Origin of the sequence: Loigolactobacillus bifermentans DSM 20003 (assembly GCF_001434575.1) — a bacterium.
In the GTDB taxonomy this organism is placed as follows: Bacteria; Bacillota; Bacilli; order Lactobacillales; family Lactobacillaceae; genus Loigolactobacillus; species Loigolactobacillus bifermentans.
Genome location: NZ_AZDA01000116.1, coordinates 1 through 57671 on the forward strand (window position 1 = coordinate 1; position 57671 = coordinate 57671).

Genomic DNA, 57671 nt, shown 5'->3' on the forward strand with positions numbered 1-57671 from the left:
ACGCCGAGAGTAGTTGGGGGAGCACCCCCTGCGAGGGTAGGAAGTTGCCACGCAACGATTGACAGATTCGTCTTTGACGGGTCTGTTTTTTTATGTATCAAAATAAAGTAACTTAAAAAGCCACCACTCACGTCAAAATATGCGAGTAGTGGTCTTTTAAGGTGACGGGCCCTATTTTGTGAAATCGGTAATGGTCGTACCTTGACCGTAAATATCTTCCCAATCCGATGTGAAACCAGTCACGGCAGCGCTAATGGCAGGATTGCCAAGGGCAGTTTTTAAAATATCAACGCCCATTGTAGCCGCTTGGGCACCATTTTCAAAAGCCTGATTCACTTGTTGTACGGTATGGAAACTAGCAGCTAAAATTTTGGTTTTGGCATGTTCACGTTCAATTTGTTTAGCCAATTGTGCGATCACTAAGCCAGCGTTAATATCAGCATTGACCATGCGATTAAAGTAAGGGGCTAAATAATCGGCACCTGCAGCAATGGCTAAGTACCCTTGAATTTGAGTATAAATGGCAGTGGCCGTAATATGCACGCCTTCTTGCTTAAGTTGCTTCATGGCTGCTAAGCCAGGTTCATTGGTGGGGACCTTAATATAAACATCATGGTCGACGTTTTCTAAAACAGTGTGGGCATCCGCTAACATGGCTTCAGTCGTTTGACCAACGACTTGCACGTGCAACGTTTTGTCAGCGCCAATGATTTCACGAATTTGACGTAAATGGTTAAAGAAGTCGACCTGACCTTCTTTATGCACAATTGAAGGATTAGATGTGACACCGGCCAAAGGGATCATGGCGTTATATTTTTTAATATCATCAATATGAATCGTATCTAGTAAGAATTCCATGTTGTTCACCTCGTGTTTTGATGAGTTAAGCATAACAGGTTGTTCAAGTGGCTGCCTACGCTTTGGCAGTTCTATTTTAGAAAAACGGCTGGTGATACGGGTTACACTCACGAAGTTGTGTTGAATCTGCACATTTGTGCAAAATAAAAATCAAGGCGCAAACCTTGATTTTTTGTTTATTCAGAACGTAGTGCCGTTGCAGCGTCTTTTTTAGCAGCCATTCGAGCTGGAATATGTCCGCCTAAAACGGTTAAAACAGTACTAATGATGATTAAAATCAGCGCATGTACTGGGTTTAATTGTGCAACATGATGCAGATCAGTCATATGAAGTAAAATGGTATTGATCGGGAAGGTTGCTAACCAAGCGATGACAACGCCAATGATGCCAGAAGCCACCCCTAGAATTGTGGTTTCGGCATCAAAGACTCGCGTAATATCACGTTTACGTGCTCCAAGTGCCTTTAAAACACCAATCTCTTTTGTGCGCTCCAGCACAGATGTGTAGGTTAAAATACTGATCATGATCATACTTGTAACCAATGAAATACCTGCAAATGCCACCAAGACATAGGTGATCGCATCCATTAACCCGCCCGTTAAATTGGAAACAGAACCAGCTAGGTCAGTGTAAATCACTTGATTGGCTTTGGTTTTGCCATGATTGTATTGATCTAAATAATGAAGTACTTTATCTTTGTTCTTGAAGTTGTTGGGATAGATCAAAATACTGGCTGGTGTTTTAGAACCACCGAGATAACTCACCAGGTTTGCCTGAGTCGTTGCATCCACTTTTTGCCCTGTCATGACGTTGGTTTGACTCTTTTTCTGAGCCTGTGCAATAGCTGAATTTTGATTGTCCTGAATAATGTTTTGGGTCAGCTGATCACTATAAGCAATGCCGTTGGCTAAAATATTTTCAGAAGCTTTATTCCGCACCTGCAAAATACCACTGATCGTTAACGTTTGATTGTTGGCATTATTGTAAAGCGCTTGGTTAGCCGTTTTAGGCAGGTAAGTGCCTGTTGGTAATTTTTGGTAATAGTCATTGTTATGCACCAATTTCAACGTTGTGCCAACAAGTTGCGTATCTTTAAGCTGTTGGTTATTTTTTACCGTCAAGCCTAGATTTTTTAAGGCATTAATATTCGTCGTTTGATCACGGTCAACAATCAGCACCACATCGTTGGCCGTCTTTGGATAGTTCCCAGCGACGATTTTATAATGCTTTTTGAGAAAGCTTTGGCCACCACTTTGCTGACTGGGATAAACGGAACCGCCAACCCCCACCGACGTGCTCATGGCAGCACTCATGGTGGCGGCGTTGCCATTTTTTTCGTTGGTATTTGAAAACTTAACGGTTTTGACTTGGCCGTTGACCTGGCGCAGTAAGTTCATCCCGGTGCTATAAGTATAAGTGATATGCTTACTTAAATGTGGGTCTAATTTGGCCACGTAATTTAAATAGCTGGTGGTGAGTTGATTGATGTGAGTCGCTTTATCCGCCTCGCTTAGAGCAGCCGTCACATGCTGGGTGTGCCGGACTGTTTTCGTCCGCGTTGCAGCGGCGCTTTGTGAGGTGGCCGTTTGCGAAATCGTGATCGGGTATTGTGCCATGGTGTTGGCCTGGGTTTTGTTGATCTGTTTTTGAAAACCAGTTGATAAGGCTAAAACCACGGCGATTCCAATGATCCCAATACTTGATGCAAAAGCGGTTAAGGCCGTTCGCGCTTTTTTCGTGCGAATATTGGTAAAGGATAATTTTAAAGCCGTCCAAAAGGTCATTTTGGTTTTCTTCAATTGAAAAGCGGTATCTGTTTGGTCGTCTTGATAAGGATCGGAATCATGCTGGATCTGACCATCTGCAAATTCGATGATCCGGGTTGCGTATTGTTTGGCCAACTCAGGATTATGGGTCACCATAATCACAAGCCGTTCTTGTGACAATTCTTGGATCAGTTGCATGATTTGGTCGCTGGTATGGGTATCAAGCGCACCAGTGGGTTCATCACAGAGCAAGATCTCAGGGTCATTAGCAATGGCGCGGGCAATCGCCACCCGTTGCATTTGGCCGCCGGAAAGCTGATTCGGTTTTTTCATGATCTGATCGCCAAGACCAACTCGTTTTAAAGCGGCAATGGCTTTTTGTTTCTTTTCGTCATTGGAAACGCCGCTTAAGGTCATTCCCATTTCCACATTGGCTAGAATCCCTAAGTGACCGATCAAATTGTAACTTTGAAAAATAAAGCCGACTGAATTATTACGATAGGCGTCCCAATCGGAAGCCGAGAAATGTTTGGTTGAACGGCCTTTAATGATCAAATCGCCTGAATCATAAATGTCCAAGCCGCCAATATTGTTCAGTAAAGTTGTTTTACCAGAACCACTAGGCCCTAAAATGGCAACAAATTCTTTTGGTCGAAACGCAACGGAAACATCATCAAGGGCTTTGGTAACGGTGTCGCCGACTTGGTAATATTTTTTAAGGTGTTTCAGGGTAAGCATAACAAGTTCCTTTCTGAAGGCAGTGAAATCGTTTTTGTCTTAGCCCTTATTTTACACGTTTATCAGGGACAGCACACAAAATTTAGGTTGACTATTTCTGTAAGCGCTCTATAATATAAACAAGCAAAAAAATAATTTTTAGTGAATAATATTATTTAGTCATATGCTCATCGGTTCACAGCACAGGAAGCAAAAGGAGGGATTTGGCATGGTAAGTGTACAGCAGGTCACAGGCGTCATTTTATGCGGTGGACATAGCTCACGCATGGGGTTTAATAAAGCCTTTTTAAAGCGCGACAATCAATATGTATTGCCACAAACGGCTGCAGCTGTCCGGCGCTTATTGCCACAAGTCGTGTTTGTCACGAATCAGAAGCAACCTTTTCTCGCGCAACCCGCATTTCAGGATTACTCAATTTTCGAAGATCAATGGCGTGATCGCGGCCCATTAGGCGGTTTGGTCACGGCATTGGAACAGGTCACCACGCCATACGTTTTTTTAATGGCCTGTGACATTCCTCATATTTCCAACACGCTGATGCAGCCCTTATTAACGGCTGTGACAAATCAACAGGTTGGCCTATACCAGCAGCATGACCGGCTTGAAACGCTATTTGCGCTTTACCACCGCTCTTGTCTGCCACTTTTTAAAGCACAATTACAGCAAGGAATTGGACAAATTCGTTATCATTTTAAAGCACTAGATGTCAAAGTGATCCAGTCAAATAACATCGAATTACGCAATATCAATACGCCAGCTGAACTACCTGGTTGGCGAATAAAAAAGATAGGGTGATTCGATGAATTATTTTTCAGCAAACGAGGTTATTAAACAATTTGGGCAGAAGGCTAAAACCAAGTGTCAATTTGGCTTAGGTCAGGCACTGTGTTTAGGTATTTTAGCCGGTGCTTTTATTGCAATCGGTTATCTGGCGTTTATTCGCGTCAGTGGTGTGGTGCCAAAGGCTTGGAGTAGTTTAGCTAATTTTTTAGGCGCCTGTGTCTTTCCAATCGGTTTATTAGCCATTACCTTTTGTGGTGGTGAACTCGTTACTGGTAATATGATGGTTTTAACTTTTGGACGTTTGGAACAGCAAGTGGATTTTGCAAAAATGATCAAAAATTGGTGTTTGATCTTAATTGCCAACTGTATCGGGGGCGCTTTGATTGGCGTACTCTTTGGTCATGTGGTTGGCCTAACAGAAGGCGACTTTGCCGCTAAAACCATGGCAGTTGCCTTGGCAAAAGTTGGCGACAGCCCATTGCAAATGATCGTTTCAGGCATCGGTTGTAACTTATTAGTTGGGATGGCGATTTTCTTAGGCGCCATGAGCCGCGATTTCATGGGAAAATTAGTCGGCGTTTGGTTCCCAATTATGATTTTCGTGTTGTGTGGTTTTCAGCACGTGGTGGCCAATGCGTTTATTCTCACAGCAGGTGTTTTAGCTGGTGCAACGATTTCAACTTGGCAATTACTTGAAAATATTTTACTGGTTTTTATTGGTAATGCAATTGGTGGGGCGTTATTTTTCGCAGTGCCCGTTTATGTGGCGAACGTCAGCATTCCTGGTGCCAAAAAACCAGTAACGCAAACACAACCGGTAACAGAACGGATGATAATCAATGAAAAAGAATAAGCTTTTACAAGTGCCTCAAATGTTACAAATTGGTTCAACTGGACGGAACAGTGGTAAAACCGTGATTGCCAAGTCTGTTATTCAGCGCTTAGGCCAGCAGCGGCCAGTGGTAGCCGTTAAAATTATTACCATTACAGGCGACCGCGGCAAATGTCAACGCGGTGGGACCGGTTGTGGCATTTGTACCAGTATCAGTAGTGGTTTCGAATTGATCGAAGAAAGTAACCGCCGTGGCAAAAAAGACACGATGGCGTTACTGAAAGCGGGCTGTGAGAAGGTCTTTTTATTAAAAGTTTTCCAAGATCATTTATTAGCCGGCTTTCAAGCTTTTTTACAGCAAGTACCGGTGAATGCTGTGATTATTTGTGAATCCAATTCGATTCGTCAAGTGGTACAACCAGGGTTGTTCGTCATGATCAACAATCATAAAAACGTTAAGCCTACAGCAGCAGCTGTGTATGCTGCCGCCGATGTGGTGGTCACCAGCGCTGATGATCAACAAGTTGCCCAAATTCAAATTCAGCAACCAGGGACTTGGCGGTTGCAATCCGTTGGTTAAACCAACATCAACTTTAATGAAATTCAACAGAAAGGCCATTAACTCAAACCATTCTCACAGAATTTGATGCCGTGAAACCCAAGGATTACGATCGTGGCCACGACTGTTATCAACCTTTGTTAGGAAAATGAGTTTTTGGAACGGGTCATATCGATGGCAAACATTACAACAGACGAGAAAATCGCCATTATTAATCGATATCATGCGAATCCAGAACAAGCATTAAATATCTTAATTGACTTACAATTTACATCAAGTGATGGCTATATTGATCAAGCAACCGCCCAACTGGTGGCGGCGCACTTAGGCGTGACCGAAACACGAATTTATGAAATGGTGAGCTTTTATGCCATTTTAAAGGAAGCACCACAAGCGCGTTACGTGATGAAAATCTGTAATAGCGCACCGTGTCATTTTTCAGGCGAGCAAATTGTCAGTCATGAGCTTGAAGAAATCTTGGACATTCAGGAAGGGCAAATGACCCATGACGGTTTGTTCATGTATCACAGTATTCCTTGTGTCGGTGCTTGTGCACAGGCACCTTTTATTAAAATCAAGGATCGCGTGTTTGCTAATTTAACCGCTGATGATGTTGCACAACTGATCAGCGATTTACGTGCAGGACGTTACCCGGAATTGTAGGAGGCGTTTTAGATGATTACAAGAGAACAACCTGTTTTAACCGCGCGTTTTGACGCCTTAAAAGCTGACCCTACAAACGTGGCTGCGTTTTGTGAATTAGCCGGTTACGATGCTTTGAAAAAAGCCGTTACCATGGAAAAAACCGCGATTTTAGATGAATTAGATACGGCCCTATTACGTGGTCGCGGTGGGGCCGCTTACCCAGCCGGTAAAAAGTGGCGTAGCTTATATCAGTCTGCTGGTGACACCAAATATATTGTGTGTAATGCAGACGAAGGCGAACCAGGGACCTTTAAGGATAAAGCATTGCTAATGAGCGATCCGTTAGCTGTCATCGAAGGGATGACCATTGCCGGCTATCTTTTCGGTGCTCGACAAGGTTATATTTACATGCGTGGTGAATATCGGAGTTTACACCGGCAATTTGCACAGGCTTTAGCACATGCCCGTCAGGCTAATTTCTTAGGTGAAAACATTTTAGGGATTGCTGGTTTTAACTACGATATTCGCATTATTTCAGGTGCGGGGGCCTATGTTTGCGGCGAAAGCTCAGCTTTATTAAACTCAATTGAAGGCAAAACAGGTCGGCCACGAGTGAAGCCGCCACACTTAGCGGAAGTGGGCTTGTATCTCAAACCTACTTTGGTGAACAATGTGGAATCTTTTGCTGATATTTCAGTGATTGTACGTGAAGGTGGCGCCGCCTTTTTGAACTTAGGAACCAAAGATGGCGGTGGCACTAAACTGATCTGCTTAACAGGGCATGTGAAAAACCGTGGCTTGTATGAAGTGAATCTCGGCACCCCTTTATATGATCTGATTTATTCAGACCAATACGGTGGTGGCAGTAGCACAGGCCGACCTTTGAAGTTTATCCATTTTGGCGGTCAATCTGGTCCAATCGGTGCCGTTGCGCAACTAAAAGATTGTATCTATTCCTATGATGGCTTATGGGATTATGACTTATCCATCGGTTCAGGGGCATTGGTGGTGTTAGATGATAGTGTCAGTATTGTGGACTACTTAACCAGTGTGTCGCAGTTCTTTACCCATGAATCTTGTGGGAAATGTACCCCTTGCCGAATTGGTACCTTACGGATCCAAGAATTATTAGAAAAATTCCAACAAAAAATTGCTGTACCAGGCGATTTAGAAGTTTTAAAAAGCATGATGACGCACGTGACACAACTATCCGCATGTGGGTTAGGGCGTTCCGTCACAACATCAATGGAAAGTGGTTTGAAGCTTTTTCCTGATGAATTTGCAGCGGCAATCAATCAGCAAACTGCCGAACAAAGGGAGGTTATGTGGTAATGACAGCAACTGAAACAGCAATTGCAACTGTCACGTTGACCATTGACGGTCAAAGCGTGACGGTGCCGAAAGGGACAACACTTTTAAAAGCAGCTGCCAAGGCTAACATTGAGATTCCGACCTTGTGTTATTTGAAGGAACTAGCGCCAGATGGTTCATGTCGGATGTGCATGGTGGAAGTTGAAGGCGGCCGTAAAGGCGGCTTGGTCACGGCTTGTACAGAGCATGCCAAAGACGGGATGGTAATTCACACACAAAACGAAAAGATTCGTAATTCGCGGCGCTTTGTTTTGGATCTATTGCTGAGTAATCATAAATTGGATTGCTTTAAGTGTCCCAGTAACGGGGACTGTAAGTTACAAGATTATAGCTTAGAATATGGGTTACTGGAAACCAGCCTGCATGGTCGGCGGCAACCTGCGAACCAACAAGATGTCACCAACCCATTTTTCGATTATGATCCAGAAAAATGTATTATGTGTCGGCGTTGTTCACGTGTTTGTCAATTGCGGCAAGGCCGTGACATTATTAGCATTTCCCACCGGGGTTTTGATACTAAAATGTTACCTTGTTACGGGGAAGACTGGGATGAATCCATGTGCGAGTCTTGCGGCAACTGTGTTTCGGTTTGTCCAACGGGGGCCTTGTCTTCCAAAGACCAACGGCATTTTAGAACTTGGGAGACCACCAAAGTGCGGACCACTTGTCCACATTGCGGGACGGGGTGCCAAGTTGATTTATTGGTTAAGAACAATACGATCGTAGGCGCAGAACCAGCAAATGGCGCCGCAAACCGCAATTTATTGTGTGTGAAAGGTAAATTTGCGTCTTACAAATTTGTGGCATCTGGTGATCGGTTAGACACCCCATTGATCAAACGTAACGGTCAGTTTGAAAAGGCCACTTGGGATGAGGCTTTAAGCTTGATTGCCAGCCGTTTTGGCGCGCTGAAAGCCACTTATGGTGGCAGTAGTTTGGCAGGCTTCTCGTGTTCACGGTCAACCAACGAAGATAACTACGTTTTCCAAAAAATGATGCGGACTGCGTTTGGCACCAATCATGTGGATAATTGTGCACGGGTCTGTCATTCTGCAACCGTGCATGGCTTGGCACAAACTTTGGGCAGTGGCGCCATGACCAACACTATTGCTGATATTACCCAAGATGTGGATACGATTTTACTGATTGGCTCAAATACCACAGAAGCGCATCCCGTGATCGGATCACAAATTCGACAGGCTGTTCAAAATGGCACTAAATTAGTCGTGATCGACCCGCGTAAAATCGATTTAGCACGGCACGCTGAATTACACGTTCAAGCGAAAGCTGGGACCAACGTTGCCTTGATCAATGGCTTAATGCACATTATTATCGAAAATGGTTGGGCCGATGATGCCTTTATTGCAAAACGCACTGAAGGTTTCGAGGAAATGAAGGCCTTAGTGGCAGATTATACGCCTGAAAAGGTTGCAAAAATTTGTGAGATCGATCCAGCTGATTTGATCAAAGCCGCCGAACTGTATGCGAAAGCAGACAAAGCACCGATTATTTATTGTTTAGGCGTCACGGAACACTCAACGGGCACTGAAGGCGTCATGAGCATGTCTAATTTAGCCATGTTAGTGGGTAAATTAGGGCGGCCAGGTTGTGGAGTCAACCCATTACGGGGTCAAAATAACGTGCAAGGGGCCTGTGATATGGGCTGTTCTCCATTTGATTTCCCAGGTTATCAAAAAATCAACCAACCTGGTGTGGTTGAAAAATTTGAACGTGCTTGGGCAACTGACTTAAATCCCAACGTTGGGTTAACCTCAACCCAAGTTTTGCCAGCTGCAATCAAAGGTGATATTAAAGGGCTGTACATTTTTGGGGAAGATCCAATTGTGACGGATCCTGATATTTCACACGTTCGTAAAGCGCTGGAAAACCTAGATTTCTTAGTGGTACAAGAACTCTTTATGACTGAAACAGCTGAATACGCTGATGTGGTGTTACCAGGAATCAGTTTTGCTGAAAAAGATGGGACATTTACGAATACAGAACGACGGATCCAACGGGTACGGCAGGCTGTTCAGCCACGTGGTGGTGCACGGGAAGACTATCGCATTTTCTGTGAAGTTGCCACACGCATGGGCTATCCAATGGCTTATCCATCTGCTAGCCAGATCATGGATGAAATTGCCAGTGTGGTGCCAACCTTTGCGGGGGTCAACTTTAAACGGTTAGAAGCCATTGAAGGCTTGCAATGGCCTTGTCGGAGCCAAGATGACCCAGGCACACCAATTATGCATGTTGGGGAATTTAGTCGTGGGAAGGGCTTGTTTATGGCGATTCCTTATAAGCCAGCCAAAGAATTACCAGATGACGCTTATCCTTATCTCTTGTCGACGGGGCGGATGTTGTACCATTACAACACACGGGCGATGACCAAGCGAACAGCAGGCATTAATCAATTGGCACCGCATTCTTATATTGAAATGAACACGCAAAATGCCAATGAAATGGGTATTAAAGATGGGGATAAAGTACGTGTCTATTCACGGCGGGGGACTATTGAGACTTATGCAGCTGTTGGGGATCAAGTTTTGCCGGATGCCGTCTTTATGACCTTCCATTTCCCAGATGGCAATGTAAATGAGATCACCAATTCAGTTTGTGATGACATTGCCATTATTCCTGAATATAAAGTTTGTGCTGTGGCGATTGAACCTGTAAAGTAGATGGTGTAAAGCAATCCTGATTAGAAAGAAGGACAAGGTGATGATTGAATTAGAACAAGCAGTCGCCTTAGCAAAACAACATCTGACGCCACAAACCAAAACGGAGCGCCTGCCCATTGAGGAAGCCTTTGGACGGGTAACGGCACATGAATTATTAGCACCAATTGCAGTCCCAAATTTTGAACGTTCTGGCATGGACGGCTATGCCGTTTTTGCAGAAGATACGCTAGCAGCAACACCTGAGCGGCCGGTTTATTTAACGGTACAAGGTAGTTTATTTGCCGGGGATGATCCGGCAGGTTTTCAGGCCAAACCCGGTACAACGGTGCGCATTATGACAGGTGGTGCCATTCCGAAAGGCTACAATGCAGTGGTGAAGCAAGAGCTCACGGACTATGGTGAAAAAACAGTCGCCATTCAACGTGCGGTTACCGTCGGGCAGAATTTTGCGCCCATTGGCGAAGATATTCGCCCAGGTCAAATGATTTTTCCGGCTCACAGCCGTTTAAACTGTGAAAGTATTGGCGTTCTAGCCAGTCTAGGGTTAACTGAAATTGAAGTGTTGCGTCCACTACGAGTAGGACTATTGGCCACCGGCAATGAGTTGGCCCAGCCAGGCCAGGCCTTACAAGCCGGTCAGATTTATAATAGTACCACATTTGCATTGGCACAGTATTTGCGACAATCAGGCAGTCAGGTGGTTTTTCGTCTGACTTGTCCCGATGATCCCAATCAGTTTGTGCAGATCTTGCAACAATATGCGGATCAAGTGGATTTGATCATCACCACTGGTGGCGTTTCAGTAGGACAACGGGATTTTATTCCAGGGGCGATTCGTGCCATTTCAGGGACAGAATTATTCCATTTTGTTCAAATGAAGCCAGGAACACCATTAATGGCCGCAACTTGGCAGCATAAGGTGATCTTAGCGTTATCCGGTAATCCATTTGCTTCCATGGTAAATTTTCATCTGTTGTATTGGCCACTTTTAGCACATTTCTTAGGCAATCAACAGTTTAACTTGCAGCAGCGGCAAGTGCCGTTGTTGGTGGGCGATTCTAAGCCGCGGCACTTGCGTAACTTTATGCGCGGCCAATTAACACCGGCTGGCGTAAAGATCACGCCTGGTGGTCATCATTCTTCCGTTTTTCATAATTTAGTCGATAGCAATTGTTTGATTGAGCAACCGCGCAATCAAGCCTTAGCATTAGGCCAAACCGTCACGGTTTATCAGTGGCCACAGTCGTAAAAAGGAGCTGGGATTTTCTCCCGAGCTCCTTTTTTAATGGCATGCTTTTAACGTGACCGTTTGGCTGGCCACTTGTTCAATAAAGTGTTGGTCGTGTGCGACGAGTAATAAGGTGGGGCGGACACTTTTGATCAGTTGGACCAGTTGATCTTGGTTAAAGACGTCTAGGTAGTTTAACGGTTCATCCCAAATAAATAATTCCGCTGGATAGGCCAGAGATTTGGCCAGTTCGACTTTTTTACGCTGGCCCATGCTTAATTCTTCAATGCGTTGCGCAAAGGCTTGACGCGGTAACCCCAATTTATGCAAATTATTTAAAAAGCTAGCATAATCCAAGCCGCTTTCTCGGGCAAAATCCTGCAAAGTACCGTGGTTATCCGTATTATTTTGGCGCACATAGCTGACACTTAGGTGTTGGGGACGTTGTAATTCACCGGTAACAGTGCCTGTAAAGGTGTGCATCAAGTAGTGGATCAAAGTTGATTTACCACTGCCATTGGGGCCTAACAGTGCCAGTTGGTCACCGGCCATTAACGTGAAATCTAGCGGTTGGAATAAAGGTTGGTCATACCCTAACTGCAGTTGCCGGGCTTGTAATAACTGCTGGTGGTGACTGGGCCGAAAGTTCAACGTCAGCGGGTCTGTAGTTTCCACATTTTGCAATAACTGTTCTTTAGCTGTGATTTCTTTGCCTAGGCGTTGTTGCAAACTTTTGGAACGTTTCATGGTGCGAGCAGCGCGGGCACCGATAAAACCGGTATCGTAAACGGCACCACTGCCTTTTTGGTGGGGATTGCCGTATTTATCACCTTCTCGCGCTTGGGACCAGCTGGCTTTTTCAGCCGCGGTTTGTTTTAAACGGCCAATTTCGTGTTTGAGCTGTTGATTTTGAGCGCGTTCTGATGCATCAACGCGCGCCTTTTGCGTTTCGTAGGTGCTAAAATTGCCATGACTTAACTGAATTTGTTGTTTTTCAATGGCCAAGATATGGTCGGTAACCTGATCCAAAAAGTGGCGGTCATGACTCACGACGATAAAGCCGGTTTGTTTCCGGTTGAGGTAGGCTGCGACTTGTTCACGACCTTTGAGATCCAGGTGGTTGGTGGGTTCATCTAGTAGCGGAAAAGCCTGTTCGGCGCAAAAAAGCAAGGCTAATTGGACTTTGGTTTGTTCACCGCCGGAAAGGGTATTAAACGGGCGCCATAATAGATCAGAATCCACGCCCATGAGGTTTAGTTCGCGTTCCAGCTGCCATTGTGCCACCGGCTGATTTTCGGTTAACGCATCCAGTGTCAGTTGATCAGGATCAGCCAATGGTTGTGGAAAGTAGTTGAAGTGCAGTGTGGTTTGAATCTGGCCTTGGTAAGGCAGCTGATGTTGCAGCAAACGCAATAGGGTGGTTTTGCCGCGACCATTGCGGCCAACTAAGCCTAAATGCCACTGGCTTTCCAGGTGTAATTGTGTTTGATCAAAAATCGGCGCTTGACCAGGATAAGCAAAGGTAAGTTGTTTAATTTCAATTTTGGACATTAAAAGACCTTCTTTCTGCCTTCAGAAAAAACTGCAAAAAGAACCGTCACTTAAAAAAGTACACAAAAAGAGACTGATCCGTGAAACCAGTTAATTCTGAAAAAGCTGTCACGACGCCCTTGGTGGGCCTCACAGGACATACAATTTTCAAATTAACTTAGTTTCTCAACGGACCAATCCCTCGTTTCTGATTTTAATTTTTTACATTGTAGCATGATCCAAGTCAAAGATGCAAGTCACAGGCTAGACTTGCACGGCAAAAACCTGGTATACTAAGCGCTATTGTGCGCCAAAATGGCGGCATAACGATATTTGATGAAGGGGTTGTTAAAACGTGACGGCACAAACAAAACGGGCGATTTTTATTTTAGTATTAAGTGAATTTTTGGTTTGTTTAGGAATTAGTTTGGTGATTCCAGTAATGCCGTTCATTAAAAATGAATTGCATTTAACGGCGACGGATATGGGAATCATGACGGCCTTATTTGCCTTGGCCCAGTTTGTGGCGTCGCCAATTGTGGGGCGCCTTTCGGATCGCATTGGACGCAAGCCAGTGCTGGTGGTCGGGTTGGCGTTGTACATGGTTTCTGAAATTTTATTTGCCTTAACCAACCATTTGTACATGTTCAATATCTCCCGGTTAGTGGGTGGTTTATCAGCGGCCATGGTGGTGCCAACGGCCATGGCACTGGCCGCCGATATTACCACCCATCGGCAGCGAGCAAAGGTGATCGGCTGGTTGTCAGCGGCGTTTAGTGGCGGTTTGATTTTAGGACCGGGGATCGGTGGTTTGCTGGCAAAAATCGACTATAAAGCGCCATTTTGGTCAGCCGGTGCACTAGGATTGCTAAGCGCAATTGCCTTGGCCTGGTTATTGCCAAACTTTAAAACCCAGCTTACTGAAGCAACTGCACCCAAGCCTTTAAAAGGTCAATTAAAGGGATTGCTCACCGGCGCAATTGTATTGCTATTTGCCTTGATTTTGATCTCATCGTTTGGCTTACAAGGTTTTGAAAGTATTTACAGCATTTACGTGAATGAAGTGTTCCATTTTAGCCTGGGGAATATCGCGTTAGTCTTAACGTTAAACGGTTTAACATCATTGTTTTTACAGGTGGTATTATTCGACCGGTTGGTGGTGTGGTTTCAGGAGACCCGGGTCATTCGCTATTGTTTTTTGATCAGTGCCCTGGGCACGATTTGGATCTTATTGGCGCATCAAAAGTGGGAAGTGATCGTGGCTACCTTGTTTGTCTTTTCGGCATTTGATCTCTTACGGCCAGCCATTACCACGTTGCTGACTAAAATTAGTCCGGACAATCAAGGCCTGATCAACGGGTTGAACATGTCACTGACCAGTGTGGGCAATATCATTGGGCCCATTATGTCAGGGGCATTATTAGACGTAAGTCCGCATTATCCTTATGTGATCGTTACTTTTTTCCTGATCGCATCATTTGGGATGACGTACTGGTTAAAGCTCACTTATCAAACCATGGATCGTACGGCTGCTTAAAAAAGTGCAAAAAATAGCCTCCTAACTGTTATGCAGGACAGCTGGGAGGCTACTTTTTTTGGTTAGGCTATAGTTTGTCAATTAAGTTTAATGCAGCAGTGAGTTCTTCAGTTGGCGGCTCAGTCAATTGTTTTTCAATATCAGCAGCAACTAATAATTTCATGACTTTTTGAACACTGGCTTCGACGGCGGTCAGCTGAATCAGCACATCTTGGCTGGCGCGTTCAGTAGCAATCATTTTTTGAATGCCGCGCAGCTGGCCTTCAGCACGTCGTAAGCGGGTGATCAATTTAGGATCATAGGCCACGTTATTCCCCCCTTTGAAGAATTTTACCAGGTGCGGTTAAGGCGCCTGGCCAAGCAACGATACCATCTGTTACATTGACAATGTTGAGACCTTGCATCTGTAACAGTTGTGTGGCTAAAGTTGTACGCGCGCCAGTTCGACAAATCAAATAATAAGTTTCGGTAGGATCAAGTGAACGATCCTGTAACAATTGCGCCATGGGAATGTTTTTAGCAGCGGCAATATGGCCAGCCGCAAATTCGTCAGGTTCGCGAATATCGATCAAATGAAGTGTTCCCTGGTTTAAACGTTGTTGCAATTCAGTTGCAGTAATTTCAGACATCCTATCAACTTCCTTTGAAAAATGTTTTAGCCCACTAATCTAATCATACGCTTAATTTTATTTAATAAAAGTGACGAAATGATTAAATAAAGCGTTGTCATGTGTTACACTAAACATAACAGTTAAAGACGAAATGCTCAACTTGATTGCGCCTGCAATCAGGATACGACCCGCGCTTGAGAAAGACAAGCTTGGGTCGTTTTTTTTATAAAAGAAGGGACTGGTCATGATGATTCGTTTTTTTGGACAACCTAAATTTGACTGTCGGACACAAAAACTGATTGGCTATGAGTTCCTGCTACGGGAGACTTACAAAGGTTGTTGGCGGTTACCCACGCAATTTCAACAGTTTAGTGCCAATACTTTAAGTCAGTTACTGTGTCAAACCATTCAAACACTACCGCAGGATTTAGTGTTGATCTCTTTTAATTTGAATCAAGCGCAGTTTGTTGAGCCGGCTTTTCAACCTTTATTGGCGCAAGTCCAAGCACAGACCAAGATTCAATTGTACGTGGAATTAACCGAGCAACCAACGGCAACGCCAATGGCAGCTTTGATTCAAGCTGCTGCTGATTTTCAGCAGGCTGGTTTAAAGGTCTGCCTTGATGATGTTGGCACTGGCGCCAATCAACTGGCGTTGGTAGCGGCGTTGGCCCCGTATGTGGTGGAATATAAGTTTGCATTGCAAAACTTTCGACCGGCAATGGACTTGGCAAGTTTGGCACCCCGTTTGCGTTTCTGGCGTGAATTAGCGCGGCGACAACATAAAGCTTTTGCAGTTGAAGGATTTGAATCTGCCGCAGACTTAGCCGCATTAAATCAGTATGCGCCCACAATTTTACAAGGGTATTATTTTGGCAAACCGAGATTATTGGCCTTACCCGACGATCCAGCCGCCTAGAAGACTTGCTTTTTCAGCCCGTTAGCTTTAAGTTAAATGAGAGATGAGGTGAGCAAATGGTACCAGAAGTGACCACAGCGTTACGGCAAAATTTAGTCAAAGTCCCTGAAGTCATCAAACAAGCCAGTGGCATCATTATTTTAGGGAAGAAGATTCGTTCAATTGTTTTTTCAACTGATATTGCCTTGATCCGCAATATTAATGCAGATGCCGTGTTGGCGGTTTATCCCTTTACGCCGCATCCAGCCATTATGCAGGCAATCAGTATGTCCGCTGACATTCCGATTTTGGCTGGGATCGGTGGTGGCTTGACGCACGGTGAGCGTTCCATGAACATGAGCTTGTTTGCAGAAAGTCTTGGCAGCTTGTCGGTGGTTTTAAATGCACCAACCCCAGTGGCAACGATTCAGCGCGTAGAAGAAGTGATTGATATTCCGATTATTTTAACCGTGGTATCTGCCAAAACCGACCTGGCGCCTTATTTAGCGGCTGGTGTGGATATTGTCAATATTTCTGGTGCCGCGGCAACGGTTGAGATTGTTAAATCGGTGCGCCAACGCTACCCGGAACTGCCGATCATTGCGACGGGTGGCCCTACGGATGCAACGATTGCGGCAGCGATTGCGGCTGGTGCCAATGCAATCTCGTATACGCCGCCGAGTAATGGGGCGTTATTTAAAGCAAAAATGGCCCATTATCGCGAAGATGCCAATAAAGAAATCGACTAAAAACGCTGTGACCTGACTGTCACAGCGTTTTTTTTGAACGTGATTTAATGTAACGATAGCCATAGTAGATAGCCAGTAGCGCAATAATGCCTAATACGCCATAGGTCAGTAAGTCGACGTAATCTGCGATTTGATGCCAGGCATGGCCGGCAAAACGCCCAAGAATCACCAAAACGGTATTCCAGACCAAAGTGCCTAGGGTGGTTAAGAGGATAAAGCCAGGTAAAGGCATTTTAGTGGTACCCGCTGGAATTGAGATCAAGCTTCGAATGACGGGAATAAACCGACAGAAGAAGATCGTCACACCGCCGTGCTTTTGAAACCGGGCTTCGGCACGCCGAATGTCGCTTTTTTTTAACCGTAACAAGCGCCCTAAACGACTTGCTGTAAAGCGCTCCAACCGTTCCGTGCTCAGCAGGCGGCCTACGCCATAGAGAATCAGTGCGCCTAGTACGGAGCCTGCCGTTGCCGCTAAAATTACACCGACCAAACCCAAGTCAGTTTGGGTAGTCATAAAACCGCCAAATGTCAGGACCAATTCTGAGGGAATCGGGGGAAAAACATTTTCAATGGTAATCAGTAAAAAGACGCCGAGGTAACCAAATTGTTCGATCAGATCAAGCATCATATTTTGCATAAAAACCTCCTAAATGATCTAATGTCATTTTGCTAACGCAAAATCTTATTTTCGGAGGATGACCATTCTTGTGGTGTCAACCCACGCCGCAGGACACATGGCCTTCCTAAGTTCTCTAAGGATTATTTTGCTAACGTAAAATCTTATTCCGGAGGATGTCCATTCCCTCGGGCGAAAAGCGCCACGATGGAAATATGGCTCCTAAATACGCTAATGTCTATATGATAAGCATGCCGGTGCGAGGTAAATGCGCTAGCCGATATTAGAATAAATTGTACTTATATAAGCAATAACTTTTAACTTAAGCATACCGAAAGAGACCAAAAATAGCTAGTGAAATCCTTGACGCGTACTTAAAAATAAGACATAATTAAAAAAAGATTAAAAAACGGGTTATATGATGAAATAAAAGGAGCGGTGAGATGATGGTGCAATTGAAATGGATCAGCAGCGGTTAGCCCGTTGATCCTCACTTTTAACCTATTGTCAGTTGCAATAGGGCGATGACCAAACCAATGAAGGCCAATGCCAGTAGTCGTCCTTCCCGTGGCCGACTGCTAAGGCGTTGGCTTTTTGGTTGCTTTTGAACTTGCAAGTGAAAGCCCTTGCCAAAGGTTGATGAACAGGCTATGCTCTAATTATGAATTTAATTTTGAAAGTAGTGAGAAGGTAAGCTATGGCGGCAGAAGATACACAAACCACCCAGGCCATAATGGCATTGATCAGTACAGGCAGTCAGGCCAAAAAAATAGCCCAAACGGCGATTCAATCAGCACGGCATGATGATTTTGAGGCAGCTCAAACGCAATTGAAGCAAGCGCGTAAGATGCTGACGCAGGCACATCAAGTGCAAACCGACTTGGTGGCCAATGAAGCACACGGGGAGCATATTCCGGTGACATTACTCATGGTTCACGCCCAAGATCATGTGATGAACGCCATTACATTTTGTGACTTAGCGGCAGAAATGATTCAACTTTACCAACGGTTAGCAGCCAATTAAAAAACGAGCTCGCAAATTTGCGAACTCGTTTTTGTTTATTCAGCGTCTGACCAAACTGATTGAGCGGTGTCAATGACCAATTTCAATTTGGCCCATTGTTCGTCAGCCGTCAGTTGATTGCCTTCTTCGGTTGATGCAAACCCACATTGGGTTGAAAGGGCTAAATTGCTTAATGGCACCGTTTTAGCAGCTTCACTGATGCGTGCCTTTAATTGAGCCACGTCTTCTAATTCAGGGAATTTAGAAGTAACCAAGCCTAAAACAATGCGTTTGTTGGCATCGTTGTGCCAAATTTTAGCCAAAGGACTGAAATCCCCAGCACGGTCGTTATCATATTCTAAGAACAACCCGTTGTAGTTTAATTGGGCCAAATAGTCAGCCACTACATCGTAGCCACCGGCAAACAAGAAGGTGGACCGGAAGTTCCCACGGCAAATGTGGGTGGTTACCGTTAAGTCAGTTGGCAAGCCAGCTAATAATTTGTTGATCACATAAACGGAATCTTCAGCCATTTGACGATATTTGGCTTGTTCAGCCGGTTGGTCTTTGGTTTCATTCAACTGGTTGATCAAAAAGGCCCAGGTGGTGTCGTCTAATTGAATATAGCGGCAACCGAGTTCGTAAAAATGTTCGATGGTTTCATGATAAGCTTGAGCCAAAGCATCTAAGTAAGCTGCATGGGTATCGTAAAATTGATCGGCATTGTCGCTACGGTTGTCCCGGAATAACATGGTTGGAGAAGGAATGGTTTGTTTGGCGAAGACACCTGCTGGTACCAGCGATTGTAGGTAGCTAAAAGCTGCAAAGAACGGATGGTCTGGGTTGTAACCCACTGGGCCGGTTAATGTCGCGTTGTCAGTTCGCGTTTTGCTGCCATGAAATTTATAACTCTTTTGGTAATCATATTTGCTAACGCCATTGAGACCCCATAAAAAGTCTAAGTGCCACCAAGAACGGCTAAATTCACCATCAGTGACCGCTTTTAAACCCAGCTTCAGCTGTTGGTCAACGATTTTTTTGATTTCTGCTTGTTGGACAGTTTGGAGTTCAGCGGCTGAAATGGCGTGCTCGGCGAATTGTTGATGGGCTTGTTTAAGGGCTGGTGTCCGGAGTAAGCTCCCAACTTGGTCAAAGCGAAACGGTGCAGTTTGTGTCATAAAAATACCTACTTTCTAAATGTGAGCGTTCAAAATAAGGCCAAAAAAAGACCCTTCACAAAATTGTCAAGGGCGTGATCGACGCGGTACCACCTTGGTTGCTTTACTTTCTTGAAAGTAAACTCAAGTCGGCGTTAAGGGGCCGCAACCTAGTGGCATTCAGTTAAAGACCATCTTCAGATCATGCAAGCTACATTTCCAGCACCCATGTAGTCTCTAAGACTTGCGGCGACCATACTCATCTTTATCTCACTATTTTCTTAATTAATTTTCATTTAGTTTAACCTGCTTTTGAAAAACTGTCAAGCGCGTCATCAGCGCGATGGGCGTAATCGTTGCCAGAATAGCCAGATCAAGTGGCTGGTCAGTTCTTTGGCCTGTTGAAATTCAGCGGTGGTCAGGTGCAGTAGCCAGAAACTAAGTGGGGCCAGTAGCAACATGATACCAAAGTGCAAGAGAAAATTGAGACTGGCGGTGGTGAGCAACTGTTCCGGGATGAATAAGGTGGCACAAAAAGCCAGGATAAAGGTGCCGAAGAAGCGCCAGTTGCGCCGCCAATAGGCTTGTAAAGGGGCGCGAAGGCCATCTTGGAACACCAGGCGCGGTTCCCACCACAAGTTTAGCCCAAGCTGGCTGATCAGGGTGCCTAGGAGAATCCCGTGAATGCCGAGCTGGAAACCTTGGGCCAGTATAAACGAGCCGCCAACGCTGATCAACGTTTCAACAACGGATTTTAAGCCAAACTTCCAATACAGCCCGTAAGCGTTAATAAAGGCAATGGTGGTTTGCCGCAGTTGGTTGGCGGCAAAATTCAGCACGATCAGAATCACCACCGATTGGGGCAGCAGATAACGCGGCCCTAACCATAGCCGGATAAAAGGGTTCAACAAGTCTAGTAAGAACAGTGCGCAAACAAAGGTACAGGCGAAGTTGATAAAATAATGGAGTTGAAACACGTTTTGGGCCTGTGTTTGGGTTTGCGTGGTGGCTTTTAAATTGCCAATGCTGGCCGTGACGGAGCCAGTGAGCTGCTCTAAAATCAGGGTGATGCCACTGATGATCAACGCATAGTTGGCGTAGATCCCACCGGTGGTCACGTTGATCAGTAAGCCGATTAAAATGGCGTCTTTCGATTGCACAATGACCCGGCTAATGCGACTGCCGATCAGTCCTTGAACGTTTTTACGGATCACTTGCATGATCGCAGGGGCTACTTTTTCAGGAGCTGCATTTTTTAAGTAGTCGTAGCGTTGGCGCACATGGTGCTGGATCAGCTGATTGCTGACCAAGGTGCAGCCCAGTTGAATGGCAAGAAATAACAGGTAACTGCCGGTTTGCCATAATGCCAGGCCTTGCAGCACACTTTGAATCACCAGGAAGAGACATTGGTTGCGGACACTAATGTAGCCCAGCTGATCGGCAATGAGTAATTGCCGCTTGTCTTCGTTTAAAAAGAATAGAAGGTAATTGGCCAGCAAAAGGAGATAAGCCCACTGCCAATGCGGGACTAAGGTTTGATTACCAGTAAGCGTGGGAATCAAGGCCAACAAACCCAGGCCGATCAGTAAGCTTAACAAGCCCAGCCAGCGGTACACCCGTTGAAACAACTGGGTCAGTGCAATGATCTGTTGGCGCCGTTGATGTGCCAGCGGCTCGTATAACGCAAATACAATCGCGCTACTCACGCCAAATTCAAACAGGGCCAAAAAGAGCATGAGGTTCGCAAATAAGCTGTTAGTCCCAAGATAACGGGCACCTAAAATTTGAATGAATAAGGTTTGGATCCCGAATTTTAAAATTAAACTAATGCCTTGTGACAGTGTGGCAATAGAGGAATTTAATAAGGTATGTTTAAAACGATCTTTAGCCATCAAAACACCTCACTTCGATGTGCTGTTTGTGGCAATCAATTGGCGGTGGCGTAACCACCGGTAGCAGCCGATCCGATTGGCGATGATCACCAATTTATCACGGCGGGATAAATGCGGCGCGCGTAAGGCTTGCCAAAAAACTTGGTTAAAGGCGTGAATAATTTGTTGGGCCACAGCTGGATCGGTGGCTTGATGCAAGCTGAGTTGGGCGCGGAAATTTTTCAGAATGCGGTAGTAAAAGCTAGCGGTTTCGGTGTGCAGTTGCGGATAATGTTGGTGCATGAAGTATTGAATTTGTTGGGCGAAGTGCAATAAGTCTAATTTGGCTTGGGATAATGGTAGCACGGAAATGCTATTGTCCCGTTGGCGGTAATAGTATAAAGGCCGGCCAACGTGCACTAGCTGCTGACTGCGGTGCAGGATCTGATAAAAGGTGCCCACATCATCGTGAAGCTTGCCAGCGGGAAATTGAATCCCAGTTAAGCAGCTACAGTGAAAGAGCTTGTCTGCCAAAGAAGCATCAAAGGCTTCTTCAAGCAATAACGCGCGCATGGCTTCAACGCGGTTGTAGGCCATTTGGGACTGGCTGAAACGCTGGGCTTGCACGTGGCCAGCTTCAGTAGTGAGGTAGCGGCCACAAACCGCAATATCAGCGCCAGTGGTGTGGCAAGCACCGAGCAATGTGGCATAGGTATCTGGTGCCAGCCAGTCGTCACTGTCCACAAAACTCAAGTAATCGCCATGGGCCAATGCCAGGCCACGATTACGCGTGCAGGCCAGGCCACGATTGGTTTGTTGGTAAAAATGGACCCGCGGGTCTTGACTAAACTGCCGGCAAATCGCCGCTGAATGGTCCGTTGAACCGTCGTCGATCAAGATCACTTCTAAGTTTTGATAAGTTTGTGTTAAAAGACTACGTAAACATTGAGTTAAATAAGGGGCAACATTATAAACCGGCAAAATCACGGAAATTAAAGGGGATTGACGCAATCAACTCAACTCCTTTGCGGGCTGTTTTGGCGGTGCCGATAGTGGTAGGCGCGGACCCAAGGGTTTGCCAAGCAGGCTTTCAGCAACGGCAAGCCTTGATAACAAACGTCACGCCAGCTGAGATTGAGTGCTGGGCCCCAGGTCCGCATAATGCGAAACACATTGCGGTGCTGTTGGGCGGTGCGCCGCTTGATATTGGTTTGATCCTCACGATAATAAAATAATTTCTGTGGCAAATTCATGCCGCGATAACCGTACGCGTAGGCCTTACACCAAAGATCAAAATCCTCTGCTCGGAGGACCCAGCGTGAGGTGGAATAGCCGCCGACACTGATCAGCATGTCCCGGCGCATCAGGACAGTCGGATGAATAAAATTTTGACCGCGGAACACATCACCGGCCGTGGGAAATTCTGGCACGTGGCGTTCGCTGTAAATGCCATGGTCACTGAATAAATAGGCTTGGCAGCCAACAATGCTGATCTCAGGGTGCCGTTGTAAAGCGGCTAACTGCGCCGCAAAGCGTTGGGGATGGCAACGGTCGTCGTCATCCATGCGGGCAATAAACGGCGCTTGTGCCCGTGCCAAGCACCGGTTCAACGTAAATTGTAGCCCTGATTTGTGGTCATTGTGTAAGATTCGGATGCGCCGATCTTGTTGGGCAAAGGCCGCTAAAATTTGGGGTGTGTCGTCCGTTGAACCATCGTCACAAACAATCAGTTCCCAGTCTGATACGGTTTGTGCTTGTAATGAGCGAATGGCGGCGCCAATAAAGCGTGCGCCGTTGTGTGTGCCCATTAAAATTGAAATTTTCATCAGTTAATCGCCTCCTCCAAAAACATAGGCTTGATACCGTAAAGGTGCGTGCTGTTGCGTGGGCTGGCGTTGCTTTAAGGTCACTAACCAGCCAGCAAAGAAAAGCCAGAACACCCGTGAATTATTTAAGGAAATCGAGAGAAAATAAATCAACCCAATGGCCAGCATCAGCGTTAAACTGCGGCTAAGCGGGTCTTGCCGTAACAGACCGCGGCCAAGCTGCCAAGCAAAGTAGCCAAAGAACAAGCAACTGAAGAACAGCCCCCATTCCACTGCAATTTGTAAAAAAGTGTTGTGGGCAATCACCGGTGAGGCAAAAAGACGTTCAGCCAAGGCCCCGTAGTCTGCAAAACCGATGCCAAGGCCGTTGGTTTGTGCCAGTAGCCCAACCGCGTGGGTCCAAGCCGCCGTGCGTCCGGAACCACTATTACTCAGGGGATTATCGCTGGTAAAGAGACTGCCTAGGCGGGTAAACGATTCGTTACTTTGTGTGATCCAGCCGACCCACGTGGTGAGCTGGGTCCGACCAAGGTAAGCGCTCAGCCCCAGCACGCTGAGACTTAACACCGCCAGCACCAATGTTTGTGCCGATAGCCGCGGTAAGGCCTTGACCAAGCGATAACCGAGATAACAGACCACGATAATGAGCAGGGCGAGAAAAGATGATTTTGAACCTGATAACAAGGTGGCAATGATCAAACAAGCGTTGCACAGCCAGCGTTGCCAGGTCTTGTTTAACCAAAGAGGGACCAACGGTAAGCTCATCAATTGGAGCCAGGAAAAATAATTTGGGTCATTCATCAGGCCGCGGTAACGATAAGCTGTAAACAGCAGCGGGACACTGTGGCTTAGGTTTAAACTGATCAGCACAATGCCTAACGCACCGACCACCAGGTTGGCCCCTAAAAACCATTTCAATAACGTTTGCCAACCGGCTGGCTGATTGACGGCAATGTTGTAGCCGACAAGGCCGTACAAGGCGATGGAACTGTATTTGATCACGCTAGGGAGCCACGCTAAGCTGGCACCAGGGGCAAGTTGCGGCAGGTAAAACAGGGAGACCCCGCTGCGCAATAGGAAAATCAAGCTAAAACCGATCCATAAGCCCAGTGGTAATACGATTTGGCGGTGTTTGAGATAATAAAGCGCCAGTAACAAAATGCTGAAATCGGCAATGGAGAAATTAAAACCACCGATCACGGTGGTTTGGACCAACGTGGCCCCAGTAAAAGCCAGCAAAGCGGTTTCCAGGGTGGGTTTAGATGGCATAAGCAAAACCTCAATTCTTTTAGCAGCCTTTAAGTTTCAAATACTGGTTGTGCACTCACGCGATTGTAAATCGTTTGCAATTCCGCTTGTACTTGCGGCAAAGCAAATGGTCGTAAATGGCGTTGAACTTGCGCCGCCTGAAACGGTTGGGGCGTTTGTTGTAGCCGTTTTAACGCCTGGATCAGTTCCGTATCGGTGTGGTACAAGTAACCGTTGATGCCCGGTTTGATCAAATCGCGGTGCCCACGAATATCAGTGGCCACCACTGGCAAGTTAAGCGCCAAGGCTTCCATAATGTTAACCGGTAATCCTTCCTGTCGTGCTGAGGAAATGGCAATATCAGCGGCCTGTAAAAAAGGTTGCACGTCAGCCTGATAACCTGCGAAGATCACTTGTTCTTGCATGCCAAGTTGCGTCGCTAAATCGCGATAGGCTTCAGCAGCTGGGCCAGTACCTAACAACAATAGCTTCATGTTCAACTTTTTAAGCGCCGGTAGCAGTCGAATCAAGCGGCCTTGATTTTTGCGGGCGCTGAGTTCAGCTGCAAAAATTAAAACCAATTCGTCAGGCGCAATGCCATAACGGGCGCGAATTTGTTGGCGCAGATTGATTTCGGCTGCAGGGGTGGCCTGAAAGCCAACGCCGTGACTGAGATGGGCGCCATCGGCTTGGCGTAGTGGCAGTTTTTGGGCTGCCGCGTAATCTTCTGCATTCATCGTGATCAGGCCATCGGTCCACCGGGCGGCTAAACGTTCCAACGGATAATACAATAACCATTGGCGTTTTGCGGCTTGCTGGCTAAAATGGAAGCCGTGGGCGGTGTACAACATCCGCACCGGCAAGTTGCGACAGGCCAGCCGGGTAATAAAGGAGGCAATCGGCGTATGGGTGTGCACCAGTTCGTAACCCTCGCGCTGGATCAGTTGGCGGATCACGTGATAGCTGGTGATGTGCTGTGGGGTCAACGCCCGCCGTGAAAAGGGAATCGGCCAAAATTGACAGCCTGCTGCAGCCAGTTTCGGGTTTAACGGCTGATTTTCACAGCTGGCAATGGCCACCGTATGACCGGCTGCACAAAGTTGTTCAATGTGGGGGACGAGAAAGGCGTTCACCGTGCTGGTCACGGTGGTCACATACAGTATTTTCATCGGACCTCGTCTCCTTTCAGTAAGCGTCGTAAGGTGTTGATCACCATTTGTTGTTGCACGTCGGTGAGGTTTGAGCCAGAGGGTAAGCACAAGCCGGTTTTGAAAAGGGCGGTGCTGACATCTTGACCTGGGGCGTGCGGGTAAAATGGGACGTTGCGGAATAATGGTTGTTGGTGTAAAGGTTGCCATAACGCGCGGGTTTCAATGCCCACTTTTTGTAAGGCAGCCATAATCTGCCAAGGGTCGTGGTGGTCCAGTGTTAAGGCGGTTAGCCAGCGGGAACCTTGACTATTTGGCAATTCTGGTTGGAAATGAACGCCAGGTAGGGCTTGTAATTGGGTCGCGTAAGTGTTGAAAATTGTGCGCCGGCGTTCAACCCGTTGATCCAAAACGTGTAGTTGTCCGCGGCCAATGCCAGCCGCCACATTGCTCATGCGGTAGTTGTAGCCGGTGACTTCATGGTGGTAATAAGCCCGTGGTTCCTTTGCTTGGGTGGCGAGAAATAGCGCTTGTTCCCGAATGTCAGGGTTGTCTGTGATCAACGCACCGCCACCAGAAGTGGTAATCATTTTATTACCGTTAAAGGAGTGCACGCCTAGGGTGCCTAAGGTGCCGGCTTTGCGGCCACAGTAAACGGCGCCGAGTGATTCAGCCGCATCTTCAATGATCGGCACTTGGTAAGCTGCCGCTAAGGCCGTTAAAGCGTGATAATTGGCTGTTTGGCCAAATAGGTCCACCACAATAATGGCTTTTGGCAAGGTCCCCTCTTTTTCAGCTGCCGCCAAAGCACGGGCCAAAGCTTGCGGGGACATGTTCCAGGAATCGGGTTCTGCATCGATCAAGGTGGCGTGGGCGCCGATATAACGAATCGGGTTGGCGCTGGCCACAAAGGTGAAGCTGGAACAAAAAACGTGATCGCCAGGACGCACACCTAGGGTTAACAAGGCCAAATGGATCGCAGCGGTCCCAGAACTGGTGGCCAACGCACTGGTGGCGTCGTCATATTGCGCCAGCGCTTTTTCAAAAGCGGTGACGTTAGGGCCTAAGGTGGTGACCCAGTTGCTGGTAAGGGCTTGGTCGATATAGTGTTGCTCAAAGCCTGACAAATGCGGGGTTGAAAGTAAGATTTTAGCTTGCATAAGGGGTACCGGCTAGTCGTTGCGACTAGTTTGTCCTTTCTTTATCAATTAGGTCCAGTGCATCAGCGCCTCTAAAGCCGACGTGTCAAAAACGGGGCAACCGGCCACGGCTAACACGTTTTGCCGTTCGCCAAAGGAATCATCAATGAAAATCGGGTCTGGGTACTGGCGCACCAGCGGCCCTTTGGTTTCGTTGGCGGTTAAATGGTGGATCTGTTGAAATAAATTTGGGTCAATGTGCAATTGCGCTAAGGTTTGCGTAATATCGTTGGCATGACGGGTGACTAAAATAATGGCTTTCCCTTCATTTTGAAACTGATACAGTAAGTACATCATCAGCGGGTTCACCTGTTGCCCACGGGTAATGGTGTCGTCAAAGTCGACCAACACCGTTTGATAGTCTAATTGTAATTGGAATTTATTGGATAACGCCCGATCAACGGTTAACGCAAATTGGTTTTGCTGAATGGTGATGGGTTCGCCGAGCCGGTCGTGCAGACTGAGCAAGGGCAAGTTAATGCCTTGGTTGCGGTATAAACACATGGTTCCGGCGACCCGGGTGGCGATTTCCATTAGGCGGTAGTCGCCAGCCTGATTTTGTTTAACTTGGAAAAACCACACGCCGCGAAAGTGCAGCAATTGATTCAGGCGTTGGGCAATTTGGGCCACTGCTGCCGGCAAAGGTTGGCTGTGCGTACTCACGGTAATGCCATTGCGTGTCCGACACCGTTCACGACAGCCGCTAAAGCGCAGCACGCCGTGGCGGTCAGTGAAACAGTCGATGGTATACTCTTTGCCAGGTAAGTATTCGCTGATCAAGTAGTCTTGGCCATCGGCAAGTTTTGCGGTTAATGCTGCCGCATCTGGAATCACTTCAGCGCCAAAGGAACCGGCGCCAATCACTGGTTTGACGAAAACCGGAAATTGCTTAACCGTCGTGGCATCGGCATAATAGCGTGGGAGAAACGGTTCTGCCGCCAGAAAATCATAGGTGGCGCGTTTGGAGCGGGCAATGCGGGTGGTGGTCAAATCAGAACCGATCACTTCAGCTGCCAGCTCAGACGCGTGTTCGCAAAAGTACAGCGCTAAATCATCGGAACCCGGAAAAATGAAATCGATTTGGTGTTGACGTAACAGCTGATTAAAAGTAGTGAGAAAGTCGGTGTTTTCAGCTGGTCCTGCCACATAAGAGATAAAAGGCTGGTACACCAAGCGGCCGTGTTGGCTGGTAGGCGACGCACCGCTGAGATGAACGGCTTTGTTATATTTCAACGCGTTGTTGATCTCTAACGCGATTTCAGTATCAGCTGGGTAAACCAGCACGTTAACGTTTTTCATGTTCAGATTCACTTCCTTCGAAAGGTGCCATGGTGGCATGGTCGCTGGCAGAAATATCGGACTGTTTCAAAACTTTGCGGGCTGTGGCCCATAAGATCCGGCTGTCTAAGCGCCAATTCAGCTGTTGGGCGTAAGTCAGATCGTAGTCAAACTTGGTTTCCCAATCAATGGCGTTGCGGCCTTTAACTTGGGCCAAGCCGGTTAAACCGGGACGCACTTGGTGCCGCTGAATTTGTTGGTGTGAGTAAAGTGGCAAATAATCGATCAGCAGCGGTCGTGGCCCAATGAAGCTCATATCGCCTTTTAAAATATTCAGCAGTTGTGGCACTTCATCCAGGCTGGTTCGGCGTAAAAATTGGCCAAAGGATGTCAGGCGATCGCCGTCGGGCAGCAATTGCCCATTCGCATCCCGCTGGTCCGTCATGGTGCGAAATTTATACAGTTGAAAAGGTTGGCTGTGGCGGCCAGCACGATATTGTTTGAACAAGATCGGTTTGCCTAAACGCCAGCGAACTAAAGCTGCTAAAAGGAGCCATAAAGGGGACCCTAGCAGCAATAACAAACCTGACAAGCCCACATCAAAGCTGCGTTTAAACCAGCGGGTATACATTTAAACCACCTCTTCCGCAAATTGCTGCTCACCGTTATAGCGGCAAGCAAAGGCGACGATCGTTTGTTTCAGTTCATTAGCTGGAACGCCTAAGAGACTTTCTGCAAAGGTGATGATCTCGTCAATAGCCACTGGCATGATCTGACCCAAGAAGATTTTTTCGTGGACTTGTTCTTGGGCTGTTTCAGCAGAGACCAGTAACTTTTCATGCAGCTTTTCACCTGGTCGAATCCCACTTTCTACGATTTTAATGTGCTGTTCAGAAACGCCGGCCAGGGCGATCATTCGCTTGGCCAAATCAAGGATCTTAACCGGTTGGCCCATATCGAGGACGAATAATTCGCCACCTTGGGCCAATTCACCGGCTTGGATCACCAACCGGCTGGCTTCGGGAATGGTCATAAAGTAGCGGGTCATGCGGAAATCTGTCACGGTAACCGGTCCACCTTGAGCGATTTGTTCTTTAAACAGCGGCACTACACTACCGCGGCTACCTAGCACGTTGCCAAAACGCACCACCACGAATTGGGTTTGACTGGTCCGATTTAAGTTGGTCACGATCATTTCGGCTAAGCGCTTGGTGGCGCCCATGACGTTTGGCGGGTTCACGGCCTTGTCGGTGGAGATCATCACAAAGCGTTGCACCCCAGCCTGGCTGGCGGCCCGTGCGACATTGTAAGTCCCGAAGACGTTGTTTTTCACAGCCGCATGCGGGTTATCTTCCATTAAAGGCACGTGCTTGTGTGCCGCTGCGTGGTAGACAATGTCAGGGTGGTATTTTTTAAACAATTGTTGCATCAAGGGATAGTCCTGAATGTCGGCGATCAGCGGGATGCTTTCGATTTCACTGTACTGGGCCAAATGCTTTTTGATCAGGTAAATTGAATTCTCACCATGGCCCAGTAATAAAAGACGTTTCGGTTGAAAAGCAGTGAGTTGTCGCACGATTTCGGAACCAATTGAACCGCCGGCACCGGTGATCAAAATGGTTTTCCCTTGTAGCTGCTGCTTTAACGCACTTTGGTCTAAGGTCACTTCGTCACGTTCCAACAAATCAGCAATATCCAGTGTTTGAAGGGCTAACTTTTTGGCATTGTGGTATAACGGTTCAGTGATTTTAGGCAAACGACTTAACCGCACGCCCGCCGGCTTGGTCAGGTTGACCAGCCGTTTATAGGCTTGGCCCGACAGCGTTTCGGCAATGATCACATGCTGAACTTGTAATTGTTCAATGAAGTAAGGCAGTTTGCTGGTTTTGCCGATCACCCGCACCCCTTGAATGATGGTGCGCTGTTTGTCAGGGTGGTCATCGATCAGACCAACAATTTGGACCGGGTGGGTCTCTTGTTTGTTAAGGGTGATCAATTGCTCCGCACCGGCACCTGCACCAACGATCAGTGTCCGTTCCGTGTGCGCGTGGGTCGGGATTTTAAATTGAAATTGATTGTGTTGAAACAGGCGCCACACCAGACGACTACCGAGAATAAACGTTAAGGCAAACAGATACACAAGCAATAAAAAGCGATGACTCACGGTTTGTTGAAAAATAAAGAACAACAGCAGCTTAAACAGTAACACCGCGGTACAACAGAGCCACAAGGTGGCATATTCTTGTAAGCCGCTGTAACGGACCACTTGTTGGTAAACATGGGTCTGTTGCGCCAGCAAATAATACAGGACAAGGCCCGTTAGAAAACTAATGGCATAAAAGGAAACGGGAATTTGAACGTAGTCGCTGACAAAGACGTAAGCAACCAGATTCGCCAGACCAATCAGTAACAGATCAGCCCCGCGCAAGATCAGACCTTTACGTTGACGTGTCATATGTAGCACCTCCTAAATGCTTTAATGTCTATTTTGCTGCCGCAAAATCTTATTCCGGAGGATGGCCATTCCATCGGACGAAAACCGTCACGATAGAAACATGGCCCTCCTCGCCTTAATGTCTATTTTGCTACCGCAAACTTGCTTATTTTCTGATACCAACAAATCGCTGCTCAATTACGTCAGATACACACTACCGATTACTGGGACTTGTAGTGTTTTGAGACAGTCAAGCGTGTCGGTAAGGGCGCGCTTTTTCGTGTTAGCGGCTACGGTAAGAATCACACCATCACTGCTTGGCGCGATGATTTGGGCATCTGCCGTTGTTGGCAGCGGTGGGGTGAGCAGGAGGACCAGATCGTAGTGCAACCGGAACTGTTGGATCAATTGGTCAAACTGTGGTGTGCCTAACAGGTCGGCGGTGGGTTGTGCACTGCGGCCTGCGCCAAGTAGGGTGAGCGTTGGTTTTGGTGTAAACGTGGTGAGTTTCAGGCTGTTATGTTGGGCCAAGTAATCCGCAATGCCCACTGGATCCACTGAAAAGTAGTCTTGCAAGCGCGGTTGTTGTAATTGCAGGTCGATCAACAGTACCCGTTGCTGAATATTGGCGAGGGCCACTGCTAAATTGGCGACTAGCGGGGTGAGGTCCGCTGAAGGCGTCAGCGGGGCAAATTGGATCACCTGTCCAGGGTGAATCGCCAACAATTGGGTGCGTAACAGTCGGATTTGCCGGGCAAACGCGCCTTGTGGTTGTTTGATCATGGTTAATGTGGTTGGCATGGTTAGGCTCCTTTCTGTTGGTCAGCAGGGATTGCTAAGGTCCCCAGTACTGGCAACCCAGCGGTTTCAGCAAGATAAGTCGCGTTTTTGATACGCGTACTGCCAATGTCACGCCATAGGACCAGCAACAAACTCAGTAATAGCCCGGCCAGCAAGCCTAAGGTGGCGGTTAGCCAACGGTTAGGGCCTTTTTTGTGAATGTTATGAGCACCTAGGGTCAAGGTTTGTAAGCCGTCGGGGTTGATCAAACGATTGATCCGATTGCGGAAAATTTTAGCGCTGGTGGTGGCTAAATGATTGGCCTTGGTTTTGGTGCCGGCAGTGGCCACCAATGAGAAAATTTGTGAATCCTCGCTGGTACTTAAGGCCAGCTGCTGTTTTAATTGGGTTTGCGTATAGCGTTCCTGGTAGTTTTCCTGTAATTCACGCTGAATCGGACGAATGATCACCGGCGTGTTTAAAATACTTTTGTAAGTGCCTAGCGCCTGGGTCAAGGTGGTTTTTTTGTCGGCTAGGACGCTTTCACTTACCAAAATATTGATTTCGCTGGTATATTTCGGTTGGACTAACGTAAAAGTGAGGAACACTGTTAGTCCGAAAGTGAACAAAGTGGTTAGGGTCACAAGCAACCAATGACGTTTGATTTTTTGGAAAAAGGTTGTGAATTCAAGCAAGGCGAGCCCCTCCTTTGGTAATTTGTTATTGTTATCATAATTTAATTCTATAAGCGTTTGCAGCTGGAAACAAATTTAACGCATTACAAAATTTAAAAAAATTGGTTGTCAAGCAAGCGATTGCATTAAAAAGTCAGGTTACAAGAACCTAACGTTCACAATTGCCACGGACTTTGCTACTATTAGGATAAGACAGCAAAGTAAAGGAAGGTTCGGCATGACAACAGAAGCAGACTTAACAGCACCGGTACAAGCACTTTTAGCAGACGTTCGGCAACAATTTTCAAGTGAGATCACGTTGGCGTTTGGCGACGACAAAGCCGGCTATTTACGCCATGATCAGGCCCAACAAACCTATCATCGCGACGGCAGTCTGACGATCAATGTACAAGACGTAACCGCCATTGATTACACCGTTTCGCACGAATTGCTTCATTTAAAGCTCGCACTGGAAGGCTATCCGAAAGTGGGTTGGCAATTAACCAGCGGCGACCGTGAATTAGACCAACAATTGGTGGTCACGGCCACCGATTTAACCAATAGTTTGTTACATGTGCCCATCGTTAAGCGGCAACAGGCATTAGGCGTGCTCACTGCAGACGTTCAAAAACAGTATTGGCAAGGCGTTTTAAACTTGCTACCCGCTGAAGATTTAAAACAACCAGATCCATTACTGGTTTTCCGCGTGCTGACTTTAGTGGATGCCTTGGCCTTTTTCCAAGGGGATACGACAGTGATGGCCAAAGATTGCGACCAGCGTTATCGTAATGCATTTCCAGCGGCACAAGCTTTTTATGCAAAAATGACCGCTAAATCATTGGCCACCCCATTTCACTATCGCCGTGCTTTAGTGCGGCTTTACGTGGCCTTTGATGAATGGTTAGCGGAAAATGATTTGCCAACTGCCAAGCAAAATCAATTTACCACCGTTCCGGCAATTTTTTCAGAACGTCAAACACGGTTAGAGGTTCGCCAAGTTTTCCAAATTTTGCATTCTGAATTGGTCACCGCCAACGGCAAAAAAGCGGCTTACATCGGTTTAGGCATTAATGATGATCAAAATGCCTTTGTCCTGACGGTACCCAAGCAAGTGCCCGATCAAGCAGCTTATTTCCAAAAGATCTATAGTATGAGTGTGGCTGATTTTTATGCCGCGCAACAGTGGCAGTTGAACTTGCGTTAGATAGAAAGAAGGCCAAGCATGTTTGATTTAAAAGCAGCGGTGGCAAAGGCAGACTATGTGACATTTCTAACTGGAGCTGGCGTATCAACGCCATCCGGCATTCCCGACTACCGTTCTAAAGGGGGCTTATACGCCCACGAAGCTTCACCCGAATATTTATTAAGTCATGATAATTTAATTGCGCATCCAGCAAACTTTCATCAATTTGTGACGGAATCGTTGTATTATCCCGATGCCAAGCCCAACGTGATCCATGAAAAAATGGCCGCTATTAGCAATGCCAAAGGGGCCATTGTTACCCAAAATATTGATAATTTACACCAAGCTGCTGGTGCGAAAAATGTGGTGCCATTTCATGGTAGTTTGTATCGCGTGTATTGTCGCAAATGCCATCAAACAGTGCCGTATCAAACCTATTTGAAAACGGATCGACACGATGTTGATGGCGGTCAACTGCGGCCTGATGTGGTGTTATATGGGGAGGGTTTAGATGAAGCCAACATCAACGCAGCTGTTACAGCGGTGCGCCGGGCTGATTTGATCGTGATTTGTGGCACGTCCCTTAAAGTGGCACCATTTTCATTGTTGATCAATGAACGCCGCCCAGAAGCACAGGTGGTGGTGGTCAATACAGAACGGCTGGCGTTACCGTTCCAATATGAGATGATCCAGGCTGACGCCGAGACTGTTTTCGCTGATTTATAAGTTAGGGCTTCCGTTGCCGTCATTTTAGGGTAAAATAACCTTATTCCGCAAAAAAGTTGCGGCTTGCCAATTTTAAAAAGAACTGAGGTCTTTTTATGTTAGAATCTGAACGACAACGAATTGATGAAATTAATGCAGCGATGACGCGTTTATTTGAAGAACGGATGCAGGTTTCTGCTAAAATCGCCCAAGTTAAAGTCGAGCACCAATTGTCTTTGACCAACGTTGGTCGGGAACAAGAAGTGATCGCCAGCCAAGTGGCGCAATTAAAAGATGCCACCTTAGCCCCTTATTTAACGGACTTTTACCGGGATGTCATGTTGATTTCCAAGCAGTATCAGGCCAAAACGATCAAAGGGTTAGGTCAAACAAAGTAGAGGTTCTAAAATGCCATATCGATTTACATTAGCGGTGTTACATGTTGGCGACCAAGTGTTGGTGATTAACCGGAAAAAACCGCCGTATCCTGGGCAATGGAACGGTGTTGGCGGTAAATTAAAGCCTGGCGAACGACCGCTTCACGGCATGCAACGCGAAATTTTTGAAGAAACACAATTGCAGGTTGTTCCGGCGCAAATGCGTTTTGCTGGGGTCATGGATTGGTTTATTGAGGCGCAATATACCGATAGCATTTATTTGTTTGAAGTGACGCTACCGGCTTGGCAAACAACCTATCCCCAAGGCACCCGGGAAGGCATTTTGCAGCCGTTTTCGCTTGATTGGCTGACCCAACCAGAAAATCAAGGCGTGATTCCTGATTTTCAACAATTGCTGCGGCCTGTTTGCCAAGGCACGGTGCAGCGGTACGTGACAAATTTTGTGAATGAACGCCTGACCAGCATGGTGTTGCGGCCATATAGTGACGCTGAACGGCGTGGTGCGCAAATGATACTTTAATGATGTTTTTAGAAAGAAGTTGGTGAGATGCGGCTTGATTTTTCAGTAGCAGTGCATAGTTTATTATATTTAGAGCAGAAACAGCCGCGCTTAGTCGCAAGTCGTGAACTGGCGACGACATTGACCACCAATCCTGTGATGATCCGGAATATTTTGTCGGTGTTGCACAAGGCACACTACATTCGTGGTGTGGTGGGAAAAAACGGTGGTTATCAGCTGGACCGGCTGTTAACTGACATTAATGTTGGGGAGCTGTATGACCTCACCATTCCGCCGACATTAAGTTACGCCCGTTTTATCACAGGTGATCTAGAGGCATCAGGGGATGGCAGTGATATTAGTCGGAATATTCAAGCCACGCTAACGGATCTCTTTACGTTGGCGGACCAACAGTATCGAGATTTTTACCACCAATTTACATTAGCCGATTTAAAGCAGGACTTGAAACAGCACGGTTACTTTGTTCAACTCGCGCATGAAAAAAATTAGCCAGCCGGTGTGCTGGCTTTTTAGGTTGTGTTTAAAATGAAAGTAGGGGACGATCACGCATGATTACCATTGGCTTAACAACTTTTAGCGAGCACGGTCAATTTTTTAATGAACCGGCGCGCAAACTAACCTTAACTGAATACGCGCAATTTTTGCCGTGTGTGGAATTGGACACGGCCTTTTATGGGATTCCGCGAGCCAGCACTGTGTTGAACTGGTTGCGAGCGGTACCGGAGACGTTTCAATTCATCATCAAGGCCAACCAGGTGATGACTCAACACGAGACGCTGGTGAAAGCGGGCTTAGAGAGTGTTGTTCCTGTCTTTGACCATTTTCGGGCGACCTTTGCACCGATGCAAACGGCAGGTCAATTGAAAACCGTGCTCATGCAGTTTCCACCGTATTTTGGCGTGTCTGCTGAAAATGTGGCTTATTTAAAATTAGTGCGGCATTATTTACCAAAATGGCCGGTGGCAGTGGAGTTTCGCAATCCCACCTGGTATCAAGCCCAATATCGTGAATCAACATTAGCGTTGTTGAAAGCCTGCCAATTTGCCCATGTCATTGTTGATGTGCCACAAACGCCCGCGGCTAGTGTACCTTACTATCCAGTGGCCACCAATGATCATTTGGCGATTTTTAGATTGCACGGCCGCAATTACGCTGGCTGGGCCAACCAAGCGAAAGACTGGCGCAAGCGCCGGACACTTTACCGATATTCTCGCAACGAATTACAAGCATTGGTGCCGGACATTCAACGCCTCGCAGCCACTACCCGTGAGGTTTGTGTGATCTTCAATAACAACTCAGGCGGGGATGCGGCTGGCAACGCCTTGCTATTGAAGCAATTACTAGGTCTCACATTTAGCGGTCTGGCCCCACAGCAGATTGGACTGTTTTAGCGGGTGCCATGTTTCTTGCGGTGTGGTTTGCCGCCACAAGAATGGACAACCAGCGAAGATAAGACTTTTACGAAGTAAAAATACTTTGGTGTTTTTAGCTGGCAAATCCAGTCTTATCTGCTGTAAGACGGTGGTTTATGGTATACTCGTAAAAGATTATAAAAATTAAAAAAGTGGGTGAGCAGGCGCTTTTTTGGCTGTCATACCACGTTAAACCAGATTCGTTTAGAGGAGTTTAAGCTAATGGCAACAACACAAAAACCAACATTCTACATTACATCACCAATTTATTATCCATCAGGTCGGCTACACATTGGGAATTCTTACACCACAATTGCCTGTGATGTGTTAGCACGGTACAAGCGCTTAAAAGGGTATGATGTGTTCTATTTGACCGGCACCGATGAACACGGTTTGAAAATCGAACAAAAAGCCGATGCGTTAGGCGTTAGCCCACAAGCATACGTGGATGGCATGGCCGCTGACGTGAAAAAATTGTGGGAATTATTGGAGATCTCCAACGACAAGTTTATTCGCACCACCGATGATTACCATGTCAAAGCCGTTCAAAATATTGTTGAAAAATTAATTGAACAAGGCGACGTTTACTTAGGTGAATACGAAGGCTGGTATTCAGTTTCTGACGAAGAATACTTTACCGAATCCCAATTAGCCGAAGTTTACCGCGACGATAGTGGTAAGGTCATTGGTGGGAAAGCCCCAAGTGGTCATGACGTGCAATTAGTGAAGGAAGAATCTTACTTCTTTAAGATGAGCAAGTATGCCGATCGTTTGGTGAAATATTACGATGAACATCCTGATTTTATTCAACCTGCTTCACGTAAAAATGAAATGTTGAATAACTTTATTAAACCTGGTTTGGAAGACTTGGCGATGTCTCGGACCACCTTTAACTGGGGTGTGCCGATCAAGAGTAACGATAAACACGTGGTTTACGTGTGGGTCGATGCCTTGCTGAACTATATCACCGCTTTAGGCTACGGCAGTGATGATGACAGCTTGTTTAAGAAGTACTGGCCAGCGGATGTTCACATGGTTGGGAAAGAAATTGTACGGTTCCATACCATTTATTGGCCAATTATTTTAATGGCCTTAGGGGTACCATTGCCTAAGAAGGTTTTCGGTCATGGTTGGTTGTTGATGAAAGACGGCAAAATGTCCAAGTCAAAAGGAAACGTGGTTTACCCAGAAATGTTAGTTGAACGTTATGGCTTAGATGCATTGCGTTACTATTTGATGCGGGCCATTCCATTTGGCAATGACGGCGTGTTTACGCCAGAAGATTTCGTTGCCCGGATCAACTATGATTTGGCCAATGATTTAGGAAACTTGTTAAACCGGACGATTGCCATGATCAACAAGTACAATGATGGGGTTGTGCCAACTTGGCCAGGTCAAGTGACGACTTTTGACAAAAACTTAGAAGATTTAGCGGCTGAAGTCATTACCAAGTACGATGATGAAATGAATGCCGTGCACTTCTCGGATGCCTTAGATGAAGTTTGGCGGTTAATTAGCCGGACCAACAAGTACATTGATGAAACAGAACCTTGGGTGTTGGCCAAAGACGCTGCTAAAAAGGCTGAATTAGACAGTGTCTTGGCGCATTTGGCGGAATCATTGCGGATCGTGGCATTGTTATTACAACCTGTGATGACCCATGCGCCTAAGCAAATGTTTGCCCAATTAGGTTTAGATCTCGAAACGGCTAAAACGCTTGAAGTTGGGGCTTTCCCAGCTGATACAACCGTCGTCGCCAAAGGCAAGCCGTTATTCCCACGGTTGGATATGGACGCTGAAATTGCCTATATTCAAGGTGAAATGAAGAAGACCGTTGGCACCAACAAAAAGGACCACTCAGCGGACAAAAAGCCAGCTTGGGACCCAAATGCCACAGAACTCAACATGACGAAAAAGCCATTGAAATTTGAAACTTTCGACAAAACCGAATTGAAAGTGGCAATTATCAAAGCCGTTCAAAAAGTAGAAGGTGCTGATAAATTGTTGCAATTCCGGTTAGACGCAGGGGACAATCAAGATCGACAAATTTTATCGGGAATCGCTGAATTTTACCCAGACTATGAAAAATTAGTGGGGAAGCACGTGATTATCGTAGCAAACTTGAAACCACGTAAAATGCGCGGTCAAGTGAGCCAAGGCATGTTATTATCGGCTGAATACGGTGATAAAGTGCAATTGATCACTGTCAGCGACGCAATGCCAGCAGGCGCCTTAGTCGGCTAGTTGACGAAGAAGAGTGGGACTTAGGTTCGACTCTTTTTCCATGTTAAAGAGAAGGATGACTGAAAATGGAACTTTTTGATTCACATACACATTTAAACGACAAGCCGTTTGCTGGTGCTACTGAAAAGTACTTGCAACAAGCCCGGGATTTAGGCGTGACGAAAATGGCCATTGTTGGGTCTGATCGCGCGTTAAATCAAGGAGCCTTGGACTTGGCGGCGCAATATCCAGAATTGTCCGCCATTGTGGGCTGGCATCCTGAGTTTGTGCAAGACTATAATCAGGCTATTGAAGCCGAGCTGGTGCAACAGATACAGCGACCAGAAGTGGTGGCATTGGGTGAAATTGGTTTGGATTATCATTGGGATGAAGAACATCATCTGGCGCAACAGAAGTTATTTCAACATCAAATTGAAATGGCACAAACTTACAAGTTGCCGATCTCTGTGCATAGTCGCGATGCATTAGAGGACACTTACCGGATTTTAAAAGCCAGTCATGTGGAACGCACAGGCGGCATTATGCACAGCTTTAATGGGACCCCAGAATGGGCAGCGAAGTTTTTAGATTTAGGGATGATGATTTCGTTTAGTGGCGTGGTGAGTTTCAAAAACGCCCCTGACGTACATGCGTCAGCTAAAGTCATTCCAGCTGACCGTTTGTTAGTGGAAACGGATGCGCCTTATCTCACACCAGAACCTTATCGCGGTAAGCAAAACGAACCCGGTTATACCCGTTATGTGGCCGAAGCCGTGGCCAAATTACGGGATGTGCCAGTTGAGGCCATTGCGGCGGCCACTTTTGCCAATGCCAAACGGATCTTTAAGGTGAACTAAATGGAAAAACCAGTGATTCAGAAAATTGTGGTGGTGGAAGGTCGGGATGATACCCGGCGCTTGCAGGAAGTGTTAACCGTCGATACCATTGAAACCAACGGCTCGGCAATTGATGACGCAGTTTTAACCCAAATTAAAGCCGCTCAGGCTACCCGTGGCGTGATTGTGTTAACCGATCCAGATACACCAGGCCAAAAAATTCGCCAAACCATTTTACAAGCTGTACCCGATGTGAAACAGGCATTTTTACGCCAAGGCCAAGCCCAACCGGAAAAACATAAAAGTAGTTTAGGTGTGGAGCATGCTAGCAATAAGGCTATTTTAGCCGCTTTAAGCCATGCCCACACCACCACGGCGGCAGCGCCAGTGCAAATTACTAAACAACAATTACATGACGCTGGGTTAACCTTTGGCGCTGATGCCAAGTGGCGTCGGCAACAATTAGGCAACATTTTGCAAATCGGTTACGCCAATGGCAAACAATTGTATAAACGGCTGCAGGCTTTTCAAATTAGCCCTGCGGCATTTCAAGCAGCGGTGGCTCAATTGGACCACCATCAGGAAGATTGAGCAGTAGGCGGTAATGTACTATAGTGCGCTTTAATTTGCTGGTATATTGCATAGTAAGGACGTGACAAAATGATAAGAACTCATAGAATCAAGCTCTTACCAAATGCCAAAGTGCGTCACGTCTTAGATAACAACTTTGGATATTCACGCTATTGTTACAATCAGGCTTTAGAAATTTGGAATGTGCTGTATGAATCTCACCTTATCACAGAGGATAAGACCTTTCGTCCTAATCATTATAAGGTTAGGAACGCATTGGTTGGTGAAAAAGAAGATTGGCAATATTGTTATTCGGCACGAATTTTACAACAAGTATGTTTTAATTTAAATTGTGCTTGGCAAAGCTTTTTCAATCCGAACATGCCTCATGCAAGGAAGCCAAAATTCAAGTCAAAACGCAGTAGTCGACAAAGCTTTACGACAGACCGTGCTAAAGTAATTGGCAAATATCTCAAATTAGATCAACCATATCAAGCTAACTATGACAAAATTCGTATGACGGAACCATTGCGATTTACAGGTATCATTAAAACTACGACGATAACCAAGCGTGGTGATCAGTATCATGCTAGTATTGCAGTGGAAGTACCGGATAACGACTTTTATCCCGCAACGCAACGCTGTAGTAGTTGTGGAACGATTAAAACAAAGGATTGTTACGGTGGCAAACAAACATTGTCTGGCGATCTGATTCATCGTCAGCATCAAACTTATTATTGTTATAACTGTGGCACAGTCAGTGATCGTGACAAGAACGCCGTGGAAAATTTAATTCAATATGCGGCAGGGCTTTCTGCCGTTACGGTTTAAGAGTCGTTCAATGCCATTACCTGGACTTTCCAGATATGGGAATAGCGATGTTGACGAAACTAATCAAAATCTGTGACTTAATCGGATAAATCGATCATGAGATCAATATCCTAGGGATAAGATACTTTGTTACATTTTGGAAAGCAGGACGAATGACAGACAAGAAACAACTGATCGGGACGCCAACGCGGACCCGCGCTATTTTAGACACTTACGGCCTTTCCTTTAAGAAAAGCTTAGGCCAAAACTTTTTAACTGAACCCAAGATCTTACAACAAATTGCAGCTGCCGCCGAACTGACCCCCAACGATACCGTGATTGAAATCGGACCGGGAATCGGTAGTTTAACGGAAATTTTAGCCCAACAAGCAGGTTACGTCCTGGCGTTAGAAATCGATCAACGGTTATTGCCGATTTTAGATGACACTTTGGCAGATTATGACAATGTGACCGTGGTCCATCAAGATGTGTTAAAGGCGGATTTCCAAACGCTGTTACAACAGTATTTGCCTAAGGCACAAAATATTAAAGTCGTGGCGAACTTACCTTATTACATCACCACGCCGATCTTAATGCGGTTGTTAGCCAGCGACATTCGCTGGGAACAAATCGTGGTCTTGATGCAACGCGAAGTCGCCGAACGGTTAACGGCTAACCCGGGCACCAAGGCTTACGGCTCCTTATCTGTTGCGGTTCAGTTTGACATGGATGTCGATATTACCCAAATTGTGCCGCGAACTGTTTTTGTACCGCAACCCAACGTAGACTCCGCAGTTGTGCGCCTAAAACGCAAATCAGAACAGCGTACCTTGACCATTTCGGAAAAGGCCTTTACGCGTGTTGTGAAGGGCTGCTTTGCGAAACGGCGGAAGAGCCTATGGAATAATTTGCTGGCCTTATACGGCAAAGACGAGGCCACTCGGACGCGTTTAACAGCAGTGCTGGAACAGGTTGAAATTCAACCAAATCGGCGGGCAGAACAATTAAGTATTGACGATTTTATTCGCTTGGCAACCGCGTTAGAACAGTAATGGTAGCTCTTTCAAAAATATTAAGAACAATAGTTGCAGATACGTTTCGCTTGTGGTATAATTGCAAATTCCACTGTTATGTGTTATACTGATTTCATCTTTAGAAGAGGTGAAGCAAATGCCAATAACACTAGCGAGTATCAAAAAGACTCTCGATAGTAAAGTCGGGGAGAAAATGCTTGTTGTTGCCCAAGCGGGCCGTAAGAAGATTACGAAACGTAAAGGCGTCTTGCACGAAACGTATCCGGCTGTTTTTGTGGTAGATCTTGATCAGGATGAAAACGCCTTTGAGCGTGTTTCGTATAGTTACGCTGATTTACTAACGAAAACCATTGAAATCAAGTTTGCCGATGATTCCGATATTATGGCATCATAATCAAAGAACCGACTAGAATAAGCGCTAGCCGGTTTTTTTGTGCACTTTTTTAGAGGATTGGTAAATACCAGTAATATAAATTGTGTGAAATGAAGTTTACCAAAATTGATGATGGTCTAGAAAAGAGCGGTGATTGATAAAAAAAACAAAAAACAAAATTGTATATTTATTTAAAATGGTTCTTAAACAACTACGTGAACGTTTAACGATCGAAAGGGGAATAGTCACTATTAATAACTAGTTAATGGCATTAATTATAGATTTGTCGTTCGGTTTTAGACAAGATCCAAGTAGGGTTGTCCGGCAAACAATCGTCGTTTTCAGCTTATTTTGTCAAATGATTTTAGTATCGATTATTTATAATAGTATTTTTTTATTTTAGTATTTTGCTATTTTCGTGCTGTGATTATAGGCTTTGTTCAGATTATAAATGTTTTCTTCTTCTATCTTGGAATAAATTTAGCTAGCCCGCAGGTTAAACTAAATTTAAAACATACGGGAAATGGTCGACAATTGTGTGTCGATGGGAGGATGAAATATGCGGCAATCAAATGAAAAAACACGTCAAAAGATGTTACAGGCAACCATCGAAAGAGATGAGCATTTTAAACTCTATAAAGCCGGGAAGGTTTGGCTTGTTGCAGGCCTGGCCACTTTTGCGTTTGCCTTGGCACCACAAGTCGTTCATGCAGCTACCATTGATACCGTGGCGCAAACGACGGTTGATCAAACAGCGGCCGCAGATTTGGTGACAAGTCAGGCCACCAGCAGTGCCGCTTCAAGCGCTGCTTCGAGTGCCATTTCGGACACGACTTCCAGTGCTGCCTCAAGCGCTGCTTCAAGTGCCACTTCGGACACGACTTCCAGTGCCGCTTCGGATGTTGTTTCAAGTACAACCTCAAGTGCGGCCTCAACAGTTACTACCAGCAGTGTAGCTAGCAGTGCGGCTAATTCGGCACCAGTAGCAGCCAGTCAGGCGCAGTCAACGACTGTGGCAACAACAGCGGCCAGTTCAGCAAGCGTTGGTACCAGTGCCGCCCAAACCGCTAGTACCAGTAGCGCGGCTAGTGCTACCGGCAGTGCAAGTACGACTGTTCAAACAACACGTACCGATACACAAGCAACTAGCGCTGCAAGCGATTTAGCATCCTTAGCGGATCAGCTACCAGCCGGTACGAATTTGACTGAAACACTAACTGGCATAGCAGTTGATTTACCAGTGGGGGCAGACGTTGATCAGATTAAACAACAGCTTCGTACAAGTGGTGTGACAACACCAATTACCCTTACAGCCAAGGATGCCGCTGTGGCGTATCGTGATACCAGTAATAAAGTGAATGTGACATTATCCACGGATACCATTGGGTATGGCTCTGATGCGGATACGTTAACGGTTGGTTTGCGGATGACCTTAGTGGCAGGCGATGTGATCACGATGACGTTTCCAACGGACTCACCCATTATTAACTGGGGTGGGTACCAAGCAGTGGCGAGTAATGTTGGGGTTGCCACGAAGCAGGAGAATGCAGATGGCACGACAACTTACACCTTAACCGCAACAGGCAATTATCAGGTCAGTCAGGATATTACCTTAAACTTAACCGATAATAACGCCGTAAAAACGATTTCAGCAGCCGATATTGGGACAACACAGCGTCAGATCACTTGGACGGTGAATGGCGTGGCCCAAACGCCGATAACGGTGACGCAGACCATTCAACCTGAAACAACCATTGGGACACCAACCCGCACCCATCCAAGCACCACTGCAGTCCCAACGGTTTCAGTTAATAATGATTTGATTTATAGTTTAGATTTAGGCGAATCAACTGGGGCAAAAGATGATACAACCTCTGGACAAGTCAGCAAGGCTTTGAACACAGGGGGTGCAACTGTTACGATCCCAGTGCCAGCAAGTTTCTTATTAAATGAAACAGCGACAGCCGTTTATAACACAACTAGCGGTACCACCATTACACAACCAGGCGGGGCTGGTGGTGATATTGTGATCACAGTGGCGGCTAATACTGGTGCGGACATTTATTCAGATTCGGCATATACATTGGTCGGGCAGTATCAAATGGCACAGCCTGGGACGGCTACCACTTTAACCGCTACGAGTCCGATCACATTTACCCAAACCTATGATGATGGCACCACCACAACCGTCACAGGGCCGACTTGGACAGAAACGATTGCTGGTGATCAGGAAACTGGCAATTCGATCAAAATGACTTTAACGCCAACAGGGAACAGTAGCGCGGCTAGCTTAGAGCTCGTATTAAATGGCAATACCGCTGATGATCCTGAAACCGTAAGTAGTATCGGCTTTACGTTAAATGCCGATCAAGTACAAACAGGGACCTTTGTCCTGACCATTCCGGATGGGGTGGATGCCACGAGTATTACAACGCCAAAATCGGGGATCATGGCGCCAGAACAATATGTGACGGATGGCTATTATTTACCAGGGACGACGAGCTACACCTACACCCTAACCTTAGCAGATGGCACCGTTGAAACAGGCACGGTTGCGGCTGGCGATACGATTACGCCAACTGGGACTGCTTCAATTCGTAAAGCGGAATTCACGCCAAACGAGTTAGCACCAGGTGCCTATACCACCGACGACAATGATTTTCAGATTCACGGTCATTTGACGAGCACCTATGCGAATGGTCAAGCGGTTAAAAATGGGGATACGCTAAAGTTTGTTTATGATTATGTGGCGCAATTTGCCAATGGGGTTACCGAAACCACCACCACTAATTTGACGGAAACCATTGTCTCTGAAAAAGGTTTAGCGCTTGCCTGGGATTATGAGTATGGTACGGCGCCTGGTGATTCAGGCGTATTACGGCTACAAGCTAATGGCAATAGCAAGCAAACGACGGATTCAATTTACGAACCGATCCTCTATTTTGTGATTCCTAAAAATACCACGATTACTGGCTATAATATTCCGGATGGGCAACACCCTGTGATCACCCAATATACCACAGCAGACGGGCGAACTGGCGTTAAAATGGACTTTACAGGAACCGGTGAGTCTGTGGATACCTCAATTAAGACTTTGGACAACTTAGGGGTTAATCTAATCAACTCATTAGATGCGGTAACGAGTACCAGTGCTGCTGAGTCCTACATTACGTCGCCAACAACCGCTTTGATTAATGTGACGAAAGTCACTGATGCTAGTTTAACGGCTGGCGATACAAATGCGGTTCAAATGAACTCTGGTTCTTCTAGTCCGAATCCTTTTACCTGGACGGTGACCACCGCCGATTATATCGGCGCAGTAACCATGGCGCAAGGCAATCAGGATGCTGATTTAAGCGCTGCTGGTAAGGCTGATGAGCGAGGCGATGAGACCTTAACGTATACGTACACCATGGTTAATGGCAGTGGTACGACGGCTACAAATACCAGCGTGGTTTTGAATTTACCGACCACTGGCGATACACTAGGATCGACTTTCACCTATGATTTAACCGGCCCTGTCAGCGTGCCAACAACCTATAGTATGAGTGGGACGCCCTTAACAGCTACTGTTTTATATTCAAAGCAGACCTACACAACAGATGCTTCAGCGACTGCTGCTGATTTAACGAACTTCGTTACTGCCGCTGAGATCGGTGATGATTGGGCTTCTGTTCGAGCAGTTTACATTAATTTCAATTCCGTCCCTGCGCAAGATACAACAGGGCGGGTCACATTAACGGGAACTGCTGAACAATTTATTGCGCAAGGGACACATGTGGGCTATTTAAATAGCTTTACATTCTATAATGGTTCACCCGTAAGCGAAGCAACAACAGCCACAGCTGCAAAGATCACGATCAATGGGACCTCTACTGTCACAGCTCAGGCGCATTATGTGGATGCTAATGGCGATGATCAATATGTTGCTTTGGATGATTTAACCAAGACTTTAACTGACAATCAAGACAAACTTGAGAATGATTATCCAACCACAATTGCTGACTTTAGTGAAGCAGACCAAGCGCTATTACCAGTTGGTTATTCGTTAACGGAAACGAAAATCGTGAATTCAGACGCAACTTATGCAAACAACATGCCAAATAATGCGGCCGTTTTAGGTGGGGTCTCACAATATGATTATGATGGCGATATCGTCCAATTTGAATTAACGCGGGATCAACCTACAACGGCAACAAATGTGATCACGAAAGTGGTGCATTACGTAGATGAAAATGGAACGCCAATTGCTGATGATTATGTCGATGCCGTGACGATTACCCAAATAACGGATCAGGCCGCTGGGACTGTGACATATGAGCCAAGTAAGGCGGCTTTAGGGTATCAAGCTGATCCAACAATTACGGGCTACACCGTGACAACGGATTCGGCAATTGCGACCAGCAGCCAAACTGTGACTTTTGGAAGCGATAATATTGAAGTCACTGTCGTTTACAGCAAAAATCCAACCACCGTTGCAAATGATACGATTACGAAAACGGTGCACTATCGATCAGCGGATGGGACAAAGCTAGCAGGTGATTATACAACCAGTGTGATCTTAACGAAAACTACCGATACTGTCACGGGGATGGTGAGCTATACCCCTATATCAGAAATACTAACAGGCCAAGCCAACCCAACGATTACCGGCTACCACGTGGTGACCAATCCGGCCGGCGCAACGACCAGTGAAACCGTTGAATTTGGCGACGCAAATCTTGAGTATACCGTGGTCTATAATCTAAACACGCCAACCATGGCACTAGATACAGTCACCAAAACGGTCCATTATGTGGATCAGGATGGTAAGACCATTGCGCCAGATTACACTAGCCACGCCAATATCACGCGGCTGACTGGCCCAGATACCATGGATCCAACGACTGGTGATTTGATCAAAGGCCAAGTGACTTACGGCCCGGCTACCTCAAAAGTAAGTGGCCAAGCCAACCCAACCATTACGGGCTACCACGTGGTGACGAATCCAGCCGGCGCAACAACCAATGAAACTGTTGAATTTGGCGACGCAGATCTTGAGTATACGGTAGTCTACAACAAAGATACGCCACAAATGAACTTAGATACTGTCACGAAAACAGTCCATTATGTGGACCAGGACGGCAAGACCATCGCGCCCGATTACACCAGTCACGCCAACATTACAGAGCTTATTGATCCTGTAACCGGCGATAAGACGTATGGCCCAGCAACGTCAACAGTCGCTGGTCAGGACAATCCAACGCTTACGGGTTATCATGTAGTGACGAACCCCGCAGGTGCAACAACTAATGAAACCGTTGAATTTGGCGACGCAGATCTTGAGTATACGGTAGTCTACAACAAGAACACGCCAAAGATGAACTTAGACACCGTCACGAAAACGGTGCACTATGTGGATCAGGATGGCCAGACCATCGCACCAGATTACACTAGCCACGCCAACATTACGGAGCTTATTGATCCGGTAACCGGTGAAAAGACTTACGGTCCGGCAACGTCAACAGTAGGCGGTCAGGACAACCCAACGCTTACGGGTTATCATGTGGTGACCAATCCCGCAGGTGCAACAACCAATGAAACCGTTGAATTTGGCGACGCAGATCTTGAGTATACGGTAGTCTACAACAAGAACACGCCACAAATGAACTTAGACACCGTCACAAAAACGGTGCACTATGTGGACCAAGATGGCAACACCATCGCACCAGATTACACTAGCCATGCCAACATTACGGAGCTTATTGATCCGGTAACCGGTGAAAAGACTTACGGTCCGGCTACTTCAACAGTGGGTGGCCAAGCAAATCCAACGCTTACGGGCTACCATGTGGTAACCAATCCAGCTGGTGCGACAACCAGTGAGACTGTTGAATTTGGCGATGCGGATCTTGAATATACAGTGGTCTACAATAAAGACACACCACAAATGAACTTGGATACCGTGACGAAAACCGTGCATTATGTGGACCAAGATGGCCAGACCATCGCACCCGATTACACTAGCCACGCGAATATTACGGAGCTTATTGATCCGGTAACCGGTGAAAAGACTTACGGCCCGGCTACTTCAAAAGTAAATGGCCAAGCGAACCCAACACTTACAGGTTATCATGTGGTAACCAATCCAGCCGGTGCAACAACCCGTGAAACTGTTGAATTTGGCGACGCAGATCTTGAATATACGGTGGTCTACAACAAAGATACGCCACAAATGAACTTGGATACTGTGACGAAAACAGTCCATTATGTGGATCAAGATGGCCAGACCATCGCACCCGATTACACTAGCCACGCGAATATTACGGAGCTTATTGATCCGGTAACCGGCGAGAAGACGTCTGGCCCGGCTACTTCAAAAGTAAATGGCCAAGCGAACCCAACGATTACAGGTTATCATGTGGTAACCAATCCAGCCGGTGCAACAACCCGTGAAACCGTTGAATTTGGCGACGCAGATCTTGAGTATACGGTAGTCTACAACAAAAACACACCACAAATGAACTTGGACACTGTGACGAAAACAGTCCATTATGTGGACCAAGACGGCCAGACTGTTGCACCTGACTACACCAGTCACGCGAATATTACGGAGCTTATTGATCCGGTAACCGGCGAGAAGACTTACGGCTCAGCAACGTCAACAGTAAGCGGCCAAGCAAATCCAACAATTGCCGGTTATCATGTAGTGACGAACCCAGTTGGTGCAATAACTAATGAAACTGTTGAATTTGGCGATGCGGATTTTGAATATACAGTGGTCTACAATAAAGACACACCACAGATGAACTTGGATACCGTGACGAAAACAGTCCATTATGTGGATCAAGATGGCCAGACCATCGCACCAGATTACACCAGCCACGCGAATATTACGGAGCTCATTGATTCCGTAACAGGTGATAAGACGTACGGTCCAGCCGCTTCAAAAGTTGCTGGCCAAGCGAGCCCAACAATTACGGGCTATCATGTGGTAACGAACCCAGCTGGCGCAACAACCAGTGAGACTGTTGAATTTGGCGATGCGGATCTTGAATATACAGTAGTCTACAATAAAGACACACCACAAATGAACTTGGACACCGTCACCAAAACAGTCCATTATGTGGATCAAGATGGCCAGACCATCGCACCAGATTACACCAGCCACGCGAATATTACGGAGCTCATTGATTCCGTAACAGGTGATAAGACGTATGGTCCGGCTACTTCAACAGTAAGCGGTCAGGCTAATCCAACGACTGCCGGATACCATGTGGTAACGAACCCAGCCGGCGCAACAAGTAGTGAAACCGTTGAATTCGGTGACACAGATCTTGAATATACGGTAGTCTACAACAAAGATGCGCCACAAATGAACTTGGACACCGTCACCAAAACAGTCCATTATGTGGATCAGGACGGCAAGACAATCGCGCCTGACTACACCAGTCACGCAAATATTACAGAGCTCATTGATCCTGTAACCGGCGAAAAGACGTACGGTCCGGCAACGTCAACAGTAAGCGGCCAAGCAAACCCAACAATTGCCGGTTATCATGTGGTAACGAACCCCACAGGTGCAACAACCAATGAAACAGTGGCCTTTGGTGACGCTGATTTGGATTACACCGTTATTTATGCGGCAAACCCAGATACTGATGATAATGGCACGCCAGGTAACAACGGTGGTACCACAACACCGAATGATAACGGTGGGACAACACCAGGCAACAATGGTGGTACCACAACACCAGGTAATAGCGGTGGCACCACAACGCCGAATGATAACGGTGAGACAACACCAGATAACAACGGTGGTACGACAACACCAAGTCATCATGGGGCGACGACAACGCCAGACAATCATGACGGTACCGATACCCCAGGCCAATCAAGTGCCGCGTCGACCTCAACGTCTGAAACCGACACGTCAACCGTGATGCCGACTGTGGCAACCACGTCAGATACAACCGCAACACCATCAAGCAAACACCGTGTCGCAGCGTCAAATACCGCGGCGAAAGCGGTAACGACTTTACCCCAGACGGGCGAGGACACGCAATCGCAGTTGGCTTTATTAGGGGCCAGCATGCTGGCTTTGTTAGGCTTCGTCGGTTATCGGCGGAAGCGCGATTAAGCAAGCTTCAATCAGAATCAGCTCAAAGCTGGTTCTGTTTTTTGTTGCTGGCACAAAATTGCTTTATTTTCGTTTCACAAATCATGCTAAAATGAGTATAATAATAAAAAATATGCGAGTGGGTGAAATCATGGTGACGATTACAGAAAAAGCACCAGCAAAAATCAATCTTAGCCTCGATGCCCGATTTCAGCATACAAACGGTGACCATGAATGGCAAATGGTGATGACTTCGGTGGATCTGGCAGATTATGTTGAAATCACGCCACGGTTGGATCAACAGATTCGGATTCGCACCACCAGTGGCTTTTTACCGGTGGATCAGCGCAATCTGGCGTATCAAGCAGCGCGCTTGCTGCAGCGTCAGTATCAGGTGCGGCAAGGCGCCCAAATTACGATTAAAAAGCAGATTCCAGTAGCAGCAGGATTAGGCGGCGGCAGCTCGGATGCTGCGGCCGTTTTGCGTGGTCTCAATCGTCTGTGGCGGCTGGAGCGGCCTTTAAGTGAGCTGGCCCATTTAGGCTTGCAAATCGATTCTGACGTGCCGTATTGTGTGTATTCGCGGACGGCTTATGTTAGTGGGCGTGGCGATGAAATCGAGTTGTTGCCAGAATTGCCACCTTTTTGGGTGATTTTGGCGAAACCGCGGGTCAGTGTGTCGACGCCGAGTATTTTGCGGGCCATTGATTACGCCAAACTGACAGTGCATCCGGCTGCGGCGCCGTTAGTGACTGCGATCCACCAAGGCGACTTTCAACAAATGACCCAGGTGATGGGAAATGCGTTGGAACCGATCACCAGCAAACGGCATCCTGAAATTTCAAACCTGAAACACCGAATGTTACGATTTGGGGCAGAGGTGGCTCAGATGAGTGGTAGCGGTCCCACCGTGTTCGGGTTATGCGCGCGAGCCTCGCGGGCACAGCATGTTTACAATAGTATGCGCGGTTTTTGTAAGGAAGTTTATTTAGTAAGACCCTTACGTTAAATCATAGCGATTTGATAAAATTCCGAACAATTTCGGTTATTTTCGTAAAATCGCTAGTTTTTTGCGGTGAAACTCCTTATAATGGGGAAGCAAACTTTTTAAGAAAGAAAGAGGTATCCCCATGAAAGCTCGAAGAAGCGAACGCTTAATCGACATGACACATTATTTATATGAACGTCCTCACACACTTGTGCCGTTAACGTTTTTTGCGCGCCGCTACGATTCTGCTAAATCTTCCATTAGTGAAGATCTTGGCATTGTGCGACGGACCTTTGCCGCTCGGGGCACCGGTATTTTAGAAACCATCCCTGGTGCCGCAGGTGGTGTGCGGTTTATCCCCACCATCAGCCCCCAAGATGCACAAACCTTTATTCAAGAAATGACAGATCGTTTGGAAGAACCCAATCGGTTATTGCCAGGTGGCTACGTTTATCTCTCTGATCTACTGGGCCAACCTGATGTTTTACGGAAAGTTGGACGCTTGATTGCCACCCAATATGTGGATCAGTCCATCGATGCTGTGATGACGGTGGCCACAAAAGGCGTGCCGATTGCCCAAAGCGTCTCCATGTATTTAAATGTTCCGTTTGTGATCGTTCGGCGTGACTCGAAGATCACAGAAGGCTCTACGGTGAGTGTCAACTATGTCTCCGGCTCGTCTGAACGGGTGGAGAAAATGGAATTGTCCAAACGCAGCTTGCCTCGCGGTTCCCGCGTGTTAGTGGTCGACGACTTTATGAAAGGCGGCGGCACGGTTAACGGGATGAAGAGCTTGATCGAAGAATTTGAAGCAGAATTAGTCGGGGTCACCGTTTTTGCGGAATCCGCCTTTAATGGTGAACGCGTGATCGATGATTACACGGCCTTATTAGCCGTGGATGAAGTGAATTCACGGGATGAATCCATTCATGTTCGGCCAGGCAATTATTTACAACGGGCCTTTGGTGACCAATTAACAAAGTAGTTTTAAAAGGTAGGTGACGTGAATGGCACCTTACATGCAATCACTGCGGACAGCGCTGTGGTTTTTCCCAATTTTAGCGCTGGGATTGACGATTCCATTGTTGATGCTGGAATATCGTCGCTATGGCGCGCTGACTTTTTGGCGCGCTTTTGTTGTCTATACGTTTAGTTTTTATTTACTGGCGGCTTATTTAATGGTGATCTTGCCACTGCCGCCGCGGGCGGTGGTGGCCCAGCTTACCACGCCGCGTTACAATTTACACCCGCTCATGGTGTTTTATCAGTTTTTTGACAATACGGCCTTTCAATGGCTACAGCCGCACACTTGGTTGATTGCCATCAAGCAGCCTGGTTTTACCCAACCCTTTTTCAACCTGTTACTGACGGTGCCGTTTGGCGTGTATTTACGCTATTATTTCCGGCGTTCCTTTAAGCAAACCCTGTTGCTGACGTTTGGGCTAACCTGCTTCTTTGAATTAACGCAGTTGTCAGCGTTGTACGGCTTGTACCCACGGCCTTATCGCTTGTTCGATGTGGATGATCTGTTGATCAACACCACTGGTGGCTTGCTGGGTTATGCCATTGCGCCTGTGTTAACGTGGCTCTTCCCGTCTTATCAAACCATGAAATCGGCAGCTTACCGCAAAGGGTTACGGGTGAGCTACACTCGCCGCGGTGTGGCGTTTGTCATTGATTGGATCGTGATGACCATGGCGTTGACCACCATGACCGTGTTTATTCACCGGGTGTTTGGCATTCATGATCTGCACCACCATATTTTATGGTTTTACTTAGTGACCGCCGGCTTTTACTTCGTGGTCTTTCCTTACTTGACCAACGGCTTGACCATTGGCAAATGGTTGGTTCGCATTCAAATTGTGGAACGCGCTGGCCGTTTAGAATTAAGCTTTTGGCATTTGTTTATTCGTCAAATCATTTTGTACGGCGTCATTGTGCCAGGGCTAGGGTATTGGTTGCCGCGGATGGGCTTAGCAGCTATGCGGGCGCCGCAACGGTTGGTGGATTTTTACTTATTGGCGGCACTGTTAACGGTGACCTTGGCGGCAGTGTTTGCCATTCATGTGCTGCTGGCCATGCTGTATCAACATGATCGGTTATTTTATGAACAGCTCAGTCAAACCGAACAAATTAGTACGGTCCGTTCTGGCGATTCATCGGTGATGCCTGACCAAAAGGCAGCGTCACAAAACGGTGTGTGATTTTCTGATGTGAAAGTCACCACCGTTTTTTTGCGTCTTTTTTAAAGGGGAAGCGTCATTTTAGGAAAAACTAGGGGTGGCGCTTGCCGTGGTAATCGTTGTGGATTATCATTAAAGAAATGAATGTGGCGAAGGAGAAATTTTTTATGACAGCGAAATATACAGTGATTTTAGCAGCTGGGCAAGGTACCCGTATGAAGTCTAAATTGGCCAAGGTGTTGCACCCTGTGTGTGGCCGACCGATGGTGGACCATGTGTTAACGCAAGCGGAAACCTTGCATCCTGATCAGATCGTGACGATCGTGGGCCATGGCGCTGCCGAAGTGAAACAAGCCTTAGGGCAACGGACAGAATACGCCTTACAAGCGGAACAAAAAGGTTCCGGTGATGCCGTATTACAGGCTGAAGCACTGCTAGGCCAGAAACAAGGCATGACGCTGGTGGTAAGTGGCGACACCCCGTTGTTAACGGCAAACACGTTTGAACAATTATTTGAGTATCACAAAGAAAAAGGCGCTAAGGCCACGGTATTAACGGCCACTGCACCCGATCCAACTGGTTATGGCCGGATCATTCGCAACGAGATCGGTGTGGTTGAAAAAATCGTGGAACAAAAAGACGCTTCAGATACGGAAGCCGCGATTCATGAAATCAACACGGGGGTGTATTGCTTTGACAACCAAGCGTTGTTCCAAGCCTTACACCAAGTGGGCAATGACAATGCGCAAGGGGAATACTATTTAACAGACGTGATTGGTATTTTAAAGCAAGCCGGTGAAATCGTCGCAGCTTATAAAATGAAGGATTTTGAAGAATCCATGGGGGTTAACGATCGCAAGGCCTTATCTGTGGCCACACAAGTCATGCAACGGCGGATCAATGAAACCCATATGACCAACGGGGTGACGTTACAAAATCCTGCCACAACGGCCATTGAAGTGGGCGTTAAAATTGGCGCCGATACCACCATTGAAGGCGGCGTGACCTTAAAAGGCAACACGGTGATCGGTGACGACTGCTTCATTGGCACCCATTCTGAATTACGGGACGCGACCATTGGCAATGGTGTCCGTGTGACTAGCTCAACCATTGAAGAATCTGTCATGCGGGACCACAGTAATATTGGGCCAAATAGTCACTTACGGCCATTGTCAGATATTGGCGAACACGTGCACATTGGCAACTTCTGCGAAGTAAAAAAGGCGACCATCGGCAACTATACCAAGGTGGGTCATTTAACGTATGTTGGCGATGCCACTCTTGGCGAACACATCAATGTGGGCTGCGGCGTGGTGTTTGTCAACTATGATGGGTTGCACAAGCATCATTCAAATGTTGGCGATTGGTCCTTTATTGGCAGTAATGCCAATGTGGTGGCGCCAGTTGAAATCGCTGATCACGCCTTCATCGCTGCTGGCTCAACAATCACCAACGATGTGGCCTTTCACGATATGGCCATTGCCCGCGCACGTCAAACCAATAAGCCAGATTTTTGGTCACGCTTGCCGCATGAACCAGAAGATTAAGCTTTCATGAGAACCACGCGATTTCATGAAACTGCTCTTGATTTGGGCTCGTAAATTGCCTATTATTTAAATGTGAGTGTTTTGCTGGAGAATAATTTTGTGTTTTACGGCACGAATCTTAAATTGGAGGCTCTTATGTCAGAACAATATTTTGATCCGAAGTTGAAAATTTTTGCGCTAAATTCAAACAAACCTTTAGCGGAAAAAATCGCGCAGGAAGTCGGCGTTGAATTAGGAAAAACCACTGTTAACAAGTTTAGTGATGGTGAAATTCGGATCAACATTGAAGAAAGTATCCGTGGGGATCATGTTTACGTGATTCAATCAACTTCACGTCCTGTTAATGATAACTTAATGGAATTAATGATCATGATCGACGCATTACGGCGTGCTTCAGCCGCATCGATCAACGTTGTTATGCCTTATTATGGTTATGCACGGCAAGATCGGAAGTCACGTTCACGCGAACCAATTACGGCGAAGTTAGTCGCAAACATGTTGGAAATGGCTGGCGCAACTCGGATTTTAGCGTTAGACCTACACGCTGCCCAAATCCAAGGTTTCTTCAATATCCCAGTCGATCATTTAATGGGTGCGCCTTTGATTGCGGACTATTTCTTGACCCACGGTTTAGACAAAGATGCCGTTGTTGTTTCACCTGATCATGGTGGCGTCACACGGGCCCGTAAATTGGCTGAATTCTTAAAAGCACCATTGGCCATTATCGACAAGCGTCGGCCTAAGGCAAACGTTGCGGAAGTCATGAATATTATCGGGGATGTTAAAGGCAAGAAATGTATCTTGATCGATGACATGATCGATACAGCTGGGACGATCACATTAGGTGCACAAGCTTTGAAAGACGCTGGCGCCGTTGAAGTCTACGCTAGCTGTACCCATCCTGTTTTGTCTGGCCCAGCCATTCAACGGATCCAAGATTCAGCCATCAAACAATTGGTCGTCACCGATTCAATTGAATTGCCAGAAGAAAAACTGATCGACAAGATCGTTCAAATCTCAGTTGGCCCATTAATGGGTGATGCCATCAAGCGCATCCATGAAAATAAGCCAGTGAGCCCATTATTTGAAAACAAGTTTCATAAAGACGAAAACTAAATTTTAAAATTCGGGAGAGAGTCAATCCATTGGGTTGATTCTCTTTTTTTCACGGAGGTGACGTCAATGCTGTGGTTAACAAGCGGTAGCTGTTTATTGCTGGGAATCGGTGCGGCCGGGTGGCCCAGTCAAATTTGGACCCAGCGGTTATTTAGCGCCAGTTTAGCGGCGTGGTGTTGGTTGATCGTGGCCCACTTTGGGTTAGACTGGGTGTGGCCGGTATTGCTGTGGGGCACCATTGGCGTCGGGGGTGGTTGTTGCTGGTTAGGTTACCATTGGATACGTCGGCAACACTGGGGCCGAGGCAGTGTCACCTTAGTGATTGGTAGCTTGTGGATAAGTAGTGGGAGTGGGTATCACCAGTTACCCACAAGTTATCAACAGGTGTTGCAGTGGTTGATCTTAGTAGGCTGTGCACAAGTGGTGAGTTTAGCCTGGAGTGGGGGCTGGCTGTGGCTGAGCAGTCAACGTTGTCAGGTGCCGGTGCCAGTCGTGGTCTTAGGAGCCGGCTTAACGCCAAGTGGGCAGGTTACCCCCATTTTGGCCAGCCGCTTAAAGCGCGCCCAGCAAGCTTGGCAGACAGCGCCGCGTTCCATTGTGGTCAGTGGTGGGCAAGGGCCAGATGAGCCTTGGTCAGAGGCCCACGCCATGGCCCAGTGGCTGGTGCAGCACAACATTCCCGCAACAGCGATCCAGTGTGAAGACCAATCCACAAGTACTGTGGAGAACTTGAAATTCAGCGCCCAATGCTTATCCACAGATGCTGTCCAACTTATCACCAGTGATTTTCACCTATTACGCACCAGCTGGCTGGCGCAACATCAACACTTACACGCCAGCTATTTAGCCGCACCAACACCATGGTACCAGCTCCCCAGTAACCTATTGCGTGAGCTGGTGGCCTTAGTGGCCATGAACGCTTGGTGGTTGGTGGTCAGTGGCAGCGGGGTAGGTTGGTTGCTGTTGCGCTAGCGGTCTGCTAGGTTGCGTTACGTTGATAAACGTTAAAGGTGGCAGAAGAAAGCAATGCCGATTTTAAGGTTATTTCTGATTTGAATGGCGGCTTTCGTTAACCGATTCAGGTGAAAATTGTAAAAGCACTTTAAAATCGCCGTTAAATGGTGTGTTATTTTTACAAAGTTAAAGTAGCACGAGCCGAAAAGGCCGACAACTCGCAATTGTCGGCCTTTTTTAAGCGTCAATTGGTAATTTACGTTTTCAATACGTTATCGGTACGAAAATAACATAAAGACTAGCTAAAATGAAGGTGTTGATTGGTTAACCCTAACGTTTACATGAAAAGTTAGGGAAAATTTTATCAACAGGGGGCACCCTGTTTCCGGTGTGTGGGGTGTTGCTTGCCAACCTGGAGACAAGGGGCATCAAAAGTTTGCCAAAGCAAATCAACTTTAAGGAGTGTTGGCACAAATGACAATTCAATTGGAACAGTTGGCGAAGACTTATGCTGACAGCGAGGTACCCGTTTTAACCGACGTGTCCGTAGAGGTGGCAGATAACGAATTTTTTGTGATCGTTGGGCCATCTGGTTGTGGGAAAAGTACGTTGTTACGCATGATTGCAGGGTTAACATCGATTTCTGCTGGACAGCTGAAAATCAACGGTGTGTTAGCCAATGACCTACCGCCAAAGGCAC

General features: G+C 46.6%; 49 protein-coding genes (1 of these 49 running past the window's edge). 31 read left to right on the plus strand and 18 right to left on the minus strand.

Going from position 1 to position 57671, the window contains the following annotated elements; translation table 11 throughout:
• Positions 1-171 precede the first annotated feature (171 nt).
• Together FC07_RS12050 and FC07_RS12055 are read right to left on the minus strand one after the other, a co-directional pair.
• A complete protein-coding gene (locus FC07_RS12050) occupies positions 172-858 on the minus strand; it encodes a fructose-6-phosphate aldolase (RefSeq protein WP_057905338.1) in 687 nt (228 codons plus the stop codon).
• A 176-nt stretch (positions 859-1034) separates the two neighbouring features.
• Positions 1035-3362 carry an ABC transporter ATP-binding protein/permease gene (locus tag FC07_RS12055; RefSeq protein ID WP_057905339.1) on the minus strand — a complete coding sequence of 776 codons (2328 nt, stop codon included), beginning with the start codon at positions 3360-3362 and terminating at the stop codon, positions 1035-1037.
• A 208-nt stretch (positions 3363-3570) separates the two neighbouring features.
• Here FC07_RS12055 and mobA point away from each other — a divergent pair, with 208 nt between their 5' ends.
• The 7 genes from mobA (at position 3571) to FC07_RS12090 (ending at position 11483) form a co-directional block, all read left to right on the plus strand.
• A complete protein-coding gene (gene mobA / locus FC07_RS12060) occupies positions 3571-4158 on the plus strand; it encodes a molybdenum cofactor guanylyltransferase (protein WP_057905340.1) in 588 nt (195 codons plus the stop codon).
• 4 nt (positions 4159-4162) lie between these two features.
• A complete protein-coding gene (locus FC07_RS12065; RefSeq protein WP_057905341.1) occupies positions 4163-4999 on the plus strand; it encodes a formate/nitrite transporter family protein in 837 nt (278 codons plus the stop codon).
• Positions 4986-5558, plus strand: a complete 573-nt coding sequence (locus FC07_RS12070; RefSeq protein WP_057905342.1) for a hypothetical protein — start codon at positions 4986-4988, stop codon at positions 5556-5558. Before FC07_RS12065 ends, FC07_RS12070 begins: the two co-directional genes overlap by 14 nt.
• 153 nt (positions 5559-5711) lie before the next feature.
• On the plus strand, positions 5712-6200 hold the full coding sequence (locus tag FC07_RS12075; protein WP_057905343.1) for an NADH-quinone oxidoreductase subunit NuoE family protein: 489 nt from the start codon (positions 5712-5714) through the stop codon (positions 6198-6200).
• A 12-nt stretch (positions 6201-6212) separates the two neighbouring features.
• Positions 6213-7514 (plus strand): complex I 51 kDa subunit family protein, encoded by a 1302-nt coding sequence (locus FC07_RS12080; protein ID WP_057905344.1) that lies wholly within the window; start codon positions 6213-6215, stop codon positions 7512-7514.
• Entirely contained in the window at positions 7514-10234 is a 2721-nt protein-coding gene (fdhF, locus tag FC07_RS12085; RefSeq protein ID WP_057905345.1) for a formate dehydrogenase subunit alpha, read from the plus strand. The genes FC07_RS12080 and fdhF overlap by 1 nt, the downstream gene beginning before the upstream one ends.
• Positions 10235-10274: 40 nt before the next feature.
• A complete protein-coding gene (locus FC07_RS12090; RefSeq protein WP_057905346.1) occupies positions 10275-11483 on the plus strand; it encodes a molybdopterin molybdotransferase MoeA in 1209 nt (402 codons plus the stop codon).
• A gap of 33 nt (positions 11484-11516) precedes the next feature.
• Here FC07_RS12090 and abc-f read toward each other — a convergent pair whose 3' ends face one another.
• Positions 11517-13013 (minus strand): ribosomal protection-like ABC-F family protein, encoded by a 1497-nt coding sequence (gene abc-f, locus FC07_RS12095; RefSeq protein ID WP_057905347.1) that lies wholly within the window; start codon positions 13011-13013, stop codon positions 11517-11519.
• Between the two features lie 334 nt (positions 13014-13347).
• Between abc-f and FC07_RS12100 the strand changes: the two genes are divergently transcribed.
• Positions 13348-14529, plus strand: a complete 1182-nt coding sequence (locus tag FC07_RS12100) for an MFS transporter (RefSeq protein WP_057905348.1) — start codon at positions 13348-13350, stop codon at positions 14527-14529.
• A gap of 67 nt (positions 14530-14596) precedes the next feature.
• Here the strand turns inward: FC07_RS12100 and FC07_RS12105 are convergent, their stop codons facing one another.
• Together FC07_RS12105 and FC07_RS12110 are read right to left on the minus strand one after the other, a co-directional pair.
• Positions 14597-14836 (minus strand): metal-sensing transcriptional repressor, encoded by a 240-nt coding sequence (locus FC07_RS12105; protein ID WP_083483312.1) that lies wholly within the window; start codon positions 14834-14836, stop codon positions 14597-14599.
• Position 14837: 1 nt separating this feature from the next.
• The gene (locus FC07_RS12110; RefSeq protein WP_057905350.1) at positions 14838-15158 is read right to left on the minus strand and encodes a rhodanese-like domain-containing protein; all 321 of its coding nucleotides are present in this window, start codon (positions 15156-15158) and stop codon (positions 14838-14840) included.
• A gap of 226 nt (positions 15159-15384) precedes the next feature.
• On the opposite strand from FC07_RS12110, the gene FC07_RS12115 reads away from it, so the two are divergent.
• Complete coding sequence (locus tag FC07_RS12115; RefSeq protein ID WP_057905351.1) at positions 15385-16059, plus strand: EAL domain-containing protein; 675 nt, start codon at positions 15385-15387, stop codon at positions 16057-16059.
• Positions 16060-16115: 56 nt separating this feature from the next.
• Complete coding sequence (locus tag FC07_RS12120) at positions 16116-16787, plus strand: hydrolase (protein ID WP_057905352.1); 672 nt, start codon at positions 16116-16118, stop codon at positions 16785-16787.
• A 19-nt stretch (positions 16788-16806) separates the two neighbouring features.
• On the opposite strand, the gene FC07_RS12125 is transcribed toward FC07_RS12120, so the two are convergent.
• On the minus strand, positions 16807-17424 hold the full coding sequence (locus FC07_RS12125; protein ID WP_057905353.1) for a DedA family protein: 618 nt from the start codon (positions 17422-17424) through the stop codon (positions 16807-16809).
• 676 nt (positions 17425-18100) lie between these two features.
• Here FC07_RS12125 and FC07_RS12130 point away from each other — a divergent pair.
• A complete protein-coding gene (locus tag FC07_RS12130; RefSeq protein WP_057905354.1) occupies positions 18101-18427 on the plus strand; it encodes a PTS lactose/cellobiose transporter subunit IIA in 327 nt (108 codons plus the stop codon).
• A 35-nt stretch (positions 18428-18462) separates the two neighbouring features.
• Here the strand turns inward: FC07_RS12130 and FC07_RS12135 are convergent, their stop codons facing one another.
• From FC07_RS12135 to FC07_RS12190, 12 genes are all read right to left on the minus strand, one after another.
• Entirely contained in the window at positions 18463-19584 is a 1122-nt protein-coding gene (locus FC07_RS12135) for a vitamin B12 independent methionine synthase (protein WP_057905355.1), read from the minus strand.
• Positions 19585-19898: 314 nt separating this feature from the next.
• Positions 19899-21455, minus strand: a complete 1557-nt coding sequence (locus tag FC07_RS12140; protein WP_057905356.1) for a lipopolysaccharide biosynthesis protein — start codon at positions 21453-21455, stop codon at positions 19899-19901.
• A 9-nt stretch (positions 21456-21464) separates the two neighbouring features.
• A complete protein-coding gene (locus FC07_RS12145; protein WP_057905357.1) occupies positions 21465-22445 on the minus strand; it encodes a glycosyltransferase family 2 protein in 981 nt (326 codons plus the stop codon).
• 5 nt (positions 22446-22450) lie between these two features.
• Positions 22451-23260, minus strand: coding sequence for a glycosyltransferase family 2 protein (locus FC07_RS12150; protein ID WP_057905358.1), 810 nt, complete (start codon positions 23258-23260; stop codon positions 22451-22453).
• Positions 23261-23263: 3 nt separating this feature from the next.
• The gene (locus tag FC07_RS12155) at positions 23264-24529 is read right to left on the minus strand and encodes an O-antigen ligase family protein (RefSeq protein ID WP_057905359.1); all 1266 of its coding nucleotides are present in this window, start codon (positions 24527-24529) and stop codon (positions 23264-23266) included.
• 29 nt (positions 24530-24558) lie between these two features.
• The gene (locus FC07_RS12160) at positions 24559-25677 is read right to left on the minus strand and encodes a glycosyltransferase (RefSeq protein ID WP_057905360.1); all 1119 of its coding nucleotides are present in this window, start codon (positions 25675-25677) and stop codon (positions 24559-24561) included.
• Positions 25674-26816 (minus strand): DegT/DnrJ/EryC1/StrS family aminotransferase, encoded by a 1143-nt coding sequence (locus FC07_RS12165; protein ID WP_057905361.1) that lies wholly within the window; start codon positions 26814-26816, stop codon positions 25674-25676. Before FC07_RS12165 ends, FC07_RS12160 begins: the two co-directional genes overlap by 4 nt.
• A 48-nt stretch (positions 26817-26864) precedes the next feature.
• Complete coding sequence (locus FC07_RS12170; RefSeq protein WP_057905362.1) at positions 26865-28154, minus strand: ATP-grasp domain-containing protein; 1290 nt, start codon at positions 28152-28154, stop codon at positions 26865-26867.
• Positions 28141-28764, minus strand: a complete 624-nt coding sequence (locus FC07_RS12175; RefSeq protein WP_057905363.1) for a sugar transferase — start codon at positions 28762-28764, stop codon at positions 28141-28143. The genes FC07_RS12170 and FC07_RS12175 overlap by 14 nt, the downstream gene beginning before the upstream one ends.
• Positions 28765-30588 carry a polysaccharide biosynthesis protein gene (locus FC07_RS12180; RefSeq protein WP_057905364.1) on the minus strand — a complete coding sequence of 608 codons (1824 nt, stop codon included), beginning with the start codon at positions 30586-30588 and terminating at the stop codon, positions 28765-28767. It abuts the gene before it with no gap.
• Between the two features lie 177 nt (positions 30589-30765).
• On the minus strand, positions 30766-31368 hold the full coding sequence (locus FC07_RS12185; protein WP_057905365.1) for a P-loop NTPase family protein: 603 nt from the start codon (positions 31366-31368) through the stop codon (positions 30766-30768).
• A 2-nt stretch (positions 31369-31370) separates the two neighbouring features.
• A complete protein-coding gene (locus FC07_RS12190) occupies positions 31371-32042 on the minus strand; it encodes a Wzz/FepE/Etk N-terminal domain-containing protein (protein WP_057905366.1) in 672 nt (223 codons plus the stop codon).
• A gap of 217 nt (positions 32043-32259) precedes the next feature.
• On the opposite strand from FC07_RS12190, the gene FC07_RS12195 reads away from it, so the two are divergent.
• The 20 genes from FC07_RS12195 to FC07_RS12290 all read left to right on the plus strand — a co-directional run.
• Positions 32260-33225 carry a hypothetical protein gene (locus FC07_RS12195; RefSeq protein ID WP_057905367.1) on the plus strand — a complete coding sequence of 322 codons (966 nt, stop codon included), beginning with the start codon at positions 32260-32262 and terminating at the stop codon, positions 33223-33225.
• Between the two features lie 18 nt (positions 33226-33243).
• Positions 33244-33930, plus strand: a complete 687-nt coding sequence (locus tag FC07_RS12200; protein WP_057905368.1) for an NAD-dependent protein deacylase — start codon at positions 33244-33246, stop codon at positions 33928-33930.
• A 95-nt stretch (positions 33931-34025) separates the two neighbouring features.
• On the plus strand, positions 34026-34307 hold the full coding sequence (locus FC07_RS12205) for a chorismate mutase (protein ID WP_057905369.1): 282 nt from the start codon (positions 34026-34028) through the stop codon (positions 34305-34307).
• A 10-nt stretch (positions 34308-34317) separates the two neighbouring features.
• A complete protein-coding gene (locus FC07_RS12210; RefSeq protein ID WP_057905370.1) occupies positions 34318-34827 on the plus strand; it encodes an NUDIX hydrolase in 510 nt (169 codons plus the stop codon).
• Positions 34828-34854: 27 nt separating this feature from the next.
• The gene (locus tag FC07_RS12215) at positions 34855-35316 is read left to right on the plus strand and encodes an Rrf2 family transcriptional regulator (protein WP_057905371.1); all 462 of its coding nucleotides are present in this window, start codon (positions 34855-34857) and stop codon (positions 35314-35316) included.
• 59 nt (positions 35317-35375) lie between these two features.
• Positions 35376-36218 (plus strand): DUF72 domain-containing protein, encoded by an 843-nt coding sequence (locus FC07_RS12220; protein ID WP_057905372.1) that lies wholly within the window; start codon positions 35376-35378, stop codon positions 36216-36218.
• A gap of 243 nt (positions 36219-36461) precedes the next feature.
• Positions 36462-38483, plus strand: a complete 2022-nt coding sequence (gene metG, locus FC07_RS12225) for a methionine--tRNA ligase (protein WP_057905373.1) — start codon at positions 36462-36464, stop codon at positions 38481-38483.
• A 65-nt stretch (positions 38484-38548) separates the two neighbouring features.
• Positions 38549-39319 (plus strand): TatD family hydrolase, encoded by a 771-nt coding sequence (locus FC07_RS12230; protein ID WP_057905374.1) that lies wholly within the window; start codon positions 38549-38551, stop codon positions 39317-39319.
• Positions 39320-39889: a ribonuclease M5 gene (gene rnmV / locus FC07_RS12235; protein ID WP_057905375.1), complete on the plus strand. Its 570-nt coding sequence runs from the start codon at positions 39320-39322 to the stop codon at positions 39887-39889.
• A 69-nt stretch (positions 39890-39958) separates the two neighbouring features.
• Positions 39959-40699, plus strand: a complete 741-nt coding sequence (locus tag FC07_RS12240) for a helix-turn-helix domain-containing protein (protein ID WP_083483315.1) — start codon at positions 39959-39961, stop codon at positions 40697-40699.
• Between the two features lie 152 nt (positions 40700-40851).
• Positions 40852-41730 carry a 16S rRNA (adenine(1518)-N(6)/adenine(1519)-N(6))-dimethyltransferase RsmA gene (gene rsmA / locus FC07_RS12245; protein ID WP_057905377.1) on the plus strand — a complete coding sequence of 293 codons (879 nt, stop codon included), beginning with the start codon at positions 40852-40854 and terminating at the stop codon, positions 41728-41730.
• 118 nt (positions 41731-41848) lie between these two features.
• The gene (locus FC07_RS12250) at positions 41849-42106 is read left to right on the plus strand and encodes a Veg family protein (protein WP_057905378.1); all 258 of its coding nucleotides are present in this window, start codon (positions 41849-41851) and stop codon (positions 42104-42106) included.
• 538 nt (positions 42107-42644) lie between these two features.
• Entirely contained in the window at positions 42645-50204 is a 7560-nt protein-coding gene (locus FC07_RS12255; protein ID WP_057905379.1) for a mucin-binding protein, read from the plus strand.
• Positions 50205-50337: 133 nt separating this feature from the next.
• Positions 50338-51192, plus strand: coding sequence for a 4-(cytidine 5'-diphospho)-2-C-methyl-D-erythritol kinase (ispE, locus tag FC07_RS12260; protein ID WP_057905390.1), 855 nt, complete (start codon positions 50338-50340; stop codon positions 51190-51192).
• Between the two features lie 121 nt (positions 51193-51313).
• Positions 51314-52156: a pur operon repressor gene (gene purR, locus FC07_RS12265; RefSeq protein WP_057905380.1), complete on the plus strand. Its 843-nt coding sequence runs from the start codon at positions 51314-51316 to the stop codon at positions 52154-52156.
• A gap of 22 nt (positions 52157-52178) precedes the next feature.
• Positions 52179-53375, plus strand: a complete 1197-nt coding sequence (locus FC07_RS12270) for a VanZ family protein (RefSeq protein ID WP_057905381.1) — start codon at positions 52179-52181, stop codon at positions 53373-53375.
• Between the two features lie 146 nt (positions 53376-53521).
• Positions 53522-54901, plus strand: a complete 1380-nt coding sequence (gene glmU, locus FC07_RS12275; protein ID WP_057905382.1) for a bifunctional UDP-N-acetylglucosamine diphosphorylase/glucosamine-1-phosphate N-acetyltransferase GlmU — start codon at positions 53522-53524, stop codon at positions 54899-54901.
• A gap of 135 nt (positions 54902-55036) precedes the next feature.
• On the plus strand, positions 55037-56017 hold the full coding sequence (locus FC07_RS12280) for a ribose-phosphate diphosphokinase (RefSeq protein ID WP_057905383.1): 981 nt from the start codon (positions 55037-55039) through the stop codon (positions 56015-56017).
• Positions 56018-56083: 66 nt separating this feature from the next.
• Positions 56084-56989: a YdcF family protein gene (locus tag FC07_RS12285; protein ID WP_057905384.1), complete on the plus strand. Its 906-nt coding sequence runs from the start codon at positions 56084-56086 to the stop codon at positions 56987-56989.
• 456 nt (positions 56990-57445) lie between these two features.
• Positions 57446-57671, plus strand: partial view of an ABC transporter ATP-binding protein gene (locus tag FC07_RS12290; protein WP_057905385.1) — the beginning only. 875 nt of this gene lie beyond the right edge of the window; 226 of the gene's 1101 nt are visible here — the first part of the coding sequence; the start codon lies at positions 57446-57448; its stop codon lies beyond the right edge, outside the window.

Bases quoted from the DNA above. Each gene is read 5' to 3' on its own strand.
- FC07_RS12250 (WP_057905378.1), top strand. From the start codon at position 41,849: ATGCCAATAACACTAGCGAGTATCAAAAAGACTCTCGATAGTAAAGTC.
- FC07_RS12185 (WP_057905365.1), bottom strand. From the start codon at position 31,368: ATGCCAACCACATTAACCATGATCAAACAACCACAAGGCGCGTTTGCC.
- FC07_RS12175 (WP_057905363.1), bottom strand. From the start codon at position 28,764: ATGTATACCCGCTGGTTTAAACGCAGCTTTGATGTGGGCTTGTCAGGT.
- FC07_RS12115 (WP_057905351.1), top strand. From the start codon at position 15,385: ATGATGATTCGTTTTTTTGGACAACCTAAATTTGACTGTCGGACACAA.
- FC07_RS12120 (WP_057905352.1), top strand. From the start codon at position 16,116: ATGGTACCAGAAGTGACCACAGCGTTACGGCAAAATTTAGTCAAAGTC.
- FC07_RS12050 (WP_057905338.1), bottom strand. From the start codon at position 858: ATGGAATTCTTACTAGATACGATTCATATTGATGATATTAAAAAATAT.
- FC07_RS12090 (WP_057905346.1), top strand. From the start codon at position 10,275: ATGATTGAATTAGAACAAGCAGTCGCCTTAGCAAAACAACATCTGACG.
- FC07_RS12255 (WP_057905379.1), top strand. From the start codon at position 42,645: ATGCGGCAATCAAATGAAAAAACACGTCAAAAGATGTTACAGGCAACC.
- FC07_RS12210 (WP_057905370.1), top strand. From the start codon at position 34,318: ATGCCATATCGATTTACATTAGCGGTGTTACATGTTGGCGACCAAGTG.
- FC07_RS12205 (WP_057905369.1), top strand. From the start codon at position 34,026: ATGTTAGAATCTGAACGACAACGAATTGATGAAATTAATGCAGCGATG.
- rsmA (WP_057905377.1), top strand. From the start codon at position 40,852: ATGACAGACAAGAAACAACTGATCGGGACGCCAACGCGGACCCGCGCT.
- glmU (WP_057905382.1), top strand. From the start codon at position 53,522: ATGACAGCGAAATATACAGTGATTTTAGCAGCTGGGCAAGGTACCCGT.
- FC07_RS12270 (WP_057905381.1), top strand. From the start codon at position 52,179: ATGGCACCTTACATGCAATCACTGCGGACAGCGCTGTGGTTTTTCCCA.
- FC07_RS12140 (WP_057905356.1), bottom strand. From the start codon at position 21,455: ATGGCTAAAGATCGTTTTAAACATACCTTATTAAATTCCTCTATTGCC.
- FC07_RS12240 (WP_083483315.1), top strand. From the start codon at position 39,959: ATGATAAGAACTCATAGAATCAAGCTCTTACCAAATGCCAAAGTGCGT.
- purR (WP_057905380.1), top strand. From the start codon at position 51,314: ATGAAAGCTCGAAGAAGCGAACGCTTAATCGACATGACACATTATTTA.
- FC07_RS12165 (WP_057905361.1), bottom strand. From the start codon at position 26,816: ATGCAAGCTAAAATCTTACTTTCAACCCCGCATTTGTCAGGCTTTGAG.
- FC07_RS12055 (WP_057905339.1), bottom strand. From the start codon at position 3,362: ATGCTTACCCTGAAACACCTTAAAAAATATTACCAAGTCGGCGACACC.
- FC07_RS12215 (WP_057905371.1), top strand. From the start codon at position 34,855: ATGCGGCTTGATTTTTCAGTAGCAGTGCATAGTTTATTATATTTAGAG.
- FC07_RS12230 (WP_057905374.1), top strand. From the start codon at position 38,549: ATGGAACTTTTTGATTCACATACACATTTAAACGACAAGCCGTTTGCT.
- FC07_RS12075 (WP_057905343.1), top strand. From the start codon at position 5,712: ATGGCAAACATTACAACAGACGAGAAAATCGCCATTATTAATCGATAT.
- FC07_RS12070 (WP_057905342.1), top strand. From the start codon at position 4,986: ATGAAAAAGAATAAGCTTTTACAAGTGCCTCAAATGTTACAAATTGGT.
- FC07_RS12155 (WP_057905359.1), bottom strand. From the start codon at position 24,529: ATGCCATCTAAACCCACCCTGGAAACCGCTTTGCTGGCTTTTACTGGG.
- mobA (WP_057905340.1), top strand. From the start codon at position 3,571: ATGGTAAGTGTACAGCAGGTCACAGGCGTCATTTTATGCGGTGGACAT.
- FC07_RS12220 (WP_057905372.1), top strand. From the start codon at position 35,376: ATGATTACCATTGGCTTAACAACTTTTAGCGAGCACGGTCAATTTTTT.
- FC07_RS12195 (WP_057905367.1), top strand. From the start codon at position 32,260: ATGACAACAGAAGCAGACTTAACAGCACCGGTACAAGCACTTTTAGCA.
- FC07_RS12130 (WP_057905354.1), top strand. From the start codon at position 18,101: ATGGCGGCAGAAGATACACAAACCACCCAGGCCATAATGGCATTGATC.
- FC07_RS12065 (WP_057905341.1), top strand. From the start codon at position 4,163: ATGAATTATTTTTCAGCAAACGAGGTTATTAAACAATTTGGGCAGAAG.
- FC07_RS12110 (WP_057905350.1), bottom strand. From the start codon at position 15,158: ATGTCTGAAATTACTGCAACTGAATTGCAACAACGTTTAAACCAGGGA.
- FC07_RS12170 (WP_057905362.1), bottom strand. From the start codon at position 28,154: ATGAAAAACGTTAACGTGCTGGTTTACCCAGCTGATACTGAAATCGCG.
- FC07_RS12200 (WP_057905368.1), top strand. From the start codon at position 33,244: ATGTTTGATTTAAAAGCAGCGGTGGCAAAGGCAGACTATGTGACATTT.
- FC07_RS12285 (WP_057905384.1), top strand. From the start codon at position 56,084: ATGCTGTGGTTAACAAGCGGTAGCTGTTTATTGCTGGGAATCGGTGCG.
- FC07_RS12080 (WP_057905344.1), top strand. From the start codon at position 6,213: ATGATTACAAGAGAACAACCTGTTTTAACCGCGCGTTTTGACGCCTTA.
- fdhF (WP_057905345.1), top strand. From the start codon at position 7,514: ATGACAGCAACTGAAACAGCAATTGCAACTGTCACGTTGACCATTGAC.
- FC07_RS12125 (WP_057905353.1), bottom strand. From the start codon at position 17,424: ATGCAAAATATGATGCTTGATCTGATCGAACAATTTGGTTACCTCGGC.
- FC07_RS12160 (WP_057905360.1), bottom strand. From the start codon at position 25,677: ATGAAAATACTGTATGTGACCACCGTGACCAGCACGGTGAACGCCTTT.
- abc-f (WP_057905347.1), bottom strand. From the start codon at position 13,013: ATGTCCAAAATTGAAATTAAACAACTTACCTTTGCTTATCCTGGTCAA.
- FC07_RS12180 (WP_057905364.1), bottom strand. From the start codon at position 30,588: ATGACACGTCAACGTAAAGGTCTGATCTTGCGCGGGGCTGATCTGTTA.
- metG (WP_057905373.1), top strand. From the start codon at position 36,462: ATGGCAACAACACAAAAACCAACATTCTACATTACATCACCAATTTAT.
- FC07_RS12280 (WP_057905383.1), top strand. From the start codon at position 55,037: ATGTCAGAACAATATTTTGATCCGAAGTTGAAAATTTTTGCGCTAAAT.
- FC07_RS12135 (WP_057905355.1), bottom strand. From the start codon at position 19,584: ATGACACAAACTGCACCGTTTCGCTTTGACCAAGTTGGGAGCTTACTC.
- rnmV (WP_057905375.1), top strand. From the start codon at position 39,320: ATGGAAAAACCAGTGATTCAGAAAATTGTGGTGGTGGAAGGTCGGGAT.
- FC07_RS12150 (WP_057905358.1), bottom strand. From the start codon at position 23,260: ATGAAAATTTCAATTTTAATGGGCACACACAACGGCGCACGCTTTATT.